The organism is Streptomyces sp. NRRL S-244 (genome assembly GCF_000717915.1).
Lineage (GTDB): Bacteria > Actinomycetota > Actinomycetes > Streptomycetales > Streptomycetaceae > Streptomyces.
Map to the genome: position 1 here is coordinate 112,621 of NZ_JOCX01000013.1, position 55,112 is coordinate 167,732.

56 protein-coding genes (2 of these 56 only partly in view) are annotated in these 55,112 nt (G+C 73.3%); 31 read left to right on the plus strand and 25 right to left on the minus strand.

Translation table 11 applies throughout. The features are described 5' to 3' along the window. Window positions 1–189, minus strand: partial view of an acyl-CoA dehydrogenase family protein gene (locus IF02_RS0118295; protein ID WP_030158232.1) — the beginning only. The gene continues 1,044 nt to the left of window position 1, outside the view; only the first 189 of its 1,233 coding nucleotides appear in the window; its start codon is at window positions 187–189; its stop codon lies off the left edge, out of view. Between the two features lie 193 nt (window positions 190–382). Here IF02_RS0118295 and IF02_RS0118300 point away from each other — a divergent pair, with 193 nt between their 5' ends. Further along, a complete protein-coding gene (locus IF02_RS0118300) occupies window positions 383–1,027 on the plus strand; it encodes a TetR family transcriptional regulator (RefSeq protein ID WP_030158234.1) in 645 nt (214 codons plus the stop codon). A gap of 21 nt (window positions 1,028–1,048) precedes the next feature. On the opposite strand, the gene def is transcribed toward IF02_RS0118300, so the two are convergent. Continuing rightward, window positions 1,049–1,612: a peptide deformylase gene (gene def, locus IF02_RS0118305; protein ID WP_030158237.1), complete on the minus strand. Its 564-nt coding sequence runs from the start codon at window positions 1,610–1,612 to the stop codon at window positions 1,049–1,051. 122 nt (window positions 1,613–1,734) lie between these two features. On the opposite strand from def, the gene IF02_RS0118310 reads away from it, so the two are divergent. From IF02_RS0118310 to IF02_RS0118335, 6 genes are all read left to right on the plus strand, one after another. Further along, complete coding sequence (locus tag IF02_RS0118310) at window positions 1,735–2,973, plus strand: MurT ligase domain-containing protein (protein WP_030158239.1); 1,239 nt, start codon at window positions 1,735–1,737, stop codon at window positions 2,971–2,973. Between the two features lie 31 nt (window positions 2,974–3,004). Beyond that, a complete protein-coding gene (locus tag IF02_RS0118315; RefSeq protein ID WP_030158241.1) occupies window positions 3,005–3,733 on the plus strand; it encodes a type 1 glutamine amidotransferase in 729 nt (242 codons plus the stop codon). Window positions 3,734–3,946: 213 nt separating this feature from the next. Further along, window positions 3,947–4,972, plus strand: coding sequence for a 6-phosphofructokinase (locus IF02_RS0118320; RefSeq protein ID WP_030158243.1), 1,026 nt, complete (start codon window positions 3,947–3,949; stop codon window positions 4,970–4,972). A 92-nt stretch (window positions 4,973–5,064) separates the two neighbouring features. After that, on the plus strand, window positions 5,065–6,027 hold the full coding sequence (locus IF02_RS0118325; protein WP_030158245.1) for a cytochrome c oxidase assembly protein: 963 nt from the start codon (window positions 5,065–5,067) through the stop codon (window positions 6,025–6,027). 32 nt (window positions 6,028–6,059) lie between these two features. Next, window positions 6,060–6,218, plus strand: a complete 159-nt coding sequence (locus tag IF02_RS35195) for a hypothetical protein (protein WP_030158247.1) — start codon at window positions 6,060–6,062, stop codon at window positions 6,216–6,218. Window positions 6,219–6,401: 183 nt separating this feature from the next. Next, window positions 6,402–7,112 carry a lysophospholipid acyltransferase family protein gene (locus tag IF02_RS0118335; RefSeq protein WP_030158250.1) on the plus strand — a complete coding sequence of 237 codons (711 nt, stop codon included), beginning with the start codon at window positions 6,402–6,404 and terminating at the stop codon, window positions 7,110–7,112. 49 nt (window positions 7,113–7,161) lie between these two features. Here IF02_RS0118335 and IF02_RS0118340 read toward each other — a convergent pair whose 3' ends face one another. The 8 genes from IF02_RS0118340 to IF02_RS0118375 all read right to left on the minus strand — a co-directional run bounded on the left by IF02_RS0118340 (window position 7,162) and on the right by IF02_RS0118375 (window position 14,500). Continuing rightward, a complete protein-coding gene (locus IF02_RS0118340; protein WP_078622161.1) occupies window positions 7,162–8,826 on the minus strand; it encodes an alpha/beta hydrolase in 1,665 nt (554 codons plus the stop codon). 190 nt (window positions 8,827–9,016) lie between these two features. Beyond that, window positions 9,017–9,745, minus strand: coding sequence for an urease accessory protein UreD (locus tag IF02_RS0118345; RefSeq protein WP_051696341.1), 729 nt, complete (start codon window positions 9,743–9,745; stop codon window positions 9,017–9,019). Window positions 9,746–9,960: 215 nt separating this feature from the next. Further along, window positions 9,961–10,647: an urease accessory protein UreG gene (gene ureG / locus IF02_RS0118350; protein WP_030158255.1), complete on the minus strand. Its 687-nt coding sequence runs from the start codon at window positions 10,645–10,647 to the stop codon at window positions 9,961–9,963. Window positions 10,648–10,685: 38 nt separating this feature from the next. Then, a complete protein-coding gene (locus IF02_RS0118355; RefSeq protein ID WP_030158257.1) occupies window positions 10,686–11,360 on the minus strand; it encodes an urease accessory protein UreF in 675 nt (224 codons plus the stop codon). A 30-nt stretch (window positions 11,361–11,390) separates the two neighbouring features. After that, complete coding sequence (locus IF02_RS0118360) at window positions 11,391–13,112, minus strand: urease subunit alpha (protein ID WP_030158259.1); 1,722 nt, start codon at window positions 13,110–13,112, stop codon at window positions 11,391–11,393. Further along, window positions 13,105–13,416: an urease subunit beta gene (locus tag IF02_RS0118365; protein WP_030158261.1), complete on the minus strand. Its 312-nt coding sequence runs from the start codon at window positions 13,414–13,416 to the stop codon at window positions 13,105–13,107. Before IF02_RS0118365 ends, IF02_RS0118360 begins: the two co-directional genes overlap by 8 nt. A gap of 14 nt (window positions 13,417–13,430) precedes the next feature. Further along, window positions 13,431–13,733: an urease subunit gamma gene (locus IF02_RS0118370; protein WP_030158263.1), complete on the minus strand. Its 303-nt coding sequence runs from the start codon at window positions 13,731–13,733 to the stop codon at window positions 13,431–13,433. A 317-nt stretch (window positions 13,734–14,050) separates the two neighbouring features. Then, the gene (locus tag IF02_RS0118375; RefSeq protein ID WP_030158265.1) at window positions 14,051–14,500 is read right to left on the minus strand and encodes an ATP-binding protein; all 450 of its coding nucleotides are present in this window, start codon (window positions 14,498–14,500) and stop codon (window positions 14,051–14,053) included. A 196-nt stretch (window positions 14,501–14,696) separates the two neighbouring features. Here IF02_RS0118375 and IF02_RS0118380 point away from each other — a divergent pair, with 196 nt between their 5' ends. Then, on the plus strand, window positions 14,697–15,584 hold the full coding sequence (locus IF02_RS0118380) for a helix-turn-helix domain-containing protein (RefSeq protein WP_030158267.1): 888 nt from the start codon (window positions 14,697–14,699) through the stop codon (window positions 15,582–15,584). A 12-nt stretch (window positions 15,585–15,596) separates the two neighbouring features. Next, entirely contained in the window at window positions 15,597–15,827 is a 231-nt protein-coding gene (locus IF02_RS0118385) for a DUF397 domain-containing protein (protein WP_030158269.1), read from the plus strand. Window positions 15,828–15,831: 4 nt separating this feature from the next. Here the strand turns inward: IF02_RS0118385 and IF02_RS0118390 are convergent, their stop codons facing one another. After that, window positions 15,832–17,004 (minus strand): 8-amino-7-oxononanoate synthase, encoded by a 1,173-nt coding sequence (locus IF02_RS0118390; RefSeq protein ID WP_030158271.1) that lies wholly within the window; start codon window positions 17,002–17,004, stop codon window positions 15,832–15,834. Window positions 17,005–17,160: 156 nt separating this feature from the next. Here IF02_RS0118390 and bioB point away from each other — a divergent pair, with 156 nt between their 5' ends. From bioB to bioD, 3 genes are read left to right on the plus strand one after another with little or no spacing between them, the layout of a single operon-like run. Then, the gene (bioB, locus tag IF02_RS0118395) at window positions 17,161–18,414 is read left to right on the plus strand and encodes a biotin synthase BioB (protein ID WP_030158273.1); all 1,254 of its coding nucleotides are present in this window, start codon (window positions 17,161–17,163) and stop codon (window positions 18,412–18,414) included. After that, window positions 18,407–19,720: an adenosylmethionine--8-amino-7-oxononanoate transaminase gene (locus IF02_RS0118400; protein ID WP_030158275.1), complete on the plus strand. Its 1,314-nt coding sequence runs from the start codon at window positions 18,407–18,409 to the stop codon at window positions 19,718–19,720. Before bioB ends, IF02_RS0118400 begins: the two co-directional genes overlap by 8 nt. A gap of 1 nt (window position 19,721) precedes the next feature. Next, window positions 19,722–20,441 (plus strand): dethiobiotin synthase, encoded by a 720-nt coding sequence (gene bioD / locus IF02_RS0118405; protein ID WP_030158277.1) that lies wholly within the window; start codon window positions 19,722–19,724, stop codon window positions 20,439–20,441. 143 nt (window positions 20,442–20,584) lie between these two features. Here bioD and IF02_RS0118410 read toward each other — a convergent pair whose 3' ends face one another. Then, the gene (locus tag IF02_RS0118410; protein WP_030158279.1) at window positions 20,585–21,214 is read right to left on the minus strand and encodes a hypothetical protein; all 630 of its coding nucleotides are present in this window, start codon (window positions 21,212–21,214) and stop codon (window positions 20,585–20,587) included. A 194-nt stretch (window positions 21,215–21,408) separates the two neighbouring features. Between IF02_RS0118410 and IF02_RS0118415 the strand changes: the two genes are divergently transcribed. After that, window positions 21,409–22,074, plus strand: coding sequence for a class I SAM-dependent methyltransferase (locus IF02_RS0118415; RefSeq protein WP_030158281.1), 666 nt, complete (start codon window positions 21,409–21,411; stop codon window positions 22,072–22,074). A gap of 4 nt (window positions 22,075–22,078) precedes the next feature. On the opposite strand, the gene IF02_RS0118420 is transcribed toward IF02_RS0118415, so the two are convergent. After that, the gene (locus IF02_RS0118420; protein ID WP_030158283.1) at window positions 22,079–22,501 is read right to left on the minus strand and encodes a GNAT family N-acetyltransferase; all 423 of its coding nucleotides are present in this window, start codon (window positions 22,499–22,501) and stop codon (window positions 22,079–22,081) included. Between the two features lie 205 nt (window positions 22,502–22,706). On the opposite strand from IF02_RS0118420, the gene IF02_RS0118425 reads away from it, so the two are divergent. The 5 genes from IF02_RS0118425 to mug all read left to right on the plus strand — a co-directional run bounded on the left by IF02_RS0118425 (window position 22,707) and on the right by mug (window position 28,013). Then, entirely contained in the window at window positions 22,707–24,056 is a 1,350-nt protein-coding gene (locus IF02_RS0118425) for a hemolysin family protein (RefSeq protein ID WP_030158286.1), read from the plus strand. Further along, complete coding sequence (locus tag IF02_RS0118430; protein WP_030158288.1) at window positions 24,053–25,078, plus strand: hemolysin family protein; 1,026 nt, start codon at window positions 24,053–24,055, stop codon at window positions 25,076–25,078. Before IF02_RS0118425 ends, IF02_RS0118430 begins: the two co-directional genes overlap by 4 nt. Before the next feature lie 93 nt (window positions 25,079–25,171). Then, window positions 25,172–25,963, plus strand: a complete 792-nt coding sequence (locus IF02_RS0118435; protein WP_030158290.1) for an SGNH/GDSL hydrolase family protein — start codon at window positions 25,172–25,174, stop codon at window positions 25,961–25,963. 71 nt (window positions 25,964–26,034) lie between these two features. After that, on the plus strand, window positions 26,035–27,468 hold the full coding sequence (gene purB / locus IF02_RS0118440) for an adenylosuccinate lyase (protein WP_030158292.1): 1,434 nt from the start codon (window positions 26,035–26,037) through the stop codon (window positions 27,466–27,468). Next, window positions 27,465–28,013, plus strand: a complete 549-nt coding sequence (gene mug / locus IF02_RS0118445; RefSeq protein ID WP_037836547.1) for a G/U mismatch-specific DNA glycosylase — start codon at window positions 27,465–27,467, stop codon at window positions 28,011–28,013. The genes purB and mug overlap by 4 nt, the downstream gene beginning before the upstream one ends. Here mug and IF02_RS0118450 read toward each other — a convergent pair. The 3 genes from IF02_RS0118450 to IF02_RS0118460 are packed head-to-tail and all read right to left on the minus strand — an operon-like array spanning window position 28,010 to window position 30,175. Beyond that, on the minus strand, window positions 28,010–28,444 hold the full coding sequence (locus tag IF02_RS0118450; RefSeq protein WP_030158296.1) for a hypothetical protein: 435 nt from the start codon (window positions 28,442–28,444) through the stop codon (window positions 28,010–28,012). The two genes, mug and IF02_RS0118450, sit on opposite strands and share 4 nt — an antisense overlap. A 40-nt stretch (window positions 28,445–28,484) precedes the next feature. Continuing rightward, on the minus strand, window positions 28,485–29,234 hold the full coding sequence (locus IF02_RS0118455; RefSeq protein ID WP_030158298.1) for an ABC transporter permease subunit: 750 nt from the start codon (window positions 29,232–29,234) through the stop codon (window positions 28,485–28,487). A gap of 29 nt (window positions 29,235–29,263) precedes the next feature. Beyond that, on the minus strand, window positions 29,264–30,175 hold the full coding sequence (locus IF02_RS0118460; protein WP_030158299.1) for an ABC transporter ATP-binding protein: 912 nt from the start codon (window positions 30,173–30,175) through the stop codon (window positions 29,264–29,266). Between the two features lie 108 nt (window positions 30,176–30,283). Between IF02_RS0118460 and IF02_RS0118465 the strand changes: the two genes are divergently transcribed. The 3 genes from IF02_RS0118465 to IF02_RS0118475 all read left to right on the plus strand — a co-directional run bounded on the left by IF02_RS0118465 (window position 30,284) and on the right by IF02_RS0118475 (window position 33,373). After that, window positions 30,284–31,459 (plus strand): sensor histidine kinase, encoded by a 1,176-nt coding sequence (locus IF02_RS0118465; protein WP_030158302.1) that lies wholly within the window; start codon window positions 30,284–30,286, stop codon window positions 31,457–31,459. Window positions 31,460–31,463: 4 nt separating this feature from the next. Then, window positions 31,464–32,114, plus strand: coding sequence for a response regulator transcription factor (locus IF02_RS0118470; protein WP_030158304.1), 651 nt, complete (start codon window positions 31,464–31,466; stop codon window positions 32,112–32,114). Between the two features lie 101 nt (window positions 32,115–32,215). Next, window positions 32,216–33,373 carry an ROK family transcriptional regulator gene (locus tag IF02_RS0118475; protein WP_030158306.1) on the plus strand — a complete coding sequence of 386 codons (1,158 nt, stop codon included), beginning with the start codon at window positions 32,216–32,218 and terminating at the stop codon, window positions 33,371–33,373. A 62-nt stretch (window positions 33,374–33,435) separates the two neighbouring features. On the opposite strand, the gene IF02_RS0118480 is transcribed toward IF02_RS0118475, so the two are convergent. Further along, window positions 33,436–34,209 (minus strand): GntR family transcriptional regulator, encoded by a 774-nt coding sequence (locus IF02_RS0118480; protein WP_030158308.1) that lies wholly within the window; start codon window positions 34,207–34,209, stop codon window positions 33,436–33,438. Window positions 34,210–34,532: 323 nt separating this feature from the next. Here IF02_RS0118480 and IF02_RS0118485 point away from each other — a divergent pair, with 323 nt between their 5' ends. From IF02_RS0118485 to IF02_RS0118500, 4 genes are all read left to right on the plus strand, one after another. Beyond that, entirely contained in the window at window positions 34,533–35,384 is an 852-nt protein-coding gene (locus IF02_RS0118485) for an alpha/beta fold hydrolase (RefSeq protein WP_030158311.1), read from the plus strand. A gap of 106 nt (window positions 35,385–35,490) precedes the next feature. After that, window positions 35,491–37,089, plus strand: a complete 1,599-nt coding sequence (locus IF02_RS0118490; RefSeq protein WP_030158313.1) for an alkaline phosphatase D family protein — start codon at window positions 35,491–35,493, stop codon at window positions 37,087–37,089. Between the two features lie 254 nt (window positions 37,090–37,343). Then, entirely contained in the window at window positions 37,344–38,810 is a 1,467-nt protein-coding gene (locus tag IF02_RS0118495; RefSeq protein ID WP_051696331.1) for a GNAT family N-acetyltransferase, read from the plus strand. A 161-nt stretch (window positions 38,811–38,971) separates the two neighbouring features. After that, the gene (locus tag IF02_RS0118500) at window positions 38,972–40,720 is read left to right on the plus strand and encodes a DUF885 domain-containing protein (protein WP_030158317.1); all 1,749 of its coding nucleotides are present in this window, start codon (window positions 38,972–38,974) and stop codon (window positions 40,718–40,720) included. An 85-nt stretch (window positions 40,721–40,805) separates the two neighbouring features. On the opposite strand, the gene IF02_RS0118505 is transcribed toward IF02_RS0118500, so the two are convergent. Beyond that, window positions 40,806–41,321, minus strand: coding sequence for a rhodanese-like domain-containing protein (locus tag IF02_RS0118505; protein WP_030158319.1), 516 nt, complete (start codon window positions 41,319–41,321; stop codon window positions 40,806–40,808). Window positions 41,322–41,553: 232 nt separating this feature from the next. Between IF02_RS0118505 and IF02_RS0118510 the strand changes: the two genes are divergently transcribed. Beyond that, complete coding sequence (locus IF02_RS0118510; protein WP_051696342.1) at window positions 41,554–42,000, plus strand: Lrp/AsnC family transcriptional regulator; 447 nt, start codon at window positions 41,554–41,556, stop codon at window positions 41,998–42,000. On the opposite strand, the gene IF02_RS0118515 is transcribed toward IF02_RS0118510, so the two are convergent. From IF02_RS0118515 to IF02_RS0118525, 3 genes are all read right to left on the minus strand, one after another. Next, the gene (locus IF02_RS0118515) at window positions 41,990–45,001 is read right to left on the minus strand and encodes an AAA family ATPase (RefSeq protein WP_030158322.1); all 3,012 of its coding nucleotides are present in this window, start codon (window positions 44,999–45,001) and stop codon (window positions 41,990–41,992) included. The genes IF02_RS0118510 and IF02_RS0118515 overlap by 11 nt on opposite strands. Beyond that, on the minus strand, window positions 44,998–46,164 hold the full coding sequence (locus IF02_RS0118520) for an exonuclease SbcCD subunit D (RefSeq protein WP_030158323.1): 1,167 nt from the start codon (window positions 46,162–46,164) through the stop codon (window positions 44,998–45,000). The genes IF02_RS0118515 and IF02_RS0118520 overlap by 4 nt, the downstream gene beginning before the upstream one ends. 122 nt (window positions 46,165–46,286) lie before the next feature. Continuing rightward, window positions 46,287–46,913, minus strand: coding sequence for a YigZ family protein (locus tag IF02_RS0118525; protein ID WP_030158324.1), 627 nt, complete (start codon window positions 46,911–46,913; stop codon window positions 46,287–46,289). Between the two features lie 100 nt (window positions 46,914–47,013). On the opposite strand from IF02_RS0118525, the gene IF02_RS0118530 reads away from it, so the two are divergent. Next, window positions 47,014–47,418, plus strand: a complete 405-nt coding sequence (locus IF02_RS0118530) for a CoA-binding protein (protein ID WP_030158325.1) — start codon at window positions 47,014–47,016, stop codon at window positions 47,416–47,418. Between the two features lie 106 nt (window positions 47,419–47,524). Continuing rightward, the gene (locus IF02_RS0118535) at window positions 47,525–48,391 is read left to right on the plus strand and encodes a DMT family transporter (RefSeq protein ID WP_030158326.1); all 867 of its coding nucleotides are present in this window, start codon (window positions 47,525–47,527) and stop codon (window positions 48,389–48,391) included. Window positions 48,392–48,409: 18 nt separating this feature from the next. Here IF02_RS0118535 and IF02_RS0118540 read toward each other — a convergent pair whose 3' ends face one another. After that, on the minus strand, window positions 48,410–49,171 hold the full coding sequence (locus IF02_RS0118540; RefSeq protein ID WP_030158327.1) for an acyltransferase: 762 nt from the start codon (window positions 49,169–49,171) through the stop codon (window positions 48,410–48,412). A 136-nt stretch (window positions 49,172–49,307) separates the two neighbouring features. Here IF02_RS0118540 and IF02_RS0118545 point away from each other — a divergent pair, with 136 nt between their 5' ends. After that, window positions 49,308–49,859: a gamma carbonic anhydrase family protein gene (locus tag IF02_RS0118545; protein ID WP_030158329.1), complete on the plus strand. Its 552-nt coding sequence runs from the start codon at window positions 49,308–49,310 to the stop codon at window positions 49,857–49,859. A 34-nt stretch (window positions 49,860–49,893) separates the two neighbouring features. Here IF02_RS0118545 and IF02_RS0118550 read toward each other — a convergent pair whose 3' ends face one another. The 3 genes from IF02_RS0118550 to IF02_RS0118560 all read right to left on the minus strand — a co-directional run bounded on the left by IF02_RS0118550 (window position 49,894) and on the right by IF02_RS0118560 (window position 53,748). Further along, entirely contained in the window at window positions 49,894–50,541 is a 648-nt protein-coding gene (locus IF02_RS0118550) for a DedA family protein (protein WP_030158332.1), read from the minus strand. A gap of 57 nt (window positions 50,542–50,598) precedes the next feature. After that, window positions 50,599–53,112, minus strand: a complete 2,514-nt coding sequence (locus tag IF02_RS0118555; RefSeq protein WP_037836550.1) for a glycoside hydrolase family 3 protein — start codon at window positions 53,110–53,112, stop codon at window positions 50,599–50,601. 183 nt (window positions 53,113–53,295) lie between these two features. Further along, a complete protein-coding gene (locus tag IF02_RS0118560; RefSeq protein WP_199809240.1) occupies window positions 53,296–53,748 on the minus strand; it encodes a DUF4442 domain-containing protein in 453 nt (150 codons plus the stop codon). A 95-nt stretch (window positions 53,749–53,843) separates the two neighbouring features. On the opposite strand from IF02_RS0118560, the gene IF02_RS0118565 reads away from it, so the two are divergent. Both IF02_RS0118565 and IF02_RS0118570 read left to right on the plus strand, forming a co-directional pair. Further along, window positions 53,844–54,872 (plus strand): hypothetical protein, encoded by a 1,029-nt coding sequence (locus IF02_RS0118565; RefSeq protein ID WP_030158338.1) that lies wholly within the window; start codon window positions 53,844–53,846, stop codon window positions 54,870–54,872. A 95-nt stretch (window positions 54,873–54,967) separates the two neighbouring features. Further along, window positions 54,968–55,112 carry the start of an MFS transporter gene (locus tag IF02_RS0118570; protein WP_051696332.1) on the plus strand. The gene runs 1,181 nt beyond the window's last position, so the window shows 145 of its 1,326 coding nt (coding positions 1–145); its start codon is at window positions 54,968–54,970; the stop codon falls past the right edge of the window.

Genomic DNA, 55,112 nt, shown 5'->3' on the forward strand with positions numbered 1-55,112 from the left:
GAACTGCTGGGCGTAGAAGTCGAGCGAGTAGATGCCGACCTTCGCGGCCTCCTGGATGACGGGCCACGGAGTCTCTTCGCGCTCGTCCCATTCCGCGGCGGCGGGCCGGATCACATCGGCCGCGAAGCCGTGGATCCAGTCGCGTACCTGCTTCTGGTCGTCATTGAGCTCCATGGTGAACTCCGCCATGTTCCCCTCCAGCTGTGCGTCCACCAGTGTGTTACTAGCGGTAACCCATACGGTGGCCACAGTCTGTTACCGACGAGTAAGCACTGTCAAGCAGAGCCGTCCGCAGCGCAGCCGATTCGATCGCGAGGGTGTGCGGGGTGTTACGTTGCGTGGGCGTCACGCACCATCGCAAGGGCGGGGAGAGAAACACGTCATGGAGACCACTCAGCAGGCCGGCGAACCGGGAGCGGCCGAGCGCCGCAGGCGGGAGCTGCTCGAAGCGGCCGACCGGGTCGTCCTCCGGGACGGCCCCAAGGCGTCCATGAACGCCATCGCGGCGGAGGCCGGCATCACCAAGCCGATCCTCTACCGGCACTTCGGCGACAAGGCGGGGCTCTACCAGGCCCTCGCCGTCCGGCACACCGACGCCCTGCTCGACTCGCTGCGGGCCGCGCTCGACGCCCCGGCCGAGCGCCGCAGCCGCGTGGAGTCCACCCTGGACACGTATCTCGCGGCCATCGAGGCCCGGCCACAGGTGTACCGGTTCCTGATGCACCCGGCCGAGGACTCGCACGCCGCCGAGCGGGGCTTCGACGTGGGCCTGCACTCGGCCCCGCTGCTGCGCCGGCTCGGCGAGGAGCTCGCCGACGTGATCGGCGAGCGCGTGGACCTCGGCCCCGGCGGCGAGCGCCTGGCCCGGATCTGGGGCCACGGCATCGTCGGCATGATGCACGCCGCCGGCGACTGGTGGCTCGGCGAACGCCCGTGCGACCGCGCGGAGTTGGTCGCCGGGCTCACGGACCTGCTGTGGGGCCGGCTGGCCACGGCCGGCAACCGTGTGGACGGCCCGGGGTTCTGAGAGCCGGCGCCGGGGCCGCGCTCAGTCCTGCGCGCCCCCGGCGGCCCGTGCGCCCCACTGCGTCTTGCGGATCGCCCGCCGCAGCCGCCTGGCGCGCAGCCCGGTGACCCGGTCCGCGTAGACCGTGCCGTCGAGGTGGTCGCACTCGTGCTGGAGGCAGCGCGCGAAGAACCCGGTGCCCTCGATCCGTACGGGCGCGCCGTCGGCGGTGACCCCCTCGACGACCGCGCGGTCGAAGCGGACCGTGCCCGCCTCCAGGCCGGGCAGCGACAGGCAGCCCTCGGGGCCGCGGAACTCGTCCCCGTCGGCCGCCACCAGACGCGGGTTGACGATGTGCCCGACGTGGCGCACGTCCTCGTCGTCGGGGCAGTCGTACACGAACACCCGTTGTCCGACGCCGATCTGGTTCGCGGCGAGGCCGACGCCCTCGGCGGCGTACATCGTCGCGAACATGTCCTCGATGAGCCGGTCGAGGGCCGGGCCGAATGCGGTGACCTCCGCGCACGCCGAGTGGAGCACCGGGTCGCCCAGCAGGCTCATGGTGCGGACGAGGCCGGTGGTACCGGGGATGGGGCGCTGTCGCATGGCCGTAAGCGTACGACGGGCGAATATATGAGGAGATCTGCGGCGCCCTGGGGCGCCGCGGTCAAGGCCCCGGCCGGTACTGGATAGGCTGGGGCCGACCGACGCAAGGAGGACAAGGGACGATGGCAGGCAACACAGAGCCGCTTTCGCCGCGGGCCAAGCTGGCCGTGACGGCGGGCAAGGCCGCGGCGGCGGTGTCGCGGGCCGCGGGACGCGGAAGCGGATCGGTGATCGGTGGCAAGGTCGCACTCAAACTCGACCCCGATCTTCTCGGAGCGCTCGCGCAGCATCTCGACGTCGTCCTCGTCTCCGCGACGAACGGCAAGACCACGACGACCCGGCTGATCGCCGAGGCCCTGCGGGCCAGCGGACCGGTCGTCTCCAACGCCCTCGGCGCGAACATGCCGGCCGGCATCACCTCCGCCCTCGCGGGCGGCTCGGACGCCAAGTACGGCGTCATCGAGGTGGACGAGAAGTACCTCGCAGGAGTGGCCCGGGACGTCACCCCCAAGGTGATCGCCCTGCTGAACCTCTCCCGCGACCAGCTGGACCGCGCCGCCGAGACCCGCATGCTCGCGGAGAAGTGGCGCGAGGGCCTCCAGGGCTCCAAGGCCGTCATCGTCGCGAACTGCGACGACCCGCTCATCGTGTGGTCGGCCTCGTCCTCGCAGAACGTGGTGTGGGTCGCCGCCGGCCAGGAGTGGAAGGACGACGCCTGGTCGTGCCCCTCCTGCGGTGGCGTCATGCAGCGCCCCGGCGACGACTGGTTCTGCGGCGAGTGCGGTTTCCGGCGCCCGGCCCCGAGCTGGGTGCTGTCCGGGGACCACGTACTGGACCCGCACGGCTCGGCCTGGCCGATCCACCTCCAGCTGCCCGGCCGCGCCAACAAGGCGAACGCCGCCACCTCGGCCGCCGTGGCCGCCGTCTTCGGCGTCCCGCCGCAGGTCGCGCTGGAGCGGATGTACCAGGTGCAGGCCGTCGCCGGCCGCTACGACGTGGTGAACTTCCAGGGCCGCGAGCTGCGGCTGCTGCTCGCGAAGAACCCGGCGGGCTGGCTCGAAACGTTTTCGCTGATCGACCCGCCGCCGACCCCGGTGATCCTCTCGGTCAACGCGCGCGGTGCCGACGGCACGGACACCTCCTGGCTGTGGGACGTGGACTACCCGCGCCTGGCCGGCCACCCGATCTTCGTGATCGGCGACCGCAAGCTGGACCTGGCGGTCCGCCTGGAGGTCGCGGGCCTGGACTTCCGCGTGTGCGAGACCCTCGACGAGGCCGTGCAGCTGGCACCGCCCGGACAGATCGAGCTGATCGCCAACTACACCGCCTTCCAGGACGTGCGCCGCCGCGTCGGCAACTAGAACTCTCACCTGAACCGCAGAGGACAAGAGCATGAGCGACAACAGCCTGCGTCTGGTGTGGGTCTACCCGGACCTGCTGAGCACGTACGGAGACCAGGGCAATGCCCTCGTGGTGGAGCGCCGGGCGCGCCAGCGCGGCCTGGACGTGCAGCGCGTGGACGTGCGCAGCGACCAGCCCATCCCCACCTCGGGCGACATCTACCTGATCGGCGGCGGTGAGGACCGCCCTCAGCGGCTCGCCGCGGAGCGCCTGCTGCGCGACGGCGGCCTGGAGCGGGCCGTCTCGAACGGGGCGATCGTCTTCTCCGTCTGCGCCGGGTACCAGATCCTCGGCAACGAGTTCGTCAACGACATGGGCGAGCGTCAGGAGGGCCTCGGCCTGCTGGACGTGGTCACCGTGCGCGGCGAGGGCGAGCGGTGCGTCGGCGACGTCCTCGCGGACATCGACCCGCGCCTGAACCTGCCCCAGCTCACGGGCTTCGAGAACCACCAGGGCGTCACCCACCTCGGCCCGACCGCGAGGCCCTTCGCCCGCACCCGCCTGGGCCGCGGCAACGGCACGGGCGACGGCACCGAGGGCGCGTACAACGACACGGTCTTCGGCACCTACATGCACGGCCCCGTGATGGCGCGCAACCCGCAGATCGCGGACCTGCTGCTGAAGCTGGCCCTCGACGTGAACGCGCTGCCGCCCATCGACGACCGGTGGTACGAGGCGCTGCGCGCCGAGCGCATCGCGGCGGCCACGCAGCCCGCGTAACACCGCGCGGACCGCTCATCGGGGCGGCCCCGCAATCATGTGTTCGGCCCGGTTTTCCCTTGGGGGAACCGGGCCGACGTGGTTTTGTACGACGAGTATGACCAGCATGTGGAGGATGGTTCAGTCCACCGCTCCACCGCTTGTAGGGTGGCCGTAGTTCCAACCGGACGACGTGGTCCGGTCGTCGGCCCACGTTGCAAAGGTTCTTCCGCCATGCGCATTGGTGTGCTCACTTCCGGCGGCGACTGCCCCGGCCTCAATGCCGTCATCCGCTCCGTCGTGCACCGCTCCGTCGTCGACCACGGCGACGAGGTCATCGGCTTCCACGACGGCTGGCGCGGCCTGCTGGAGTGCGACTACCGCAAGCTCGACCTCGACGCCGTGGCCGGCATCCTGGCCCGCGGCGGCACCATCCTCGGCTCCTCCCGGGTGCAGCCCGCGCACCTGCGCGACGGCGTGGAGCGGGCCCGCGGGCACGTGGCCGACCTCGGCCTGGACGCGATCATCCCGATCGGCGGCGAGGGCACCCTGAAGGCCGCGAACCTGCTCTCGCAGGCCGGCCTGCCGATCGTCGGCGTGCCCAAGACCATCGACAACGACATCGCCTCGACGGACGTCACCTTCGGCTTCGACACGGCCGTCGGGGTCGCCACCGAGGCCCTGGACCGGCTGAAGACCACCGCCGAGTCCCACCAGCGCGTGATGGTCGTGGAGGTCATGGGCCGCCACACCGGCTGGATCGCCCTGCACTCGGGCATGGCCGCCGGCGCGCACGCCATCGTCGTCCCGGAGCGCCCCTTCGACATCGACGAGCTGACGGCGATCGTCGGCGAGCGGTTCTCCGCGGGCAAGCGGTTCGCGATCGTCGTGGTCGCCGAGGGCGCCAAACCGCGCGCCGGCTCCATGGACTTCCAGGAGGGCGGCACCGACCAGTACGGGCACGAGCGCTTCGCCGGCATCGGCAACCTGCTCGCGGTCGAGCTGGAGCGGCGCCTGGGCAAGGAGGCCCGTCCGGTCATCCTGGGCCACGTCCAGCGCGGCGGTACGCCGACCGCGTACGACCGGGTCCTGGCCACCCGCTTCGGCTGGCACGCGGTCGAGGCGGCGCACCGCGGCGAGTTCGGGATGCTGACCGCGCTGCGCGGCACCGGGATCGAGATGGTCCCGCTCGCCGACGCCGTGCAGACCCTCAAGACGGTCCCTGCGGAACGGTACGCCGAGGCGCAGAACGTTCTGTGATGTTTCCCCCCTTCTGACGGCGCCCCCGGACGCGTTCGCCTCCGGGGGCGGCACTACTGTGGTGGGGCACCACAGGTCAAGGGAGTGAACAGATGGATCACAGCGGTCACGGCATGGACATGAACATGGACATGGACCTGCCGCCGTTCACTCTCGGGCGCGGGCTGGAGTTCTCCTTCGACGCGTTCTTCCTGATCGGCTCGCTGGTGGGCCTCGGCCTGTACGCGTGGGGCGTGGTGCGGCTGCGCCGGCGCGGGGACGCCTGGCCGCTGGGCCGGACCATCGCCTTCACCACAGGTGTGCTGACCGTCGCCCTGGTGATGTGCACCAAGCTGAACGACTACGGCATGGTCATGTTCAGCGTGCACATGGTCCAGCACATGGTCATCAGCATGCTCTCCCCGATCCTGCTGCTGCTGGGCGCGCCGGTGACACTGGCGCTGCGCGCGCTGCCGCCCGCCGCGCGGGGCGTCAAGGGGCCGCGTGAGCTGCTGCTGATGCTGCTGCACAGCCGCTACATGAAGGTGATCACCCACCCGGTGTTCACGATCCCCCTGTTCATCGCCAGCCTCTACGCCCTCTACTTCACCCCGCTCTTCGACTTCCTGATGGAGAGCAAGGCCGGGCACATCGGCATGATGGTGCACTTCCTGGCCGTCGGCCTGATCTTCTTCTGGCCGATCATGGGCGTGGACCCGGGCCCGCACCGCCCCGGCTACGTGATGCGGATGCTGGAGCTCTTCGCCGGCATGCCGTTCCACGCCTTCTTCGGCATCGCGCTGATGATGGCGAGCGAGCCGATGATCAAGACGTACGCGAACCCGCCGGCCTCCCTCGGCATCGACCCGCTGCTCGACCAGCAGTGGGGCGGCGGCATCGCCTGGGCCTTCAGCGAGATCCCCTCGGTGCTGGTGCTGATCGCGCTGGTCTACCAGTGGTACCACTCCGAGCAGCGGGCCGCGAAGCGCTCCGACCGGGCCGCGGACCGCAACGGCGACCAGGAGCTGGAGGCGTACAACTCCTATCTCGCCTCGCTCCAAGCGCGTGGCCAGTAGCGCGCCGGCACCTTCGGGGGCGACCATGGGGCATGACCGGATCCGTTAAGGCGATGGCCGTGATGACCTTCGCCGCTCTGGTGGCCGTCGCCACGTACTCCGTGGCCCTCGGCAGCAACGGCTGGCTGTGGTTCGGCTGGGTGGTCCTCGGCCTGCTGACCGCCGGCATGGCCGCGTCCGGCAAAACCTGAACCGGCGCCTGCACACCTCACCCGCACCTCCCGCCTCAGCGGCCCCTCCCCAGACCTGGCTCCTTTGGCCGGTTCCGATCGGCCCTCACATGAACCCCGGCAACGCCGTCCTGCTTCGCCATGCCCATCTGGCACCGTGTCCGGCACACTGACCTGACCCCCAGGCGAAGGGAAAATGCCCCGGTGTTCTACCAATTGCTCAAGCACGTGCTGCTCGGTCCGCTGCTCCGGCTGCTGTTCCGGCCGCGCATCGAGGGAATGGAGAACATCCCGGCGGAGGGAGCCGCGATCATCGCGGGCAACCACCTGTCGTTCTCCGACCACTTCCTGATGCCGGCCATCCTCAAACGCCGGATCACCTTCCTCGCGAAGGCCGAGTACTTCACCGGTCCCGGGGTGAAGGGACGGCTGACCGCCTTCTTCTTCCGCAGCGCCGGACAGATCCCGGTGGACCGCTCCGGCAAGGACGCCGGGCAGGCCGCGCTGCGCGAGGGGCTCGGGGTACTGGCCAAGGGCGAGCTGCTGGGCATCTACCCGGAGGGCACCCGCTCCCACGACGGCCGGCTCTACAAGGGCAAGGTGGGCGTGGCCGCGATGGCGCTCGGGGCCGGGGTGCCCGTCGTACCGTGCGCGATGGTCGGCACCTTCGAGATCCAGCCTCCCGGACAGAAGATCCCGAACATCCGGCGGGTGACCATCCGCTTCGGCAAGCCGCTGGAGTTCTCCCGGTACGCCGGGATGGAGGGCGAGCGGGCCGTTCTGCGCGCCGTCACCGACGAGATCATGTACGCGGTCCTCGGGCTGTCCGGCCAGGAGTACGTCGACCGGTACGCCGCCGAGGTCAAGGCGGAAGAGGAGGAAGCGCGGAAGAAGGCCCGGCGCAAGACGCGCTGAGCCTTCTCCCGTGCTGTTCGCTACCGAGCCCCGCCGGGCTCTGCCGGCCTTAGCGGACGGCGGGCAGCTCCTCCAGCGCCGGCAGCGCCGAGGCCGGAGCCTTCGCGAGCGACTTCGTGGCGGCCGGGGCCGGGGGAACCGGCGTGGCGTGCGGACCGCACTTCACGTCCTTGGCGTCCACCTTGCCGGTCAGCAGGTAGGCGTCCACCCGGGTGTTGATGCAGGGGTTCACCAGGCTGGTGACACCGTGCGAGCCGGCGTTCTGCTCGGTGATCAGACGCGAGCCGGCCAGACGGCGGTGCAGCTCGACGCCGCCCTCGTACGGGGTGGCCGCGTCACGCTCGGACTGGACGATCAGGACCGGCGGCAGACCGCGCTTGGCACCGACCTCGATCGGGGTGCTCTGCTTGGACTTCCAGGTCGCGCAGGGCAGGTTCATCCACGCGTTCGACCAGGTCAGGAACGGGTACTTCTCGTGCAGCTTGGAGTTGTCCCGGTCCCACTTGGCCCAGCTGGTGGGCCACTTGGCATCGGCGCACTCGACCGCGGTGTACACGGCGTTGCTGTTCTCCGACGCGGCGTTACCCTTGGTGTCGGACATGTCCGGGGCGATGGCCTCGATCAGCGGCTTCTCGTCACCGGCGGCCCAGGCACTGAAGGCCTGCGCGACCGGGACCCACGAGGAGTCGTAGTACGGGGCGCCCTGGAAGAAGCCGATGAGCTCGTTCGGGCCGACGACTCCGCCGAGCGGGTTGGCCTTGGCCTGGGCCCGCAGCTGCTGGTACTTGGCCTCGACCTTGGCGCGGCTGTCGCCGAGGTGGAAGACGGAGTCGTACTTGGCGACCCAGTCCTGCCAGTCGTTCCAGCGCGTCTGGAAGGCGACGTCCTGGTCCAGGTTGGCCTGGTACCAGATGTTGTCGGTGTCCGGGTTGACCACGCTGTCGACGATCATGCGGCGCACATGGTTCGGGAAGAGGGTCGCGTAGACCCCGCCCAGGTAGGTGCCGTAGGAGACGCCGAGGTAGTTCAGCTTCTTCTCGCCGAGTGCGGCCCGGATGACGTCCAGGTCGCGCGCGGTGTTCGGCGTGGTCATGTGCGGCAGCATCTCGCCGCTGCGCTCCTTGCAGCCGTCCGCGTACTCGGCGGCGAGCTTGCGCTGGGCGCGCTTGTCCGCCTCGTTGGACGGGACCGGGTCGGCCTTGGGAGCCTTGACGAACTCCTGCGGGTCGATGCAGGAGATCGGGGCGGAGTGGCCGACACCGCGCGGGTCGAAGCCCACGAAGTCGTAGGCCTTGGAGGTGTTGACCCACAGCGGGCTCTTGGTGGTGACCCGGCGCGGGAAGCGCATGCCGGAGCCGCCGGGGCCGCCGGGGTTGTAGACGAGCGCGCCCTGGCGCTCCTCCTTGGTGCCGGTGTTGCCGATCCGGTCGACCGCGAGGTCGATGGTCTTGCCGAACGGCTTGGCGTAGTCCAGCGGGACCTTGACCCAGCCGCACTGGATCGGGGCCTCGAAGCCCCAGTCGGCGGGGCAGTCCTTCCACTCGACGCCGGTGGCGGCGGCCCGGGCGGCGGCGAGCTGGACGCCCAGCGCCTCCGGAAGCCCGCTGTTCTGGCTGGACGAAGCCGCTGCGGCCGGCGGGGCCAGCAGCAGGCCCGCGGCCAGCGCTCCGGTGATCAGAGTGGCAGCGCTCCCCAGCGCTGCAGTGCGTATCACGTGGTTGTTCCCCCTGCGTCAGACCCGGCCGGAGGAGGCCGGGTTGGTCGGGTCGTTCGGTCGAACAGGGGGATCCTTTCGCCTGACCTACACCTGACAACAGAGCGAGGTCGCGTTCTTTGCCAACCCGATAACCGGAAAGGCGTGTACCGCTGAGCGGTGTCCCATTCGTCCCAGGTTCGCTCAGCGGTTACCAGCCGTACGTGAGACACGCCGCGTCGAGTACCTCGCGCAGCCGCAGCGCGTCGGGCGCCAGGACCGTGACGAGGACGGCAGGACCGGCCAGCGGAGTGACGGCCGCGAACTCCCCGAGCACCGCGGCCGTCGGCGCCGAGGTGGCGAACGCCGGGTCCACGACCAGGAGCTGACCGAGCGCCCGGTGGCCCGCGAGTCCCGCCGGGCCGTCCCAGCCGCCGGGCGCGCCCGGTCCGCAGGCCACCTCCTGGTCCAGCAGCGGGCTCCCGCCCCGGGTCACGGTGAGCCGGCTGCGCAGCAGGCCCGGCGCCTCCCCCGAACGGCCCAGCACCTGCTCCTCGCGCAGCAGCAGCCGGGCCGTGGGGGCGAGTTCGGCGCGGGTGCGCACCCGCAGGTCGCTGCCGCGTACGGAGACCAGCGGCTCCGGCAGCCACCGCAGCGCCGAGTCCTCGGCGAGGGTGAGCCGTACGTCGTACCGCGCGGGCGCGCCACCGCGCCCGGGCAGCGCCAGGGTGGCGGCCGCCGAGGCCAGGGCGAGGCGGGCCCCGGGGCCGACGGCGGCCTCCACCGTGAGGTGGTCCCCGCCGAGCGGGGCGCTCATCGCGCCGACCAGCATGACGCCGGCCTCGGCGGCCGTGCCACGGGTGCGGCGCAGCGCGAGCGGCCCGTCCCCGGCCAGCAGCGGCAGGGCGGTTCCGCCGCGGCCGTCGGCGACGGCGGAGATCCGGGCGGTGGCCCGTACGCCGGGCGGAGCCGGAGCGGGAGCAGGAGCTGCGACGGGCCGGGCCGGAGCGGGAGCTGCCGCGGGCCGGGCCGGAGCAGGAGCTGCGGCGGGCCGGGCCGGAGCGGCCTGAGTCGGGGCGGCCGGGGCCGGCGGGGCCAGGCCGGGCGGAGCCGGGGCCGGCGGGGCGGCGGGAGGCGCGCCGGCCACCGTAGGACTCACCGGGCGGCCCAGGCGGCGATCCGCTCGCGCACCCAGGCGGCCACCGGAGCCACGCCCTGCGTTTCGCGCAGCGACTGGAAGGCGACGGGGAGTTCGCCGCGCTGCTCGGCGGCGTCGCGGGCCATCCGGTCCAGGTCGGAGCCCACGTAGGGGGCGAGGTCGGTCTTGTTGACGACGAGCAGGTCGGCGGTGGTGACCCCGGGGCCACCCTTGCGCGGGATGTCGTCGCCGCCCGCCACGTCGATGACGAAGATCTGGGCGTCGACGAGGCCGCGGGAGAAGGTGGCGGTGAGGTTGTCGCCGCCGGACTCGACGAGGATCAGATCGAGCGGGCCGACCGTCTCCTCCAGCTCCTCCACCGCCTCCAGATTGGCGGAGATGTCGTCGCGGATGGCGGTGTGCGGGCAGGCGCCGGTCTCGACCGCGCTGATCCGCTCGGGCGGCAGGACGGCCTCGCGGAGCAGGAACTCGGCGTCCTCCCGGGTGTAGATGTCGTTGGTGACGACGGCCATGGACAGCTCGGCGCGCAGGGCGCGGCAGAGCGCGGCGACGGTGGCCGTCTTGCCGGAGCCGACGGGTCCGCCGAGTCCGATGCGCAGGGCGCGGCGCGAGCCGTCCGCCCGTACGGGCTCGGCGCTGTGGGTGTGGCGCTGGGGGTAGGTCACGCCGTGGTCGAGGTGCATGGGGATCTCCAAGGGGATGGGGGAGGCGGCCGGAGCCGTCAGGAGGCGAACAGCCGTACCGGCCAGTCGGCATGGACCTCCGCCGCGATCTCCAGCAGCGGCGAGGAGGCCGCGGGCAGGGCGTCGGGGCCTGCCCGCCGGGCCCGCTCCGCGGCCCGCGCGGCCCGGCCGGAGACGGCGTCGAGCTCGGGGGCGAGGCGGGCCAGGACCCCGCTCGCCTCGAAGGGGTCCAGGCCGAGGAGGCGTACCGTCGCGGTCGCCGGTCCGCTCACGCTCTCGTACGCCGCCACGTGCGCGGCCTCCAGCGGCCCGAGCCCGGCCGCCCGGGCGGTGAGCCCGAGCACCACCGGCTGGTGCGCCCCGCGCGGGAAGGCGGCGGCGAGCGCGTCGAGTTCGGCGGCGGGCCACGTGGCCCGGGCGGCGCGCAGCAGCTGCCGGCCCAGCCGCCGGGCCGCGGTGCGCAGCGCGAGCGAGGGCGTGCGGGCGTCGGCGGCGGCGTCGAGGACCGCCGGGTCGAGCCCGAGGGCCGCGGCGGCGGCGAGTCCGGCGGCGGTGAGTCCGGCCGTGTGGAGCCGGCCGCGGCAGAACTCCTCCAGGGTGGCGGCGTCGTGGATCCGGCCGGCCTTGCAGGCGGCCTCGGCCCCGCCGGAGTGGGCGTGCCCGCCCGCGGGGAAGCGTCCGTCGGCGAGGACGAGCAGCGCGGCGAGGCTCATGGGGCCGCCGCCATCAGCAGGGGCGCCATGTCAGAAGAGGAAGTATCTCTGCGCCATGGGCAGTTCCGCGGCGGGCGCGGGCTCCACCACCTCGCCGTCGATGGTGACGGTGAACGTGTCGGCGTCGACCTCGACCCTCGGCATGGCGTCGTTGTTGCGCATGTCCGCCTTGCCCACCTTGCGGGTGCTCTCGATGGCCACGAACTGCTTGCCCAGTCCGAGCCGTTCGGGCAGCGCGTCGTCGAGCGCGGCCTGCGCGGTGAAGTTGACCGAGTTCAGCCCCGGGGCCCGGCCGTGACCGCCGAACATCGGGCGGGGCAGTACCGGCTGCGGGGTCGGGATGGAGGCGTTCGCGTCGCCCATCTGCGCGTAGGCGATCTGGCCGCCCTTGATGACCGCTTCGGGCTTGACCCCGAAGAAGGCGGGGTTCCACAGCACGAGGTCGGCGAGCTTGCCGGTCTCCACCGAGCCGATCTCGCGGGCGAGGCCCTGGGCCACGGCGGGGTTGATCGTGTACTTGGCGACGTAGCGGCGGGCGCGGTGGTTGTCGGCCGGTCCGTCGCCGGGCAGGAAGCCGCGCCGCTTCTTCATCACGTGGGCGGTCTGCCAGGTGCGCAGCACGACCTCGCCGACGCGCCCCATGGCCTGGGCGTCGGAGGAGATGATCGAGATGGCGCCGAGGTCGTGCAGTACGTCCTCGGCGGCGATGGTCGAGGGCCGGATCCGGGACTCGGCGAAGGCCAGGTCCTCGGGGACGGCCGGGTTGAGGTGGTGGCAGACCATCAGCATGTCGAGGTGTTCCTCGATGGTGTTGACGGTGTGCGGCCGGGTCGGATTGGTGGAGCTGGGCAGGATGTTCGGCTCGGAGACCACGGTGATGATGTCGGGTGCGTGCCCGCCGCCCGCGCCCTCGGTGTGGTACGAGTGGATCGTCCGCCCGGCGATGGCGGCGAGGGTGTCGGCGACGAACCCGGCCTCGTTGAGGGTGTCGGTGTGGACGGCGACCTGGGCGCCGGTCTCTTCGCAGACGCTCAGGCAGGCGTCGATGACGGCGGGGGTGGCCCCCCAGTCCTCGTGGATCTTGAAGCCGAGGGCGCCGCCGCGCAGCTGGGAGTGCATGGCCTCGCGGGACATGGTGTTGCCCTTGCCCAGCAGGCCGATGTTGACGGGGTAGGACTCCAGGGCCGCGAACATCCGGGCGAGGTGCCAGGGTCCGGGCGTGACGGTGGTGGCCTTGGTGCCCTCGGCGGGGCCGGTGCCGCCGCCGACGAGGGTGGTGATGCCGGAGGCGAGGGCCTCGTCGATGACGGTCGGCGAGATGAAGTGCACGTGGGCGTCGATGGCGCCGGCCGTGACGATCTTCCCGTTGCCCGCGATGATCTCGGTCTCCGGGCCGATCACGAGAGCGGGGTCCACCCCGTCCATGGTGTCGGGGTTGCCGGCCTTCCCGATGCCGCAGATGCGGCCGTCGCGGATGCCGATGTCGGCCTTGACGATGCCCCAGTGGTCCAGGACGACGGCTCCCGTGATCACGGTGTCGGGGGCGCCCTCGGCGCGCGTGGTCCGGGCCTGGCCCATGGACTCGCGGATCACCTTGCCGCCGCCGAACACGGCCTCGTCGCCGGAGTGTCCGGGGCCGCCGCTGAGGTCCCGCTCGATCTCGACGAAGAGGTCGGTGTCGGCGAGCCGGATGCGGTCGCCCGCGGTCGGCCCGAAGAGGTCGGTGTACGCGCGGCGGTCGAGCTCAGCCATCGAGCGGCCCTCCGGTCTCCCCGCGCAGGCCAGGTACGGCGCGCAGCCCGCCCAGCGGTACGAGCTCGACGGCGACCGGGATGCCCGGCTCGAAGCGCACGGCGGTGCCGGCGGCGATGTTGAGCCGCAGCCCGCGGGCCGCCGGGCGGTCGAAGTCGAGGCCGGGGTTGGCCTCGGCGAAGTGGTAGTGGGAGCCGACCTGGACGGGCCGGTCGGCGGCGTTGAGCACGGTGAGGCGGGTCACGGGCCGGCCCTCGTTGAGGCGCACCGGGCCGTCCCCGTGGACGATTTCGCCGGGGATCATGCGGGTTCTCCCCTTCAGACGATCGGTTCGTGGACGGTGACGAGCTTGGTGCCGTCCGGGAAGGTCGCCTCGACCTGGACGTCGTGGATCATCTCGGGGATCCCCTCCATCACCTCGGCGCGGCCGAGCACGGTGCGGCCGGAGGCCATGAGCTCGGCCACGGTCCGCCCGTCGCGGGCCCCTTCGAGGATGTGCGAGGTGATCAGGGCGATCGCCTCGGGGTGGTTGAGGAGGACGCCGCGCGCCTTGCGCTTCTCGGCCACGTCCGCGGCCACGTGGATGAGCAGCCGTTCCTGCTCATGCGGTGTCAGTTGCACTCGTATCACCAAGCTTCCAGGACCATGTCAGCGTCGCGCCGGGCCGACCCTAAGCGGCCTTCAACACTTTGTTGACCTGCACGTATCCGGGCCAAGCGTCTCTTGCCCAACGCAGGGGAAGGCTTTCCGTCCCGAGCACCGGCGCTTTGCCGAAGGATGGGTGATCATTGACGGTCGGCCATGGCCGCCACGCTAGGCGCCGCGTTTTTCCGCCGCGTTAACCCACGTTTCGGGGAAGCACTCGGTTCAACTCCCGGGCCGCCCGCACCCGGTTCCGTATACGGACACCCGGGAGGAGTGACGGCCCTGGGCCTGGATCAGCAGCCCGAGACGCTCTTCGCGGGGGCTGCGACGGGCCAGGGGAGGGCGATCCAGACGGTCTTGCCGCCGTCCTCGGTGGGGTTGACCGAGAGCCGGCCGCCCGCTTCGGCGGTGAGCCAGCGGATGATGACCATCCCGCGGCCGTTGTCCTGCTGCACGGCGGCCGGGAGGCGCCTGGGCCAGCGCGGGTGGCTGTCGGTCACCCCGACGCGGAGCCACTCCCCGCGCTCCAGGCGGACGTCGACGGTGAAGGTCGGCGACTGGCCGAACGTGTGCTGGACGGCGTTGGTGGCGAGCTCCGAGACGATCAGCCGGACGCTGTCCGCGGTGTCGGCCTCGTCGGGCAGTCCCCATTCACCGAGCACCTCCGCGACGTAGCGGCGGGCGGTGGCGACCGAGGCGGGATCGCTCGGCAGAGTGACGGATGCTTCCTGGTGGTCTGCCATGGCGACGGTCCCTTTCCCACCGGGGCGAACCGCCCCGGATCTGTGCTGGACGCCAGAGTGCCACCCATCGTCCCGTCGAAGCGCCCGTTCCCCCAAGATATGCATATATCTGTCGCTCAATGCAGTGAACTCTGCTACGGAAGAGCGTATTTGGACGGCAGACTGGTGCGAGCTGTGCCGGTGGAAGGAGGCGGGTATGCAGCACGGTCCCGCGGTGCGTCGGCGCAAGCTCGGCGAGGAACTGCGCGCCCTGCGCGACCGGACCGGACTCACCAGTGGTGAGGCCGCCCGGATCGCGGGATGGCACCAGTCGAAAATCAGCCGCATCGAGACGGGGCGCAGTGGCGTGAAACCGGAGGACATCCGCCTCCTCCTCGATGTGTACGGAAAGGTCGTCAGCCCCGAGCAGAGGGCGCTGCTGGAGGCCCTGTCGGCCTCGGCGGCGGGACCCGGGGCGGGCGGGGGCGAGGCCGGGCGCGGCCGCCAGTGGTGGCACGACTACCGGGGCCTGCTGCCCCAGGAGTACCGGGACTTCATCAGCCTGGAGGCGAGCGCCCGCTCGGCCCGTACGGTCGAGCTCTCCGTGGTGCCGGGCCTGTTGCAGACCCCGGAGTACGCACGCGCGGTGACCCGGGCCGCGCTGGGCGGGCTGCCGGAACCCAAGGTGGACGCGCTGGTCGACGTACGGCTGGCCCGGCAGTCGGTGCTGCGGGCGGATCCGCCGCTGGAGCTGAGCGCCGTACTGGACGAGGCGGTGCTGCGGCGGCAGATCGGCGGGCCCGGGGTGATGGCGGCGCAGCTGCGGCATCTGGTGCAGGTGGCCCGGATGCCCCAAGTGCGGCTGCAGGTACTGCCGTTCAGCGTGGGGGGCCATCTCGGCCTGACAGGACCGTTCGTAATTTTCTCATTTCCGAACATCGCCGATCTGGATGTGGTGGTACTCGACCATTTGACGAGTAGCCTCTACCTGGAGCGGAAGGAAGACCTCGAGGCGTACAGCGCCGCATTCCGCACCATCCAGGCGCACGCCCTACCGCCCCAGGACTCGTCGGATCTCATCAGCTCACTCGCTGACGACGCGTAAGGAGGCACCCCCGTGTCCGCAACCCCCCTCTCCACCAGCGGACTTCTGATCAGCGCGCGGTGGCGGCGGAGCAGCCGCAGCACCGGAATGAACAACTGCGTGGAAACCGCCGTCCTCGGTGGCGGCGGCCTGCTGGCCGTCCGCGACTCGAAGCGGACGGACGGCCCGGCCGTGCTCTTCACCGAGCCTGCCTGGCAGGGCTTCCTCGCAGCCGTACGGGCAGACGTGGACGTACTCGCGTGAGGCCCTAGTGGTCCGTGGCTCCGGCCGGGGCGGTCCGCAGGATCGTCTCGACGGCCCGGTCGATCTCGTCCCCCGTGAGATCGGCCCGTGCGGTCAGCCGCAGCCGGGAGATGCCGTCCGGCACGGACGGCGGACGGAAGCACCCCACGGACAGACCTGCCTCGCGGCAGTCGGCGGCCCAGCGCAGTGCCGCCGCAGCCGACGGGGCCCGTACCGACACCACGGCCGCGTCCGGCCGGGCCGCGGTCAGGCCGGACGCGGTGAGCCGCCCGTACAGCCGGTCGGCCACCTCGCGGGCCCGGCCGGCGCGCTCCGGCTCCCGCCGGAGCAGGCGCAGGCTCGCCAGCGCCGCGCCCGCGGCGGCCGGTGCCAGCCCGGTGTCGAAGATGAACGTCCGGGCCGTGTTGACCAGGTGCCGGATCACCTTGGCCGGACCGAGCACGGCCCCGCCCTGGCTGCCCAGGGACTTCGAGAGCGTGAGGGTGGCGACCACCCCGGGCGCGCCCGCGAGGCCGGCGGCGTACAGGGCCCCCCGGCCACCCTCCCCCAGGACGCCCAGCCCGTGCGCGTCGTCCACGACCAGGGCCGCGCCCCGCTCCCGGCAGGCGGCCGCGTACGCGTCGAGCGGGGCGGCGTCCCCGTCCACGGAGAACACCGAGTCGCTGACCAGCAGCGCCCGGCCCTCGTGCGCGCCGAGCGTCTTGCGCGCGGCTTCCGGATCGGAGTGCGGGATCACTTCGATCCCGGCGCGCGAGAGCCGGCAGCCGTCGACGATCGAGGCGTGGTTGCCCGCGTCGGAGACGACGAGGGTGCCGCGGTCGCTGAGCGCCGTGACGGCCGCCAGGTTCGCGGCGTACCCGGAGGACAGGACGAGCGCGGCCTCGAATCCGCAGAACGCCGCGAGCTCCCGCTCGAGCTCGGCATGAAGCTCGGTCGTACCGGTCACCAGGCGTGATCCAGTGGCCCCCGCCCCCCACCGCTCGGCCGCCTCGCGCGCGCCGCGTACGGTCTCGGGGTGGCGGGACAGGCCGAGGTAGTCGTTGCTCGCGAGGTCCAGCAGCGGCGAGGAGGCCGGGCGGGGGCGCAGCGTCCGGACGAGTCCGGCCTGCTCACGGGCCCGCTCCGCGTCGTCGATCCAGGCGAACACGTCATCGGGCTCGGGGCTGTGCTGGCTCATCGGCGGGTCCTCGTGTTTTGTCGGCAGTCCACAGACCTGCCTGACCCTAACGGCCGTCACTTGAGTGCCAGGTGTGGCGATCCACACACTCCGTTCCGGCCATGTTGTGCGATCTCTCCTTGGCCGGGAGTGCTCGTGTAGTCCAGGATCGGCGTCATGGACCTGCTGAACACCCTGGTGGACAAGGGGCTGCGGCGCGAGCTGCCGACCCGCGAAGAGGCGCTTGCCGTACTGGCGACCTCTGACGACGAACTGCTCGACGTGGTGGCCGCGGCCGGCAAGGTGCGCCGCCAGTGGTTCGGGCGTCGGGTCAAGCTGAACTACCTGGTCAACCTGAAGTCCGGGCTCTGCCCCGAGGACTGCTCCTACTGCTCCCAGCGGCTGGGATCGAAGGCGGAGATCCTCAAGTACACGTGGCTCAAGCCGGAGGAGGCCTCGCAGGCCGCCGCGGCCGGTGTCGCGGGTGGCGCGAAGCGCGTGTGCCTGGTGGCGAGCGGGCGCGGACCGACGGACCGCGACGTCGAGCGGGTCGGCAAGACGATCGAGGCGATCAAGGAGCAGAACGAGGGCGTCGAGGTGTGCGCGTGCCTCGGCCTCCTCGCGGAGGGCCAGGCCGAGCGGCTGAAGGACGCGGGCGCCGATGCCTACAACCACAACCTGAACACCTCCGAGGCCACGTACGGCCAGATCACCAAGACCCACACCTACGCGGACCGGGTCGACACGGTGCAGAAGGCGCACGCCGCGGGCCTCTCCGCCTGCTCCGGTCTCATCGCGGGCATGGGCGAGAGCGACGAGGACCTGGTCGACGTCGTCTACTCGCTGCGCGAGCTGGACTCGGACTCGGTGCCGGTCAACTTCCTGATCCCCTTCGAGGGCACCCCGCTGGCCAAGGAGTGGAACCTCACCCCCCAGCGCTGCCTGCGGATCCTCGCGATGGTCCGGTTCGTCTGCCCCGACGTCGAGGTCCGGATCGCCGGCGGCCGCGAGGTGCACCTGCGCTCGATGCAGCCGCTCGCGCTGAACATCGCCAACTCGATCTTCCTCGGCGACTACCTCACCAGTGAGGGCCAGGCGGGCCAGGCCGACCTCGACATGATCGCGGACGCCGGCTTCGAGGTGGAGGGCGCCGGTACGACGACCCTGCCGGCGCACCGCGCGGACGCGTTGGCGGCGGCCAGGGCCGCGGCCGGCCAGGGGCCGTGCGGTTCCTCGGCGGCCGAGGCGGGCTGCGGTTCGGCGTGCGGAGGCTGCTCGGGCCACGAGGCCGTCCCGGCACAGGCTGCGGTCGCGGCGTCTGCTCCCGTGCCCGCCGGGACGCCGGCCCAGGCTCCGGCCGGCGAGCTCCGCTCGGACCTGGTGGCGGTCCGCCGCCGGGGCGCGGGAACGGACCTCGCCCCCAATGCCTGACCAGCGCCACTCGCTGCCGGCCGCGGAACTGCTCGCGCTGGACCGGCAGCACGTCTGGCACCCGTACGGTCCGATGCCCGGGCGGCAGGAGCCCCTGGTGGTCGCCTCCGCCTCGGGGGTCCGGCTGCGGCTGGCCGAGGCTTCGCAGGGGCAGGACGAGCTGGTCGACGGCATGTCCTCCTGGTGGTCGGCGATCCACGGCTACAACCACCCGGTGCTGAACGAGGCCGTGACCGACCAACTCGGCCGGATGTCACACGTGATGTTCGGCGGGCTCACCCACGAGCCCGCCGTCCGCCTCGCCGCCCGGCTGGTCGAGATCACCCCGCCCGGCCTGGAGCACGTCTTCCTCGCCGACTCGGGGTCGGTCTCGGTCGAGGTCGCGGTGAAGATGTGCCTCCAGTACTGGCGTTCCATCGGCCGGTCCGGCAAGACCAGGCTGCTGACCTGGCGCGGCGGCTACCACGGGGACACCTGGACGCCGATGGGCGTCTGCGACCCCCAGGGCGGCATGCACGAGCTCTGGTCGGGGATCCTCCCGCAGCAGCTCTTCGCGGACGTCCCGCCGAGCGGGTTCGACGCGCCCGTGGATCCCGCGTACGTCGACCACTTGCGCTCCCTGCTCTCCGCCCACGCGGACGAGCTGGCCGCGGTGATCGTGGAACCGGTGGTCCAGGGCGCGGGCGGCATGCGCTTCCACAACCCGGGGTACCTGCGGGTGCTGCGCGAACTGTGCGACGAGTACGACGTCCTGCTCGTCCTGGACGAGATCGCGACCGGCTTCGGCCGCACCGGCGCCCTGTTCGCGGCCGACCACGCCGGGATCACCCCGGACGTGATGTGCCTCGGCAAGTCCCTGACCGGCGGCTACCTCACGCTGGCCGCCACCTTGTGCACGGAGCGGGTGGCGAACGGGATCTCCCGGGGCGCCGTCCCGATCCTCGCCCACGGGCCGACGTTCATGGGCAACCCGCTCGCCACGGCCGTGGCGCTGGCCTCGATCGACCTGCTGCTCGGGCAGGACTGGCAGCGCGAGGTCAAGCGCATCGAGGCGGGCCTGCTGGAGGGCCTGGTTCCGGCGCGCGAGCTGCCCGGGGTGCGGGACGTACGGGTCCTGGGCGCGATCGGCGTGGTCCAGCTGACGCACGAGGTCGACGTGGCCGCGGCCACCCGGGCCGCGGTCCGCGAGGGCGTGTGGGTACGCCCATTCCGGGACCTGATCTACGTGATGCCGCCGTTCGTCACGGGCGACGCCGACGTGGCCCGCATCTGCCGTGCGGTGTGCGCGGCCGCGCAGGAGGGCTGACATGACCGTACTGATGGTCTCGGGCACGGGCACGGAGATCGGCAAGACGGTGGTCACGGCGGCGGTCGCGGCCGCCGCCGTGGCGGCGGGCCGCTCGGTGGCCGTCCTGAAGCCGGCTCAGACGGGCATGGAACCCGGCGCTCCGGGCGATGCGGCGGAGGTGGTCCGGCTGGCCGGGCCGTCGGTCACGGCGGTGGAACTGGCCCGCTATCCGGAGCCGTTGGCCCCGGACACGGCGGCCCGCCGCGCGGGCCTGCCGACGCTCTCCCCGACGCAGATCGCGGAGGCGGCGCGGGACCTGTCCGGCTCCCACGACCTGGTCCTGGTGGAGGGGGCGGGCGGGCTGCTGGTCCGCTTCGACGAGGCCGGCCACACCCTGGCCGACGCGGCCCGCCTGCTCGACGCCCCGGTCCTGGTGGTCACCCCGCCGGCCCTCGGCACCCTCAACTCGACGACCCTGACGGCGGAAGCCCTGCGGGCCCGGGGGCTGCGGGCGCCGGGCGTGGTCATCGGCAGCTGGCCGGCGGAACCGGACCTGGCCTGCCGGTGCAACCTGGCGGACCTGCCGTCGTCCTCGGGGCTCCCGCTGCTCGGCGTCGTACCCGAGTCCTCGGGGTCACTGTCCCCGGAATCCTTCCGCGCGGCGGCCCCCACGTGGCTCGCCGCCGCCCTGTCGGGCACCTGGTCCCCGGAGTCCTTCCTGAGGACCTGGCAGCCCTGACCCGGCACCCGGACCGATCGGGCCCGGCGGCGCCGTCCGGCCCGCCGGGCCGTTCCGTGCGCGGGGCGTTCCGTGCGCAGGGCGTTCCGTGCGCGGGGCGTTCCGTGCGCGGGGCGCTCCCGTCCGCATGGGCTCCGGGGCGTTCAGTGGCCGCCGCGCGGCTCGTGGCAGCCGCCCTCCATGTAGGCGCCGTGCGCCTTCACGCTCAGCGGCGGACTCACCTGACCCGTCACGCACGGCCCGCTCTCCGGAACCGACAGGACGAACGAGAGGTTGCCCGTGCTCGACGCGTACACGTCTCCCGTCTCCACCTTGTAGCCCATCCCGGTCAGGAGCCCGCTGAGCTCCCGCGTCGTCCGCGGTGCACCCTTCCCCCCGGAGCCGCCCAGCGCCGCCTTGATCCGTGCGGCGTGCGCGTCGCCACGGCACTGGGCGGCGGGCGTGAGCGCGGCCTCGTTCTTGTACGCGTGATTCTCCGCGTACTTGCGCGCCTCGGGGTCCGTGGGCAGGTCGTCCGGCGCGGCCGACCGGGGCGGCGCCACGCTCGCGTTGCCCTGGCACAGCGCGGCCACCTCCGGGAAGAGCTTGTCGTGGCGGGCCACCGCGGCCGCCGCCTGGGCGGCGTAGTCCGGGGTCTGGCTCGGCGTCGCCGGGACCGGGGACGGGTCCGCGGCCGCGCCGCTCCCGGCCACCGTGGTGCCGCAGGCGGTCATGACGAGCATTCCGGCGGCAAGCAGCGCGGCGCGGGCGGGGGTGGTGGTACGGGATGTCACCGGGTCTCCACTTCCTGGGGCGGGCCCCAGCGGCCGGGGCGCATGATCGGATCACCCGATTGTCGTCACGACACGGCCCCGGACTCCTGAGTACGCGTACTCAGCCGACCACGGCACCGGTTTACCGACCGCGCGGACGGGAAACAGCCCGGGCAGGCCAACCGCACCCGTCGCCACGCGCCCGGAGGTCCGCCATGCCCTCACCGCACCGTGACCCGGACTCCGTCGACCACCCGCTCTTCGCCCGGTTCTACGCGCGGCTCAGCACCACCGCCGACACCCGCGGCGGTGTCCGCGACCTGCGGCGCGAGCTCCTGCACGGGGTGTCCGGCCGGGTCATCGAGATCGGCGCCGGCAACGGCCTGAACTTCGCCCACTACCCGCGGGCCGTCTCCGAAGTCGTCGCCGTCGAACCGGAGCGCAGCCTTCGCCGGCTCGCTGCCGACGCGGCCCTGCGCGCCGAGGTCCCCGTCGACCTCGTACCGGGCGTCGCCGAGGCCCTCCCCGTCAAGAGCGAGGCCTTCGACGCCGCCGTCGCCTCCCTCGTGCTGTGCACCGTACGGGACCTGCCGCGCGCGCTCGCGGAGCTCGACCGGGTGCTCCGCCCCGACGCCGAGCTCCGCTTCTTCGAGCACGGCCGGGCGCCCACCGCCGGCATGGCCGCCGTCCAGCGGACACTGGACCGGACCGTCTGGCCCCGCCTCTTCGGCGGGTGCCACACCTCCCGCGACCCGGCCGCCGCGATCGAGGCCGCCGGTTTCCGCATCACTTCGTCCCGCGCCTTCCTGCTGCCGGAGCGCGGACCGGCGCTGCCGACCTCGTACTGCGTGATCGGTACGGCCCGGCGCGGTCCTGCCTGAAGGCTCAGACCAGCGGCTTGACCCAGCGGGTCCACTGGTCCCCGGGGTGGTACCCGCCGACGGCCCATGCCCCGTGCGCCCGCTCGTTGCGGTCCAGCACCATCGCGTCGGCGCGCAGTCCGCCGAGCTCGCGGAACCGCTCCTCCGCGGCGGCCAGCAGCGCCGAGCCGATGCCCTGGCGGCGGCGGTCCGGGTGCACCGCGAGCCGGTAGAGGTGGCAGCGCCAGCCGTCGAAGCCCGCGATCACGGTGCCGAGCAGTTCGCCCTCGCGCCGGGCGAGCAGCAGGGCGTGCGGATCGCGGGCGTGGAGGCGCTCGACCCCGGCGAGGTCGTCACTGATACTCGTTCCCTCGGCGGCGGTCTTCCAGAAGTCGAGCACGGCGGTGAGATCAGCGGCGGACGCGGGACCGATATGAAGATCGCTCATGGCCGGATCCCATCATCCGGTTGCGCTGCGCCAAAAGGATGATCCGCCCTCTTTGCCTTTCCTTTACTATGATGCCAGCGGTCGACCGACCCGAGACCGACCCGAACGAAAGGTGTGAGCGTCCGCCCATGGGCGAGCCCCCCAGTACCCGACATCGCGCGATACCCCTCCTCCTGGCTGATCATGGGACGGAGGTGACCGACCGATGACCGAAGTGCTCCTGCTCCTCGTGGCGCTGCTGCTCTGCCTTGTCTGCGGGGTCTTCGTCGCGGCCGAGTTCTCGCTGACCACCGTCGAGCGCAGTGAGCTCGAACAGGCCGCCGAGCGCGGCGAGCGCGGGGCCGAGAGCGCCCTCGCGGCCGTCCGGAGCCTTACGTTCCAGCTCTCCGGCGCCCAGCTCGGCATCACCGTGACCGGCCTGGTCATCGGCATGATCTCCAAGCCCTCGATCGCCGCCCTGCTCCAGGGCCCGTTCGAGGCCATGGGGCTGTCGGCCGGCGCCGCCTCCTCCACCGCCCTGATCCTGGGCACCGTACTGTCGACGATCGTCCTGATGGTCGTCGGCGAGCTGGTCCCCAAGAACTGGGCGATCTCCTCACCGCTGGCCATCGCCAAGCGCGTGGCCACCACGCAGCGGGTCTTCAGCCGCGCCTTCCGGCCGTTCATCAGCCATCTGAACACGACGGCGAACCACATGGTCCGCCGGCTCGGGATGGAGCCGGCCGAGGAGTTGGCCTCCGCGCGCACCCCGCAGGAGCTGGTGGCGCTGGCCCGGCACTCCGCGAAGGCGGGCGCGCTGGAGAAGGACACCGCCGAGCTCTTCGTACGGACCCTGAACCTGGCCGACCTGACCGCGGAGAACGTCATGACCCCGCGGGTCCAGGTCACCGCCCTCGACGTGCAGACCACCGCCGAGGACGTGGCGAACGCGACGCTCGCGACCGGCCTGTCGCGCTTCCCCGTCTACCGCGGGAGCCTCGACACCGTCGTCGGCACCGTCCACATCAAGGACGTGCTCGCGCTGCCCGCCGAGGAACGGCACCGCCGCCCCGTCTCCCGGCTGCTGCGCGATCCGCTGCTGGTACCGGAGTCGCTGACGGTGGACCGGCTGCTGGACCTGCTGTCCGGCCGCCAGACGATGGCCGTGGTGATCGACGAGTACGGCGGCACGGCCGGCGTGGTCACCCTGGAGGACATCGTCGAGGAGGTCGTCGGCGAGGTGCGCGACGAGCACGACCCGCACGAGACCTCGGACCTGGCCCCGGCCGGTACGGACGCCTCCGGGCGGCTCCTCTACTCCGCCGACGGCGCCGTGCGCACCGACCAGCTGGAGCGGATCGGACTGCGCGTGCCGGACGGCCCGTACGAGACCCTCGCCGGGCTGATAGCGACCGAGCTGGGCCGGATCCCGGCCGTCGGGGACGGCATGGAGCTGGCCGGCTGGCGGCTCGACGTGGTGGACGCCAGCGGCCGCCGGGCCGCGCGGGTGCTGCTGCACGCGCCGGCCGGGCCGGCGCAGGAGTCGTCGGACCAGGGTGGGGAGGGAGCGCGATGACGCTGCTCCAACTGCTGATCGGCCTGGCGACCCTGGTCGTCAACGCCTTCTTCGTCGGCGCCGAGTTCGCGCTGATCTCGGTGCGGCGCAGCCAGATCGAGCCGTACGCCGAACAGGGCGACCGGCGGGCGCGCGCCGTGCTGTGGGCGCTGGAGCACGTGTCGGCGCTGATGGCGGCGGCCCAGCTGGGCATCACGCTGTGCACCCTGGTGCTGGGCGTGGTGGCCGAGCCGGCCATCGCACACCTGCTGACCCCACTGTTCGACCTCGTCGGGGTGCCCTCGGGGCTGACCCACGTGATCTCGTTCGTGGTGGCGCTGGCACTGGCGACGTACCTGCACATGCTCTTCGGCGAGATGCTGCCGAAGAACGTGGCGCTGTCCGAGCCGGTACGCACCGCGCTGCTGCTCGGTCCGCCGCTGGTGACCCTGGCCCGGGCGCTGAGGCCGGTGATCTTCGCGATCAACGCCTTCGCCAACCTCCTGCTGCGGATGCTGCGGGTGGAGGTGAAGGACGAGGTCGCGGCGACGTTCTCGGACGACGAGCTGGCCCGGATCGTGAAGGACTCCAGCGCCGCGGGGCTGATCGACGGCCGCGCGAGCGAGCGGCTGCACGACGCCCTGGAGCTGGGCCGGCGGCCGGTCACCGATGTGGTGCTGCCGCTGGACCGGGTCGTCGTGGCCCGGGAGGGCGTCACACCGGCGGCCCTGCAGCGCCTGTCCGCCGAGTCGGGGTACTCCCGCTTCCCGGTGCTCGACGCCCAGGCCGGGATCCTCGGGTACCTGCACGTCAAGGACGCCCTCGACGCGGACGGGCCGGAGCGGGACCAGCCGTTCCCGGTCTCCGCACTGCGTCCGATCGCCCAGGTACGGGCGGAGACCCCGCTGGACGACGTGCTGACCGCGATGCGGCGCAGCCGGACGCATCTGGCGGCGGTCATGGGCTCGGGCGGGGCGATGACGGGCCTGGTCACGATGGAGGACGTGCTGCGCGAGCTGTTCGGCAGGCCCGCCTCCGCCTGACGCGGCTGCCGCCGCGGCTGCGACCGCGGTGGCAGCCGCGGTGGTGCCCCGGCCCTACGCGGCCGGGGTACCGCGCGGTAGCATCGCTGCGCCATGGAGATGAATGCGTCTTACACCAGTTTCGTCGCGGTCGGCGACTCCTTCACCGAGGGCATGTCCGACCTGCTGCCCGACGGCTCCTACCGCGGCTGGGCCGATCTGCTGGCCGCCCGCCTCGCGGCGCGCGAGCCCGGCTTCCGCTACGCGAACCTCGCGGTCCGCGGGAAGCTGATCGGGCAGATCGCCGAGGACCAGGCCCCGGTCGCGGCATCGATGGGCGCGGACGTGGTGACGCTGGTCGGCGGTCTGAACGACGCGCTGCGGCCGAAGGTCGACATGGGCCGGGTGCGCGGGCACCTGGAGGAGGCCGTGGGGCTGCTGGCCCCCACGTGCAAGACGCTGGTGCTGATGCGCTCGCCGGGGCGCAACGGGCCGGTGATGGACCGCTTCCGGCCGCGCATGGAGGAGCTCTTCGGCGTCATCGAGGAGCTGGCCGCCCGGCACGGGGCCCTGGTCGTGGACCTGTACGGGGCCGGGGTGCTGGCCGACCCCCGCATGTGGGACGTGGACCGGCTGCACCTGACGGCCGAAGGCCACCGCCGGGTCGCCGAGGCGGTCTGGCAGACGCTGGGCCTGCCGCCCGAGCAGGACTGGCGGGCCGAGCTGCCGGCGGCCGTGCCGCCGGGCTGGGCCGTGCGCCGGTCCCAGGACCTGAGCTTCGCCCGGCAGCACCTGCTGCCGTGGGTCGGCCGCCGCCTGACGGGCCGCTCCTCCGGGGACGGCCGCCCGGCCAAGCGCCCGGAGCTGCTCCCGTACGCGGCCGCCATGGGCGAGCGGCTCTCGTAGCAAGGCACAATCCGGGGTGGGGTCCCTACCTGCGTAAACGCACAGCTGCGGCCCAAGTAGAATCCCTACACGTGACAGCCAAGCCCCGCATCCCCAATGTCCTGGCCGGCCGCTACGCCTCCGCGGAGCTCGCCGTCCTGTGGTCCCCCGAGTACAAGGTGACGCTGGAGCGGCGGCTGTGGCTCGCCGTGCTCCGCGCCCAGAAGGACCTCGGCATCGAGGTCCCGGACGCCGCCCTCGCCGACTACGAGCGCGTCCTGGAGACGGTCGACCTCGCCTCCATCGCCGAGCGCGAGAAGGTCACCCGGCACGACGTGAAGGCCCGCATCGAGGAGTTCAACGCCCTCGCCGGCCACGAGCACGTCCACAAGGGCATGACCTCCCGCGACCTCACCGAGAACGTCGAGCAGCTCCAGATCCGGCTCTCGCTGGAGCTGGCCCGCGACCGTACGGTCGCCGTCCTCGCCCGCCTCGGCAAGCTGGCCGGCGAGCACGCCGAGCTGGTCATGGCCGGCCGCTCCCACAACGTCGCCGCGCAGGCGACGACCCTGGGCAAGCGCTTCGCCACGGCGGCCGACGAGCTGCTGGTCGCCTACGCCCGGCTGGAGGACCTGCTCGGCCGCTACCCGCTGCGCGGGATCAAGGGCCCGGTCGGCACCGCCCAGGACATGCTCGACCTGCTGGGCGGCGACGCCGCCAAGCTGGCCGACCTGGAGCAGCGGATCGCCACCCACCTCGGCTTCGCCCAGGCCTTCACCTCCGTCGGCCAGGTCTACCCGCGCTCGCTCGACTACGACGTGGTCACCGCCCTGGTGCAGCTGGCCGCCGCCCCCTCGTCGATCGCGAAGACGATCCGCCTGATGGCCGGCCACGAGCTGGTCACCGAGGGCTTCAAGCCCGGCCAGGTCGGCTCCTCCGCGATGCCGCACAAGATGAACACCCGCTCCTGCGAGCGCGTCAACGGCCTGATGGTCATCCTGCGCGGCTACGCCTCGATGACCGGCGAGCTGGCCGGCGACCAGTGGAACGAGGGCGACGTGTCCTGCTCCGTGGTCCGCCGGGTGGCCCTGCCCGACGCGTTCTTCGCGTTCGACGGCCTGCTGGAGACCTTCCTGACGGTCCTCGACGAGTTCGGCGCCTTCCCGGCCGTCGTCGCCCGCGAGCTGGACCGCTACCTGCCGTTCCTCGCGACCACCAAGGTCCTGATGGGCGCGGTGCGGGCGGGTGTCGGCCGCGAGGCCGCCCACGAGGTCATCAAGGAGCACGCGGTGGCCTCCGCGCTCGCCATGCGCGAGCAGGGCGCCGAGCGCAACGAGCTGCTGGACAGGCTGGCCGCCGACGAGCGGATGCCGCTGGACCGGGCCCAGCTCGACGCCCTGATGGCCGACAAGCTGTCCTTCACGGGCGCGGCCGGTGACCAGGTGGCCGCGGTGATCTCCCGTATCGAGGCGATCGCCAAGCAGCACCCGGAGGCCGCCGGATACACGCCGGGGTCGATCCTCTGACCCCCGAGGAGCTGAGCGCCGCCCGTGACCGCGTCCTCCCGGACGTGGTCGCGGGCGGTGTGCGTGTGCTGTTCTGCGGGATCAATCCAGGTCTCCTCTCCGCCGCGACGGGCCATCACTTCGCCCGCCCCGGCAATCGCTTCTGGCCGGTCCTGCACCTGTCCGGTTTCACCCCGCGCCGCCTGGCCCCCGCGGAGCAGGAGGAGCTGCTGACCTACCGGCTCGGCATCACCAACGTCGTCGCCCGCGCCACGGCCAGGGCCGACGAGCTGAGCGCCGAGGAGTTCCGCGAGGGCGGCCGCATCCTGACCGCCAAGGTGGAACTGCTGCGCCCGCAGTGGCTGGCGGTCGTCGGAGTCACCGCCTACCGCACTGCCTTCGGCGAGCGCAAGGCACAGATCGGGCCCCAGGACCGGACCATCGGGTCCACCCGCGTCTGGGCGCTTCCCAACCCCAGCGGCCTCAACGCCCACTGGACCGCGGAGTCCATGGCCCAGGAGTACGCCCGCCTCCGCACGGCCGCCGAGCACGCTCCCGAGCCCTAGGGCGGGTCGATCACGGTCACCGCGGACATCAGCTGCGGTGAGTGGTCGGCCCCCCAGCGGGCCTCGTAGATCGCGACCCAGCGGTCCCCGACCCGCCAGAGGTGGAGGTGGTCGCTGGTGTCGGCGATCTCCTGCCACGGCTGCGCCGCCTCCCCGGCCTCCGCCCGCAGCCGCAGGCTGTCGAGCGTGAACCGGTCGGGCTTGCCCCAGCGCTCCTCCAGCCTCTGGGCCAGGGCGTCGAACTCGGCGGACACCTGGTCCTCGTGCGCCAGGCGGTCGGCCGCGTCCTCGTCCCCGTACCACCGGCTCCCGCCCAGCTCGGCGAGGTGGTAGCCGGGTCCGCTGGTGCCCACTTCGGTCCTGCCCCGGACGTCGGGGAAAGCACGCGTCCGGAGCCGGTCGATCGTGTCGAGATGCTCTGCCGTGGTCATGCCGTCAGTATCGCGTCGAGGTCTGACAACTGGCCCGGCGTCACGCGTCCCGTCGGCGCACCGCCAGCCAGCCGCCGGCCAGCGCGGCCGCCGCCCACAGCGCCAGCACCCCGAGGCCGCTCCAGGGACCGAGCCGGCCGCTGGACTCCAGGTGCATGACGAGCTGCCCGGCATGGTCCGGCAGGAACTCGGCGACGCCGCCCGCGGCCTGGCCGATGATGAACGGCACCATGACGACGAAGGGTATGAGCACGCTCAGCACGACCGCCGCACTGCGCAGCACCGCTGTCAGTCCGGCCGCGAACAGGGCCATGAGCGTGAGGTACACACCGCTGCCGAACACGGCGCGGAGGGTGCCCGGGTCCCCCAGGGACATCGCGTACTGACCCATGAACGCCTGGCCCAGGACGAAGGTGAGCAGGCCGGTGACCTGGCCCGTCAGGAAGGCGAGTGCGCCCACCATGGCGATCTTCGACAGGTAGAAGCGCGTACGGCTCGGCACCGCGGTCAGCGACGTGCGCAGGGCGCCGTCGTGGAACTCGGCGGCCAGCGCGCTCGCCCCGAAGGTGAAGGCCGCTATCTGGCCGAAGTTGATGCCGTAGAAGGCGCCGAAAAGCGGGTCCTCCCCCATGCTGCCGGCCTCGGCCTGGCCTACGGCGGCAGCCGCCAGAGCCTGTATCCCGGCGGTGGCCAGGAGTATGGCGATCAGCGCCCCGAACGTACCGCGAAGGGACCGTATCTTGATCCATTCCGAGTGCAGGACGGGGACGGTGGGCAGAGCGGCGCTCATGGCGGAGCCTCCTTGTGTCTTGGGGAAAGTCAGTGGGTGGCGGCGAACTGGGCGTGGTCGGCGGTGAGGTCGAGGTAGGCCTGCTCCAGCGAGGCGCGTTCGTCGGAGAGTTCCAGCACGGGGATGCCCTCGCGGGCGGCCACGGCTCCGAGCTGCTCGGCCCGTATGCCCTCCACCGTCCAGCGCCCGTCGTCGGCGCTCGCCATCTCGAAGCCGTCCCGGGCCAGGGCCGCCCGGAGCCGGACCGGGTCCGAGGTGCGCAAGCGCACCTTCGGGGTGCTGCGGGCCTCGATGAACTCCTCCATGGAGGAGTCGGCCAGCAGCCTGCCCTGCCCGAGCACGATCAGGTGGTCGGCGAGCGCCGCGGTCTCGGACATCAGATGGCTGGAGACGAGCACCGTGCGGCCCTCGGCGGCGAGGCCCCGCATCAGCTCGCGGATCCAGATGATGCCTTCGGGGTCGAGCCCGTTGGTGGGCTCGTCCAGCAGCAGCACCTCGGGGTCTCCCAGCAGCGCGGCCGCTATGCCGAGGCGCTGGCGCATCCCGAGCGAGAAGGTCTTGACCCGACGCTTGGCCGCCGAGGCGATCCCCGCCTGCTCCAGTACCTCTTCGACCCGGCGCACCGGGATGCGGTTGGCGGCGGCGAGGAAGCGGAGGTGGTCCCGGGCGGTGCGCCCGCCGTGGGCCGCCTGGGCGTCCAGGAGCGCGCCCACGCGGTGCAACGGGTCGGGGAAGTCGGTGAACCGGGCCCCGCCGATCGTGGCCGTCCCGGAGGTGACCCGGTCCAGGCCCAGCAGCAGGCGCATCGTGGTGGACTTGCCGGCGCCGTTGGGGCCGAGGAATCCGGTGACCCGGCCGGGCAGGACATCGAAGGTGAGGTGGTCCACGGCCCGGGTGCGGCCGTATTCCTTGGTCAGTTCTCGGATCTCGATGCTGTTCATGGCTCAAGATTCGCCGCCCGCCCCACCCCCCTTCCTCCCCCATGCGAGGGTGCCGTCTCCCCCACGTGGGGGAGACGCGTCCGGGCCGGTCACTGCCACGATGGGGGCATGTACCGACTGCTCCGTGCCCCGCTCCAACCGGTGACCTACTCACGCTGGTTGCACCTGTGCGTGCCCGTGCTGCTGCTGGCCCTGTGGATGTTCATAGAGCCGGCGTGGCCGTGGATGCCGTTGGTCATCGTCATACCGTTCGGCCTGGTGCCCTGGGTGCGGCTGGCCGAGGGGCTGCAGGCGCAGTTCCTGCTCACGCCGCACGACCGCGACAGCCTCGACGGCGGCATCAGTGCCGCGCCGTCGGCGCGGTGGGGCGACCGGTGGCGGACGCTGCTGTGGCTCGAGGCGCGGCTCGTCATCGCACTCGCCGCCATGGCTGCGACCGTATGGCTCCCGGTGGTGACGGTCGAACTGGTCGGGGCGGCGCTCGGGCACCCGCTCAACTCGGACCTCATGATCCCCTTCGCTCCGCCGCGTTGGGCCGCCGCACTGCTCGTTCCGGTGCCGCTGATCCTTCTCATCGTCATAGTGGTGCTGCTGGGCGAGCTGGTCACCGCGGTCGCGCGCCGGCTGCTGGGGCCTTCGGCCGCCGAGCGGCTCACCGCTCTGGAGGCCCGCACCGAGCAGCTGTTGGAGCGCACCCGCATCGCGCGGGAGCTGCACGACTCGATCGGGCACGCCCTGACGGTGGCCGTGGTGCAGGCGGGGGCGGCCCGGGCCGCGGGCAACCCAGAGTTCACCGACCGGGCGCTGGGCGCGATCGAGGAGACGGGCCGGGCCGCCCTGGAGGACCTGGAACGGGTCCTGCTGGTCCTGCGGGAGTCGGCGCAGCCCGTCTCCCAGCGGCCGACGCTGGCCGAGGCCGACCGGCTGCTGGAGTCGGCCCGGGCCTCGGGGTCGGAAGTCGACGCGCAACTGACGGGTCCGCTGGAGCAGTTGCCGGGACCGGTCACCCGGGAGGGCTACCGGATCCTGCAGGAGGCGCTCACGAACGTGCTGCGGCACTGTGGGCCGGTGCCGGTCCGGGTCCGAGTGGAGATGGCCGTCGGCAGGCTGGACATGGAGGTCACGAACCCGCTGCCGGAGGGGCCCGCCTTCATCCCCGGCAGCGGGAGCGGGCTGCGCGGGATGCGGGAGCGGGCCGCGCTGCTCGGCGGTGAGGCCGAGACCGGGCCGTTCGAGGGCAGTTGGAGGGTGCGCGCACGGCTTCCGCTGGAGCGAATACGCTGACCGGATGCCGGTTACCGTTCTGCTCGTCGATGACGAGCCCCTGGTGCGCGCGGGTCTGCGCGCCGTCCTGGATGCCCAGCCCGACATCGAGGTGGTGGGTGAGGCGGCCGACGGGGCCTCCGTCGTCCCGCTCGTGCGGCAGCTGAGGCCGGACGTGGTGGCCATGGACGTGCGGATGCCGCTGCTCGACGGGATCGAGGCGACGCGGGCCGTGCTGCGGACCGTGGACTCCCCGCCGAAGATCCTCGTGGTGACCACGTTCGAGAACGACGAGTACGTGTACCAGGCGCTGCGGGCCGGGGCGGACGGGTTCCTGCTGAAGCGGGCCCGCCCCTCCGAGATCGTGCACGCGGTGCGGCTGGTGGCCGAGGGCGAGACGCTGCTGTTCCCGGCGGCCGTGCGGGCGCTGGCCGCGGAGTACGGGAACCGGCAGGCGCGGGCGGTGCTGAAGCGGGCCGCCCTGACCGAGCGGGAGGAAGCGGTACTGCGGGCGATGGCGCGCGGGCTGACGAACGTCGAGATCGCCAAGGAGCTGATCGTCGGCACGGAGACGGTGAAGTCCCATGTGAGCGCGATTCTGGGCAAGCTGGGGGCACGGGACCGGACCCAGGCGGTGATCACGGCGTACGAGTCGGGATTCGTCGCCCCGGCCTGAGGGGAGGAGCCAGTTCCGGCCGGTGGGGGGCTGCGTCTCGCAGTGGCCCCGGGGGCACAGTACGATCCGGCAGACAAGCTCGCTAGCTGGGAGGACACACGTTGGGGCAGCTGACCGGCGGGGATCCCTCTCTGCTCCGGCGGATCAATTCGGCCGTGGTGCTGCGTGCGCTGCGGGCGGCCGAATCGCCGACCCTCACCGACCTGACCCGGGTGACCGGGCTGTCCCGGCCGACCGTCGAAGGTGTGGTCGAGGGGCTGATCGGGACCGGGCTCGTCGTCGAGGCCGACGCGGAGGAGGGCGCGCGCCGCCAGGGGCGGCCGGCCAGGCGCTACCGGTTCCGCGCCGAGGCGGGGCATCTGCTCGGCATCGAGATCGGCTCGCACCGGATCGCGGTGCTGCTGTCCGGGCTGGACGGGCGGGTGATCGGCGCCGGCACGAAGGAGGTCGCCGAGACCGCGTCCGCCGACGAGCGGCTGGAGCGGGTGCGGGCGGCGGTGGCCGATCTGCTGCGGCGGGCCGGCGTACCGCGGGACTCCCTGCGGGCGGTCGGCGTCGGCAGCCCCGGGATCGTGGAGGCGGACGGCACCGTACGCCTGGGCACGGCCCTGCCGGGCTGGACCGGGCTGCCCCTAGGCGAGCGGCTGAGGCGCTCGTTCCGCTGCCCGGTACAAGTGGAGAACGACGCCAATGCGGCCGCGGTCGCCGAGCACTGGAAGGGCGCCGCGCAGGACACCGACGACATGGTGTTCGTGATGGCGGGGCTCAGCCCCGGCGCGGGATCACTGATCGGAGGGCGGCTGCACCGCGGCTTCGGCGGGGCGGCCGGCGAGATCGGCGCCCTGCACCTGCTGGGCCGCGACGTCACACCCGAGAAGCTGCTGTCCACGACCGGCGAACCGCTGCACCCGCTGGACGAGCAGGCGGTCGCCGAGGTCTTCGCGATGGCCCGCCGGGGCGACGAGCGGGCCGTGGCAGCGGTGGAGCGCTTCATCCAGCGGCTGGTGCACGACGTGGCGGCGCTGGTCCTGGCCATGGATCCGGAGCTCGTCGTGGTCGGCGGCTGGGCGGCCGGCCTGGCCGGAGTCCTGGACCCCCTGCGCCGCGAACTGGAGCGCTACTGCCTGCGCCCCCCGCGGGTGGCGCAGTCCCTGCTCGGCGAGGCCGCGGTGGCCACCGGAGCCCTGCGCCTGGCGCTGGACCACGTGGAAGAAGAGCTCTTCGCGGTGGAGAAGACGGTCACGACCCGCCGCCGCTGACCTCGCCGGCGACAGGGTCAGCGGCGGGGTCGGCGGCGGGGTCAGCGAAGGGGCCCCGGCAGTCAGGAGGCGACGCGGGCCTCGTGCGTTATCTCCACGTCGCCCGAGTCGCCGAAGGTCAGGCGGCAGGTGTCCGCGCGGTACGTGGCGACCGAGACCGCGGCCGTACCCGCGGCGGTGAAGTACCGGGTGGTGACGACGAGCACCGGCGCACCCGGCAGCCGGTCCAGTTCCTTGGCGTCGTCGGCACGCGCCGAGCCGAGCTCCACCGAGCGGTCCTGCCCGTCCAGGGCGAGGCGCTGCAGCTCGCGCAGCACGGCCCGGGCGCGCGCCGGTCCGGCCGGGGCGTCGATGGCGGAGAGGCCGGGCACGGAAGCGGCCGGCACGTACAGCAGTTCGGCGGCGACGGCCTGCCCGTGGGAGACCCGGGTCCGGCGCACGGTGTGCACGGGCTGGTCGCCGGCTCCGGCGCCACCGAGGAGCTTCAGGACGGCGGCGGACGGCAGGGCGGCATCGGCCGGGTCCGCGTCCACGGCCTCCCAGCCGTCGACGCTCTCGCCGGGCCAGCTCTGCCCCGTGCTGCCGACGGCCACGCCGACCCGCGGCGGGGCCACGGTGGTGCCGACCCCGCGGCGGCGCTGCAGCCGCCCTTCGAGTTCGAGCTGTTCCAGGGCCTGACGCAGGGTCGCGCGGGCGACTCCGAAGCGGGCGGCGAGCTCACGCTCGTTCGGCAGGACCTCGCCCACCGCGAAGTCCTGGTCGAGCGCCTCGCTGAGGACGGTCTTGAGGTGCCAGTACTTAGGCTCCGGCACCGTTTCGAGCTGCGTGGTCCCCACCCTGACTCCTCCTGCCATCGCTGCAATCGCCGTGTTCCAGCGGCAGTTCCGCGCCTTTGTTTATTAAAGGTTCCTGCACTATCCCTGCGACGATAGGACGGCGCACCCCCTTGGTCAAGACCAATCCTCACCCCTTTACCGGGCACATCGGGCATACGTATCAAGCCGTTCATGCGATGTTCTCGCTCCCCCGACACGCACCCGGGGCTTGTCCCGCCGGGCTACCGGGCGGTAATCATGGCGGTAGTCATTACTGACAGCCTGTCTCACACGCGTCCACCCGATCGCGTCCCCACGGTCGCGTCCACCCGACGAGGAGCTGCATGACCGCCACGGTCTCCTTCCCGATCGAATCGCCGCTGGGCCCCCGCACCGCCACCGTCGCCTACGAGCGCAAGGGCGCCGGCGCACCGCTTCTCCTGCTGCACGGCATCGGCCACCACCTCCAGGCCTGGCACCCGGTGACCGACATCCTGGCCGCCGAGCACGACGTCATCGCCGTCGACCTGCCCGGCTTCGGCGCCTCGGCGCCGCTGCCCGAGGGCGTCCCGTACGACCTGGGCTCCTTCGTCCCCGCGCTCGGCGCGCTCTGCACGGCCCTCGGCGTCGAACGCCCGCACGTCGTGGGCAACTCCCTCGGCGGGCTCCTCGCCCTCGAGATGGGCCGCAGCAACCTGGTCCGCTCGGTCACCGCGCTCTCCCCCGCCGGCTTCTGGACCGAGGCCGAGCGCAAGTACGCCTTCGCCACCCTGCGCGCGATGCGCGTCGGCGCGCTCACGCTGCCCCACTCGACCCTGGAGCGGCTCTCGCGCAGCGCCGCCGGCCGGACCGCGCTCACCGGCACGATCTACGCGCACCCGGCCCGCCGTTCACCCGAGGCCGTGGTCGCCGAGACCCTCGCCCTGCGCGAGGCCACCGGCTTCGAGGAGACCCTCGCCGCCGGCCGCTCCGTACGGTTCACCTCGGACGTGCCCGGCCTGCCGGTCACCATCGCCTGGGGCTCCCGCGACCGGCTGCTCCTGCCCCGCCAGGGCGTACGCGCCAAGCACACGGTCCCCGGCGCCCGGCTGATCCGGCTCCGCGGATGCGGCCACGTACCGATGAACGACGACCCGGCGCTGGTCTCCCGCGTGGTTCTGGACACGGTGCGCGCCACAACCGGCCAATCCGCCTGACCTGCTGACGGCTGTTCATCCACGGTTCGGTTGGGCGACGCGGGCGGGCCGGTGTGCGACGGCACACTGGTCCGACCCGTCCCCGCCGGCCCCTGGAGACGCTCCGATGGCACCGATGCCGCACACCCGACGGTCCCTGCTCGGCGGTTCACTCGCCGTTCCCGTGGGCCTTGCCCTGTCCGGCGCGCTCGCCGCGCCCGCGTTCGCCGCGCCCACCACCGCCGCGGCGGCGTTCACCCGCTCCGGGCGCCCGAGCGCCTCGTGGGGCACCCAGTCCGGTGAGATCACCGCGCATTCGGCCACCGTCTGGACACGCTCCGACCGGCCGGCGCGGATGTACGTCGAGACCTCCCCGAGCGAGTCGTTCCGCTACGGCGTCCGACGCCACGGCGGCCCGTTCCTCGGCCCCGCCACCGACTTCACCGGCACCACGACCCTGCGCGACCTCCCGCCCGGGCAGCAGATCCACTACCGGGTGGTGCTGGCCGACCCGGACGACCCGCGCCGCACGGGCGAGCCGGTCCGCGGCACCTTCCGGACCACGCCCGTCTCCCGCCGCCACAACGTGCGCTTCCTGTGGTCGGGAGACCTCGCGGGCCAGGGCTGGGGCATCAACCCGGACCTCGGCGGCTACCGCGTCTTCGACGAGATGCGCCAGCGCGACCCCGACTTCTTCCTCTTCAGCGGGGACACCATCTACGCCGACGGGCCGATCCAGGCCTCCGTCCCCCTGCACGACGGCAGCATCTGGCGCAACATCACCACCGAGGAGAAGGCGAAGGTCGCCGAGACCCTCGCCGAGTTCCGCGGGAACTTCCGCTACAACCTGCTCGATCGCAACCTGCGCGACTTCCACGCCCAAGTGCCGGTCCTCGCCCAGTGGGACGACCACGAGGTGCGCAACAACTGGTACCCCGGGCAGGTGATCGACGACCCCCGCTACACCGTGCGCGACGTCGACACCCTCGCCGGCCGGGCCCGCCAGGCCTTCGGCGAGTACTTCCCGGTCACCGACCTCCGCGGCGGCCGCGCCGAGGGCCGGATGTACCGGGTGATGCGGTACGGCCCGCTGCTCGACGTCTTCGTGCTCGACATGCGCACCTACCGCGACGCCAACTCCCCCGGCCGCCAGACCGTGGACCCCATCGGCATCCTCGGGCAGGAGCAGCTGGCCTGGCTCAAGCGCGAGCTGTCGCGCTCCCGCGCCACCTGGAAGGTCATCGCCTCCGACATGCCGCTGGGCATCGTCGTCGCCGACGGCACCGAGAACTTCGAGGCCGTCGCCCAGGGGGACCCGGGCGCCCCGCTCGGCCGCGAGCTCCAGATCGCCGAACTCCTGCGCCACATCAAGCACCAGCGCATCACCGGCACCCTCTGGCTCACCGCCGACGTGCACTACACGGCCGCGAACCACTACGCCCCCGAGCGGGCCGCCTTCACCGACTTCGCGCCGTTCTGGGAGTTCGTCTCCGGCCCCATCGGCGCGGGCGGGTTCCCCGCCGGGAAGCTCGACGCCACCTTCGGCCCCGAGACCGCCTACGTCCAGTCGGCCCCGCTCGCCAACATGTCACCGTCCGAGAACCCCCCGTACTACGGGGAGGTCGAGATCGACGGCGCGTGCGGGGAACTCACCGTCCGGTTGCGGCGCCAGGGAGGCGGCGTACTCTTCACCACCTCGCTCCAGCCCGGACGCGTGGGCCAGTAACCACCGCAGGTCCCGCGGCCAACCGCCACAGGTCCCGCGGCCACCACCGCAGTCCCGCGGCCTCCCGGCCCGCGGCGCCGGCCGTCCGGGCCCCGGAACTCCCGGGGCCCGGACCCGGCCCCCGGCCCGCCGCTGCGGATTCCGGATGCCCACGCCCCTCTCGAAAACCGGGCGAAATCGGCCAGACGGACACTTAACCAGTCGGACACAGTTCGTTCGTGATCACGCAACACCCCTGCGTCACAGTGGCATGCATGACTGAACGCAACCACGCCCCCGCTCACCGCCACCACCGCCACCACTGGCGCCGCGACCTCGTCGAACTGGCCGCGCTGTTCTGCGCCGTCGCGGTCGCCGACGGCATCGCCAATCTCGTCGCGCACGGCCCCCACGGCCCGATCCTGCTCATCGCCTCGGCCGTCGCACTCCTGGTCACGACGGCGTTCCACACCTGGTGGGCACGGCGCCACAGCCATGCACCGCCGCCGCCCGGCACAGCTCCCTCCGATCCGGCCCCCGGCACGACGGCGGCAAGGTCCGCGTCCGCGGCCACGTCCGCGTCGGGGTCCGCGTCGGAGAGCGCCACCGCCCCCACGACCGCACTGTGGCGGATGCGGACGACCGTACGGGACGAGCCCGGCAGCCTGGCCGCGATCTGCAGCGCGCTCGCCCACCACGGCGTGGACATCCTGACCCTCCAGACCCACCCGCTCCCCGAGGGCGGCACCGTCGACGAGTTCCTGCTGCGCTCCCCGCAGCAGCTGGCCTCCGCCGGCCTCTCCCGCGCCATCGCCGGGGCCGGCGGCCACAGCACCTGGATCGAACGCGCCGACGCGCACGACCTCGTCGACACCCCGACCCGGGTCCTCGGCCTGGCCACCCGCACCGCCCTGGACGCCGCCGAGCTGCCCCTCGCCCTGCGCCAGCTGCTCGGCCGCTGCACCATCCACTCGATCCCGGCCACCACCCTCTCCGGCCGCCCCAACGCGGGCGCCGACGCCCCGGTCGAGGGCGTCCTGGAGGCGACGGTGATGCGGCTGCGCGACCCCTCGGGCGGTGCCATCACCGTGGAGCGCCCCCATCTGCCCTTCACCCCGACCGAGTTCGCCCGGGCCCGCGCCCTCGTCGAGCTCGACGCCCGGCTCGGCCCGCGCGTGCCGCGCAGCCAGGACGTGCTGACCCTGCCCGAGGGCAACGAGATCACCGTCCGCCGCGCCGACGGCTCCGACCTCGCCGCCGCCCGCGCGATGCACGACCGCTGCTCCGAGCGCACCCTGGGCCTGCGCTACCACGGGCCCGTCGCCGACGCCGACCGCTACCTCGGCCACCTGCTGAGCCCCCGGTTCGGCCGTACGCTGGCCGCCACCACCGCGTCCGGCAAGCTCGTCGCCCTCGGCCACCTGCTGTGGGACGGGGACGAGACCGAGGTCGCGCTCCTGATCGAGGACGACTGGCAGCGCCGCGGGATCGGCTCCGAACTGCTGGGCCGCCTCATCTCGATGGCCGTCGAGGCCGGCTGCGACAGCGTGTACGCCGTCACCCAGTCCTCCAACACCGGCATGGTCGCGGCCATGCGCGGCCTCGGCCTCCCCCTCGACTACCAGATCGAGGAGGGCACCCTGGTGATCACGGCCCGGCTGGACGCGAAGCCGGCCACCTCCCGGGTCGCGTACGAGCTCCCGCGCGCGCAGCAGCCGTACGGCCAGCAGCACCCGCGCTGAACCCGGCCCACCGGGATCACGCCAACCGGCCCGAACTCACCCCCGGACGCACGCCGTCGAACGCACGGGAGCGGAACCACGCTCCGCCGCTCCCGTGCACGTCAGGAGGCTGAAAGCGAACGGTGATGACGCGGGGCCGTCCCGCGTACGAAGATGGCCGCATGTCAGAGACCCTTCGCAGCGACAGCGCTTCCCGGCTGCCCCGCCAGGTCGCCGACGCATACGTCGACGACCTCATTGCCATCGATCCGATCGCGGGCACCTATCTCGGTGTCGCCGCGTGCTCCAGCCGGCTCCCGGACTTCTCGCCCGCCGGCCGTGCGGCCGCCGCCGAACTGTCCCGTTCCACCCTCGCCCGCCTCGACGCCGCCGAGCGGCTGCCCGGCGCGGACAGCGACGCCGAGCGCCGCTGCGGCCGCCTGCTGCGCGAGCGCCTCAATGCCGAACTCGCGGTGTACGAGGCGGACGAGGACCTGCGGACCGTCAGCAACATCCACTCGCCCGCGCACGCCGTCCGCGACGTCTTCACCCTGACCCCGTCCGACACGGACGAGGACTGGGCCGCGATCGCCGAGCGGCTGCGCGCGGTCCCCGCCGCCCTCGCCGGCTACCGCGAGAGCCTCGGACTCGGCCTGGACCGCGGCCTGTACGGGGGCCCGCGCGCCACCGCCACCTTCATCGACCAGCTCACCACCTGGGCGGGCGAGGACGGCGACGGCGCGGACGGCGACAGCGACGGCGGCGCCAACGGCGACGGCGACGGCACGGGCTTCTTCGGCGAACTCGCGTCCCGCGGCCCGGAGGCGCTGCGCGCCGGGCTGGAGGAGGCGGCCGCCGGAGCCACCGCGGCCCTCGCCGGACTCCGCGACTGGATGCGCGACGTGTACGCCCCCGCCGTCGCGGACGCGCCGGACCCGGTGGGCCGCGAGCGCTACGCCCGCTGGTCGCGCTACTTCAACGGCACGGACCTGGACCTGGACGAGGCGTACGCCTACGGCTGGTCGGAGTACCACCGGCTGCTCGCCGAGATGAACGCCGAGGCCGCCAAGATCCTGCCGGGCGCGGGCCCTTGGGAGGCGCTGGCCCACCTCGACGAGCACGGCACGCACATCGAGGGCGTCGACGAGGTCCAGGCCTGGCTCCAGGGCATCATGGACGAGGCCATCGAGAACCTCGACGGCACCCACTTCGAGCTCGCCGAGCGCGTGAAGCGGGTGGAATCCATGATCGCCCCGCCGGGCGGCGCGGCGGCCCCGTACTACACGAACCCCTCGGAGGACTTCTCCCGCCCGGGGCGCACCTGGCTGCCGACGATGGGCCAGACCCGCTTCCCGGTGTACGACCTGGTCTCCACCTGGTACCACGAGGGCGTTCCGGGCCACCACCTCCAGCTCGCGCAATGGGCGCACGTCGCGGACCAGCTCTCCCGCTACCAGGCCAGCGTCGGCCTCGTCAGCGCCAACGTCGAGGGCTGGGCGCTGTACGCGGAGCGCCTGATGGACGAGCTGGGCTACCTCAAGGACGCCGAGCAGCGCCTGGGCTACCTGGACTGCCAGATGATGCGCGCCGCGCGCGTCATCGTGGACATCGGCATGCACCTGGGCCTGGAGATCCCGGCGGACTCGCCGTTCCACCCGGGCGAGCGCTGGACGGTGGAGCTGGCGCAGGAGTTCTTCGGCCTGCACAGCGGCCGGCCCGCGGACTTCATCGAGAGCGAGGTGACCCGCTACCTCTCGATGCCGGGACAGGCGATCGGCTACAAGCTGGGCGAGCGGGCCTGGCTGCTCGGGCGGGACAACGCCCGCGCCGCGCACGGCGACTCCTTCGACCTGAAGGCGTGGCACATGGCGGCGCTGTCGCAGGGCTCGCTGGGTCTGGACGACCTGGTGGACGAGCTGTCGAAGCTCTGATCGACGGCGATGGCGCGTACGGGCCGCCCGCTCCCTCGCAGGGGAGCGGGCGGCCCGTACGGCGTTCCGTCGCGAAACCGGACCGTCAGCAGCCGCAGTCGTCGGAGTCGGTCGGCGCGGTCAGCGGGTCCGCCTCGGCACGCTGCCGGCCGCCCTGCCAGGTCTCGACCTCGAAACCCTCGCGGATCCAGTACTCGATGCCGCCGAGCATCTCCTTGACCTGGAAGCCGAGCTGGGCCAGGGCGAGCGCGGAGCGGGCGCCCCCGTTGCAGCCGGGGCCCCAGCAGTACGTGACCACGGGAAGGCCCTTGTCGAGGAGCTGCTCGGCCTGCTCGGGGACGAGGGCGGTCGGCAGGTGGACCGCACCCGGCACGTGGGCCTGGTCCCAGGCCGGGGTGGAGCGGGAGTCGACCAGCTGGAAGCCGAGCTCGGCTCCCTGCTCGCGGTGGGCCTTGAAGGCGGCGGCGACGTCGGACACGTCCGCGTGGAAGGCGAGGCTCGCGGCGAAGTAGGCGGCGGCCGCGGCCGGGGCGGCCGGGGGCACCCGGAGCACGGGGTTCGCGGCGAGCGCGGCGGCGGGCGCCGGAGCGGGCGAGAGCACGGCGGCGGGCGCCGGAGCAGGCGCGGGCACGGGCGTGGGCACGGGCACGGCAGCAGGCGCGGGCACGGGCGCGGGCACGGCAGCAGGCGCGGGAGCGGGGGCGGCGGCCGGGGCGGCGCTGTTCTGTGTCGTCGTCATGGCTCTGAATCTACGAGCCGCTGATCATCCCGGGAAGTGGCTTTCCCCGGCCTTCCCCTTGTTCGGCCGGGGATTCCCCTGCTACACCTGCCTCATGACCGACTATTCCCCTGACGCCACCGACTGGCGCATTCTGACGGCCCTCCAAGAGGACGGCCGGGCCAGCTTCGCCGATCTGGCGCGCGCCGTTTCGATGTCCGCCAGCGCGGTCACCGAGCGGGTGCGCCGCCTGGAGGAGGCGGGCGTGATCACCGGGTACACCGCCGTGGTGGACGCGGAGAAGCTGGGCAAGTCCATCCTGGCGCTGGTCCGGCTGCGCTATCCGCACGGCAACTACAAGCCGTTCCACGACCTGCTGGAGGCGACCCCGGAGATCCTGGAGGCCCACCACGTCACGGGCGACGACTGCTTCGTGCTCAAGGTCGCCACCCGCTCGATGGGGCATCTGGAGGAGGTCGCGGGCCGGATCTCGGGCCTGGGCTCCGTCACCACCAGCATCGTGTACTCCTCGCCGCTGTCCCGGCGCCCGCTCAGTCCCTGAGGGACGCCGTGCGGTGGCGGACCTCCGAGCCGCCGCGCTGCTTGACGATCTCCAACTGGGCCTGGACGCGGGTGCGCAGGTCGGCGACGTGGCTCACGATGCCGACGCTGCGGTCCCGTTCGCGCAGCGAGTCCAGTACGTCGAGCACCTCGTCGAGCGCCTGGTCGTCGAGGCTGCCGAAGCCCTCGTCGATGAACAGGGTGTCCAGGCGCATGCCGCCCGCCTCGTCGGTGACCACGTCGGCCAGACCGAGGGCCAGGGCGAGCGAGGCGAAGAAGGTCTCGCCGCCCGACAGCGTGGCCGTGTCCCGCTCGCTGCCGGTCCAGGCGTCCACCACGTGCAGCCCGAGGCCCGAACGCCCGCGTCCGCTCGCCTTGGCGTCGGAGTGGACGAGCGTGTAGCGGCCGCCGGACATCCGCAGCAGCCGTACGGTCGCGGCGGCCGCGACCTGCTCCAGGCGGGCCGCCAGGACGTACGCCTCCAGCCGCATCTTGCGCTCGTTGTCGGCGGAGGTGCCCGCGGTGAGCCCGGCCAGCCGGGCCACCCGGTCGTAGGCCTCGCGCAGCGGGCCCAGCGCGCGCAGCTCCTGCTCCGCCTGCCGGGAGAGCCGGTCCAGCTCCGCGCAGCGCACCCGGGCCGCGTCCACGGCGGACCCCGCCGTACGGAGCTTCGCGGCGGCCCGCGCTTCGTACGCCTCGGCGGCATCCGGCGCGGCCGGGGGCAGCGTCGCGGCCAGCGCGGTGTCGGTCTCGCCGAGGCGGTCCGCCAGCATGGCCTCCTCCGCCTGCCAGGCGTCCAGCCTCCGCTGGAGGGCGGTGCGTTCGTAGTCCGGGAGGACCGCGTCGGCGGCGGCCTCGACGGTGTCGAATCCGGCCTTGAAGGCGGCGTCGGCGAGTTGGGCGTCGGCCTCCTTGAGCCGGGCGGCGGTGTCCTCGGCCCGGCGCAGCGCGGCGGCGGCCCCGGTGACCATCCGGACCCGGTCCTCCAGGGTCCGGGCGCGGGCCGCGACGGTGGGCGCGCCGTCCCGTACGAGGGCGAGCTCCGCCTCCAGCGAGGCCTGCTCCTGGTCCAGTGCCTCGCGCCGGGAGGCCCGGCCGGCGGCCCGGCGCTCGGCGTCGAGCCGGTCGGAGCTGCGTACGGTGTGCTCCCGCTCGGCGCCGGCCAGCCGCTCCCGGGCGGCGTGCAGCCCGGCCGCCGCGGCGTGGGCGGCGGCGTGCCGGGAGCTCAGGTCCGAGGTCAGCGCGAGGAGTTCCGCGGTGGTGGCCTCCCCGGCGGCCGCCGCGGCCTCGGCCCGCGCCTCCTGGACGGCGGCGAGTTTCCGCTCGACTGCGGCCCGGCGCCCCTCGGCCTGCTCGTAGCGGGCGTGGGCGGCGTCCTCGGCGGCCCGGTCCACGTGCCCGGGGGCCGGTCGCGCCGGAGCGGGGTGCTCCGCCGATCCGCACACCGTGCACGCCTCCCCCGCCACCAGCGCCTCGGCTAGCTCGGCGGCGATCCCGCGCAGCCGGGCCTCCTTGAGCTCCAGCCAGCGCTCCCGGGCGGCGGTCGACTCCTCGCGTACGGAGAGCAGTTCGCCCTCGGCGCGCTGCGCATCGGCGTCCAGCGCATCCCGGCGCTGGGATGCGGTCAGGTGCATCCGGGCCGGCTCCAGCCGCCCCGCGAGCTGCTCGGCCAGCGTCGCGGCCTGCTGGGCGGCGTCCACCCGCTCGGCCAGCGCGGTCCGGGTGGCCTCCCAGCGGGCGAGCCAGTCGGCGGAGTCCCGCAGCAGCTCCTCGGCGTCGCGGGCCTCCCGCTCCAGGGTGGCCCGCTCCCGGCCGATCTCGGCGCTGCGCTGCTCGGACCGCTGGGCGGCGCCGAGTGCGCCGAGGTCCTCGCGCAGCCGCTGCTCCACGGCCGACAGCTGCTCGGTGCCCGCCTCGGCGAGGGACGGCGGGAGCTGCGCGCGGGCGGCGGCCTCCGCGTGGGCGGCGGACAGGTGGGCCGCCGACGCGGCTCCGCGCAGTTCCAGGGCGGGGGCCGCCAGGGCGCCGCGCCGGGCCCGGTCCAGCAGGGCGCGGACCCGCTCCCGCTCGGGCTCCGCCTCGGCGAGCAGGGCGGTGCGGCGGGCCGTCTCGGCGTGCCGGCGCTGGAGGCGGTCGAGCTCCCGCGCCTCCCCGGCGGCCCGCCGGGCGGCGGCGTGCCGGCCCTCGACGGCGGCCAGCGCGTACTCGGCGACCGTCAGCCGCTCCCGGGCGGCGCAGCGGGCGACGGCGGCCCAGGCCCGGACGGCCCCGGCCAGCCCGGGATCGCCCGGCTGGTGCCCGGGCAGCGGCCAGGCCCGCAGGTCGGCACTGTCCCCGGCGGCCTGGGCGAGCCGCTGGGCGGTGCCGAGCACCTTCTCGTCGCCGGCGCGGACCTTGGCCTCGGCGGCCCGGCGGCGCTCGGCGAGCAGCGTCTCGACGGCGGCGAAGCGGCGGGTGTCGAAGAGCCGGCCCAGCAGCCGGCCCCGCGCCGCCTCGTCGGCCCGCAGGAACTTGGCGAACTCGCCCTGCGGCAACAACACGACCTGGCAGAACTGCTCGCGGCTCATGCCGAGCAGCTGCTCGATCTCCTCGCCGATCTCCTGATGGGAACGGCTGAGGGCCTGCCAGCGTTCCCCGTCGTACTCGCGCAGCCAGCTCTGCGCCTTGTCCTTGGTGGTGCCGGTGCCGCGCTTCTTCGGCCGGTCCTGCTCGGGGCGCCGGGTGATCTCCAGGCGCCGCCCGCCCGCGGTGAGTTCGAGGGCGACCTCGGTGGGGGTCCCGGCGTCGGCGTGGTCGCTGCGCAGGCTGGTGCCGGGGGCCTGGCGGGGGCCGGGCACCGATCCGTACAGGGCGTAGCAGACGGCGTCGAGGACGGAGGTCTTGCCCGCGCCGGTGGGGCCGTGGAGCAGGAAGATCCCGGCGCCCGACAGCGCGTCGAAGTCGATCTCCTGGGGTTCGGCGAAGGGGCCGAAGGCGGTGATCCTGAGCCGGTGCAGCCTCATCGACGGGTCTCCTGCCGGCTGTCGTCCGCCCGTACGTCCTCGAAGGCGCCCTGGAGCACGGCCCGTTCGGCCTCGTCCGCGACCCCGCCGCCGCGTACGTGGGCGACGAAGTCCTCGGCGATCTCCTGGTCGCTGCGCCCCTTCAGGCGCTGGGCGTACGAGGCCCCGCCGGACTCCTCGCGGCCCTCGGGATCGAAGGCGAGGCTCAGGGTGTGCGGGAAGCGGGCGGTGAGCCGGGCCATCGGGTCCTCGGGACGGACCGGGTCCGTGAGGGTGGCCTCGATCCAGGAGTCCTCGTACGCGTCGTACGCGGCCTCCTCCAGCAGGGTGTCGAGCCGTCCCCGGAGCCGGGCGAGCGGGCGCGGCACGGGGGTGTCGACGCGCTGGGCGGTGATCTCCCCGGCCGGGCCGAGGTCGATCAGCCACATGGTCTTGCGGTGGTCGGCCTCGGAGAAGGAGTAGGCGAGCGGGGAACCGGAGTAGCGGACCCGTTCGTTGATGGTCTGGCAGCCGTGGAGGTGGCCGAGGGCGGCGTAGTCCACTCCGTCGAAGACGGAGGCGGGCACGGCCTCGACCCCGCCGACGGCGATGTCGCGCTCGCTGTCGCTGGCCTGCCCGCCGGTGACGAAGGCGTGGGCGAGGACGACGGAGCGGGTGCCGGGGGCGCGCGTGGCGAGGTCGGCCCGGACCAGGTCCATGGCCGCGCCCAGCACGGCCTCGTGGCTCACCTTCTGCGCGGCGAACCGGTCCTTCACCAGGGCGGGCTCCAGGTACGGCAGTCCGTACAGGGCGACCTCCCCGTGTACGTCGGCCAGCACCACGGGGTCGGCGCAGCCCTCGGGGTCGGTCCGCAGGTGGATCCCGGCCCGGCCGATCAGCCCGGCACCGACGCCGAGCCGGCGGGCGGAATCGTGGTTCCCGGAGATCATCACGGTGGGCACGCCGAGGTCGGCGAGCCGGTGCAGTGCCCGGTCGTACAGCTCGACGGCGGGCAGCGGGGGCACGGCCCGGTCGTAGACGTCGCCGGCGACGAGGACGGCGTCGATCTCGTGCTCGCGGACGGTCTCGACCAGGTGGTCGATGAAGGCGGCCTGGGCCCCGAGCAGGTTCACGCGGTGGAAGGACCGGCCGAGGTGCCAGTCGGAGGTGTGCAGGAGCCTCACTCGCCGGCCCCGCCGGACGTCTCGCCGCACATGTTTCTTCCGTCCCCCTGGTCGTCCCGGTCGTCTCCCGCTCGCTGAGCCCCTCTACGCTAACGCGTCACCGGGGCCCCCGGGCCACGTCCTCAGGACGCGTACGTCTCCCCGCCGAGGGTGAGGGTGGCGCTGCCCGCCGTACTGTCGGCGAGCCAGGCCTCGAAGGCGGGCAGGTCCGCCTCCGGCAGGGCGACCTCGATCTCGACGGCGGCCCCGTAGCGCAGGTCCACCACGGTGCGGCCGGTGGAGCGCAGGTCGTTCTGGGTCTTGCCGGCCCGCTGGTGGTCCACGGTGACGGTGGCCAGCCGGTAACGGTGGCGGGTGAGGGTGCCCAGCTCGTCGAGGGCCTCGCCGACGACTCCGCCGTAGGCCCGGATCAGGCCGCCGGCGCCGAGCTTCACGCCGCCGTAGTAGCGGGTCACCACGGCCACCGCGTACCGGATGTCGCGGCGCAGCAGCATCTGGAGCATGGGCACCCCGGCGGTGCCCCCGGGCTCCCCGTCGTCGCTGGCCTTCTGGACGGAGGCGTCGGCGCCGATGACGTAGGCGAAGCAGTTGTGCGTGGCGGTGGGGTGCTCCTTGCGGACGCGCGCGATGAACTCCTGCGCCTCCTGCTCCGTCGCGGCGGGCGCGAGCGAGCACAGGAAGCGCGAGCGGTTGATCTCCGACTCGTGCACGCCCTCGCGGGCCACCGTCACGTACTGGTCTGACTTCACCGCTCCACCCTACGGGGAATCGGACATGCGTCCTTTCGGTTGGTCACGGATGCGGGCCGGAGTGCCGGGCCGCACCGGAAGGCAACAGGAGGCGGCAACCGTGTACGGCGACCCGGCAACCATCCGCAAGATCCTCACCGAGCTCGGCGACACCTGGGCCGTGGTGGGACTGTCCAACAACCGGGACCGCGCGGCCTACGGGGTGGCCCGCACGCTCCAGCGGTTCGGCAAGAGGGTCGTCCCCGTGCATCCGAAGGCGGAGACGGTGCACGGCGAGCAGGGGTACGCCTCGCTCGCGGAGATCCCGTTCAAGGTGGACGTGGTGGACGTCTTCGTGAACAGCCACCTGGCCGGGGCCGTCGCCGACGAGGCCGTGGCCGCGGGGGCGGACGCCGTCTGGTTCCAGCTCGGCGTGATCGACGAGGCCGCCTGTGCCCGTACCCGCGAGGCCGGCCTGGAGATGGTGATGGACCGCTGCCCCGCCATCGAGATCCCGGCCCTCTGACCGGCGGAACCCACCCGTCCGCGGTGGCGCGGTGCGGCTGAACTAGCGTGCGGGGTGTGCGCGCCGCACTCCCCCGTTCACTGCACCGTACTGCGAGGCCCCTGTCATGACCGCCCTCTTCGCCCTGGCCACAGCCCTGCTGTGGGGTCTCGCCGACTTCGGCGGCGGGCTGCTGACCCGCCGGCTGCCGGCGCTCACGGTGGTCGTGGTCTCTCAGGTCCTCGCCGTCGTCGCGCTCGGCGCGGTCGTCCTGGGTACGGGCGCCTGGCGGGAGGCCGGGCCGCAGCTGTGGTTCGCGGTCGCGGCGGGCCTGGTCGGGCCGGTCGCCATGCTGAGCTTCTACAAGGCGCTGGCCCTCGGGCCGATGGGCGTGGTCTCGCCGCTCGGCTCGCTCGGGGTGGTCGTGCCCGTCGCGGCCGGGCTGGCCCTGGGCGAGCGGCCCGGGCTCGGCCAGTTCGCCGGGATCGCGGTGGCCGTCGTGGGCATCGTCCTCGCGGGCGGCCCGGAGCTGCGCGGTGCGCCCGTACAGCGCCAGGCGGTCGTGCTCACGCTGACCGCGGCCTTCGGGTTCGGTGCGGTGATGGCCCTGATCGCGCACGCGTCGAGCGGCGTCACCGGGCTGTTCCTCGCCCTGTTCGTCCAGCGGGTCACCAACGTGGCCGCGGGCGGCGCGGCCCTGTGGGTCCGGACCCGGCGCGGCACCCCGGCCCTGCCGGCGGGGACGGGCCCGCGGGTCCTGTGGGGGCTGCTGCCCGCGCTCGCCTTCGTCGGCCTGGCCGACGTCGCGGCGAACGGCACGTACTCCGTGGCCGCCCAGCACGGTCCGGTGACCGTGGCCGCCGTCCTGTCCTCGCTCTACCCGGTGATCACCGCGCTCGCCGCCTTCGTCGTCCTCAAGGAGCGGCTGCGGACGGTCCAGGCGGCCGGCGCCGGGCTGGCCCTCGCCGGAACGGTTCTGCTCGCCGCGGGCTAGGGCCGGCGGGCCGGCCGGCTAGTGCGTGTCCGCCGGGCGCTGCTCGGCCTCCGCCAGCAGCGCCACCGCGCGCAGCTGCTCCGGCGTCACCCCTTCCGGGATCGGCACCGGGGCCGGAGTCCGCAGCGGCGGCTGCCAGCCCGTCTCCGGCTGCCACCGGCGGACGATCCGGGCGGGCGCCCCGGCCACCACCGCGTGGTCCGGCACCTCGCCCCGTACGACGGCCCCCGCGGCCACCACCACGTTGCGGCCCAGCCGCGCCCCCGGCAGGATCACCGCGCCCGTGCCGAGCCAGCAGCCCGGGCCGATCTCCACCGGCGCGCTGCGCGGCCACTGCTTGCCGACGGGCTCGTGCGGATCGTCGTAACTGTGGTTCGTGGAGGTGATGTACACCCCGGGGCCGCAGAAGGTGTCGTCCCCGATGGTGATCCGGGTGTCGGCTATGACGTGGGTGTCCCGGCCGAGCACCACGCCGTTGCCGAGGACCAGCACCGGCTCGGTCCCGAGGTCGAGCCCCGGCATCATCCCCGCGGTCAGCGTGACCTGCTCGCCGATGATGCAGTGGTCGCCGAGGCGGATCCACGGCTCTCCGAAGACCGTGCCCTGGGGGAAGGCGAGGCGCGTGGCGTGCCCGATCGCGCCGAAGCGCAGCCGTCCGGGCGTCTGCGCGGTGACCGCACCGGCCTGCTGCATCCAGCGCCAGCCGGCGTGGACCGCGCGGTTGGCGAGCCTGCGGCGCAGGGCCGTCAGCGATGAGAACGTGTTCTGGTTCTTCGGCACCGGGTCACCGTAACGCGCCAGGTGCCGGCTGCGCGCCGTGATCTTCACCCCATCGCCGGTCGGGCCGGGCCCGTGCCCTACCGTGCCGGTAGCGCGACAGCAGGGCACTCCAGCACACAGGACTGAGGAAGAGAACATGACGTATCACGCGGACCGGGGCCAGGCACTCGTCGCGGGCGTGGGCGGCAAGAGCCCGCAGATCGACCCCACGGCCTTCGCCGCGCCGACCTCGGTCGTGGTCGGCGACGTCACGATGGCCCCGAACTCGAGCATCTGGTACTCGGCGGTCCTGCGTGCCGATTGCGGCCCGATCTCGCTCGGCGCGGACAGCAATGTGCAGGACAACTGCACGCTGCACGTCGACCCCGGGTTCCCGGTCTCGATCGGCGAGCGCGTCTCCATCGGCCACAACGCGGTGGTGCACGGCTGCACCGTCGAGGACGACTGCCTCATCGGCATGGGCGCCACCGTCCTCAACGGCGCGGTGATCGGCGCGGGCTCGCTGGTCGCCGCGCAGGCGCTGGTCCCGCAGGGCATGGTGGTCCCGCCCGGTTCGCTGGTCGCGGGCGTGCCGGCCAAGGTGCGGCGCGAGCTGACCGACGAGGAGCGCGAGGGCATCAAGGTCAACGCCCTGATGTACGCGGACCTGGCCAAGCAGCACCGCGCCGCCGTCCAGCCCCCGCAGTAGCCGTACGCCCGTACCGGCGCCCCCGCGGCCGCGGCTACTCGGCCGCGGCGGCCGCCGTCTCCTTCGCGGCGTCGGCCGCGGCCGCCTTCTTCATCCGGCTGCGCAGCACCAGCGTCACCGTGAGGCCGATCACCAGGGCCAGCACCAGCGCGACCCACGAGAAGCCCTTGAGCCACGGCTCCGCCACGATGCCGATGGTGTAGATGACGGCCGTCGTGCCGCCCGCCCAGAGGATTCCGCCGAGGATGTTCGCGACGAGGAACCGCCAGTACGGCATGTGCAGGACGCCCGCCAGCGGGCCGGCGAAGATCCGCAGCAGGGCCACGAACCGTCCGAAGAAGACGGCCCACATGCCCCACTTCTCGAAGGCGCGCTCCGCCTGGGCCACGTGCTCCGGCCCGAAGTGCTTGGGGAAGCGCCGGCCGAGGCGCTCCAGCAGCGGCTTGCCGCCCCTGCGCCCGATCGCGTAGCCGATCGAATCGCCCACGATCGCCCCGGTGGAGGCGCAGATCCCCAGGACCACGGGGTCGATCTCGCCGTGCTGCGAGGCCAGCAGCGCCGAGCTGACCAGGATGATCTCTCCCGGCAGCGGGATGCCGAGGCTCTCCAGCCCGATGACCAGACCCACCAGGAGATAGATGCTGACCGCCGGAATCGTCTCCAGCCATTCCTGGATGTGCACCGGTACGTCCTCCCGAGTCGCGGCGGCGCGCCCCCTGTGACACGCCGAACGGGCAGCCTATCTGCTCGTGACCACAGCCTTTGCCTTCAGGTGGAGTTCGCGGGAGGAACGGCCCGCGAACACTTCACGACGGCCTGAACCGAGCACCCAGGCATGCGCCTCGGGGTCCCAGGACGACAGCGCGCGGGCATCGATGTCGAGGACCACCTGCTGCGCCTGGCCGGGCGCCAGGGCGAGCCTCCGATAGCCGGCCAGCGCGCGCACCGGCTGGTCGAGTTTCAGCTCCGCGGAGGGGCCGACGTACACCTGGGCCACCTCGGTGCCCTTGCGGTGCCCGGTGTTGCGGACCGTGAACTCCACCCGCAGACCGCCGCGCCCCGGCCGGACGGTCAGGTTCTCGTACTCCCAGGTCGTGTACGAGAGCCCGTGCCCGAACGGGAACAGCGGGGCCACCCGCTGCGCGTCGTACCAGCGGTGGCCGACGTGGACGCCCTCGCCGTACTCCTGCCGCCCGCCCACCCCCGGGTAGCGCAGCGGGTCCGCGCCGACCGGGGTCGCCTGCTCGTCGGCCGGGAAGGTCTGGGTGAGCCGGCCGCCCGGGTCCACGTCCCCGAAGAGGAGGTCGGCGGTTGCTCCGGCGCCCTCCTGGCCCGGGTAGTACATCTGGAGGACCGCTCCGGTGCGGGAGAGCCACGGCATGGTCGTACTGGAGGGGGTGTTGAGCACGACCGTGGTGCGGGGGTTCACGGCGGCGACCGCCTCGATCAGCCGCGACTGCCCGCCGGGCAGCCCCAGCGAGGTCCGGTCGGTGCCCTCGGTGGCGTCCTCGTAGGCGAACAGCACGACGCTGTGCGCCTGCTCGGCGGCCTTCACGGCCTCGGCGAGGTCGGCGGCGCGGGTCGCGTTCGTGGTGTGCCGCAGCCGGAACCGCTGGCCCTCGGCCCCGCCCTCGGCGAAGACGGAGAGCCGGTGGGTGCCCGCCGTGAGGGCGAGGGTGCGGCGGCGGACGGCGAGCCCGTCGGGCGCCGCGCCGAGGAGTCCGCCGGCGAACTGCTCGGCCACGCCCTGCCGGACGGGGAAGAGCTCCTCGCCGTCGAGGCGCACGCCGGGCCGCTTCCCGGTGTAGTGGACGAGCATCGTCCACTCCTCGTCCGCCGCGAGCGTGAACTCGCCCTCGTGGCTCCAGCTCCGCCCGGCCTCCACGCGCCGGTCGGCCAGGTCCGCGGCCGGATTCAGCAGTTTCGCCGGGAGCGGGCGGCCGTACAGGTCCTCGCCGAGCGCATAGCGCACCGTACTGCCGTGGCCGGCGCGCCGCCTGATGGCGTCGATCGGGGCGGGCGCCTGGTCGGGAACCACGTGTGCGCTGCCCCCGCCGCTGATGAAGGGCAGCTGCCCGGTGGGGCCGATCACGGCGATCGAGCGGGCCGCGGCGCCGGTCAGCGGCAGGGTGGCGTGCTCGTTGCGCAGCAGCACCGCACCCGCGGCCGCGACGCGGCGGGCGACGCGGGCCCCGGCGGCGGCGTCGCGGGCGGGCCGGGCCGGCGGTCGCGCCGCGAGCAGCCCGAACCGGTCCATGGTGGCCAGGATCCGGCGTACCGCGAGGTCCACGGTGTCCTCGTGGACGGAGCCTGCGCGCACCGCCTGCTGGAGCGGGGCGCCGAAGTGGGTGCCGCCGGGCATCTCCATGTCGAGGCCGGCGCCGATGGCGGCGACGGTGCTGTGGGCCGCGTTCCAGTCGGACATCACCCAGCCGCCGAACCCCCAGCGCCCGCGCAGCAGCTCGTCGAGCAGGGGCTTGCTCTCGCAGGCGTACGTGCCGTTGACCTTGTTGTACGCGCCCATCACGGCACCGGCCCCGGCGCCGACGGCGGCCTCGAAGCCGCGCAGCTCGGTCTCGTGCAGGGTCTGTTCGGCGGCGACGGCGTCGACGGTGTCGCGGCCCTGCTCCTGGTTGTTCAGGGCGAAGTGCTTGACGGTGGCGATGAGCCCCTCGTCCTGGATGCCGCGGACCACTTCCGCGACGAGGTCCGCGGTCAGCCGGGGGTCCTCGGCGAAGGTCTCGAAGTTCCGCCCGGCGTAGGGGGTGCGGATCAGGTTGGCCATCGGGGAGAGGAGCACGTCCTGGCCGAGCGCCCGGCCCTCGCGGCCGATGACCCTGCCGTACTCGCGGGCCAGCGCCGGGTCGAAGGCGGAGGCCAGCATGACGGGGGCGGGCAGTGCGGTGGCGGGCCTGGCGACCCGTACCCCGGCGGGCCCGTCGGCGAGGCGCAGCGCCGGGATGCCGAGGCGCGGTACGCCGGGTACGTACCCGGCCTGGCCGAGCGGGGCGGGGTCCGGGCCGCCGTGCAGCAGGGCGGTCTTCTCCTCGAGGGTGAGCCGCTCCAGCAGGGCGTCGATGCGGGCGGCGCTGCCGGGCCGGGCGGCGGCTCCGGTCGCCGCGGTGGATGCCGGGGCCTTGCGGGGGACCGCGCCGCCGGGCGGCACCGAGGCCACGCAGCCGCCGGCTCCCAGGGCGGCGCCGACCGCGCCGAGCAGCCCGATCGCGCGGCGTCTGGACACGGCCTCGCTCATGGGCGCTCCCTGCGGCTGCGGCTCGGGTCGGCGGGAGCGGCCCGCGCCGGACCGCTCCCCCGCCCACTGTGCGCTGCCGCCCCGCCCGCGCCCGCCGGACGCGCCACCGCCGCCCCGAGTTTCAGCCCTGCGGCGGCTGCGGCGCGGGCGACCGGCGTACGGCGGCCGGCGGCCGGCGGCCGGTTACGCGTTCGGGCGCAGCGTCCAGACGACGGTCATCTCGCCCGTCACGGCCTCGTCCTCGCGCTGGATGGCGATGGTGACGGGGAACTCGGGGCGGCCGCCCGCGTCGAGTTCGGCGATGACCTCGGCGGCCGGGCGGCCGAGGGTGGCGGTGGCCGTCACGACGCCCTTGGCGAGCTTCTTGTAGCCGATCTCGGCCTTGACGGCGAGGGGCACGGCGCGCGAGAGCTGCTCGCTGAAGGCGGCCAGGACGATCGCGCCGCTCGCGGACTCGGCGAGGGTGAACATGGCGCCGGCGTGCGGGCCGCCCACGTGGTTGTGGTAGTCGGGCTGGTCCGGCAGCCGGACGACCGCACGCTCGGGGGTGGTCTCCAGGAACTGGAGGTTCAGGGTCCGGGCCATCGGCACCGTCGCGGCGAGCAGTTCGCCCACGTTCATCTGATCTGCGCTCATGGAATGCGATGTTACCCGCGAGTAGACACCCTGGCCAGACCTTCACACGGGGCGGACGTGCCTCCCGACACCCGCTCCCACTATCGTTACCGGCCATGTGGCCAGGACAGCAGCAGCCGCCCGGGGGACAGCAGAACCCTCAGGACGCGCATCAGAACCCGTACCAGCAGCAGGGGCAGCCGGGACAGCAGCCGAACCCCTACCAGCAGCAGCAGCCCGGCTACGGATACCCGCAGGCCGGCTACCAGACCCCGCCGCCGGTCCAGCCGTGGGGCCAGCCGACGCAGGCAGTGCAGCCGCCGCAGAGCGGCGGGAGCCCCTTCTCGACGAAGACGGTGGCCATCGTCGCGGCGGCCGCGGTCGTCGTGGTGGCGGCCGGCACCGGCGCGTTCGTCCTGACCCGGGACGACAAGAAGAACGACGTGGCCGACAACAAGCCCGCCGCGTCCTCCTCGGCCCCGAGCACCTCCCAGGCGCCGGCCTCGCCCGGCGCCAACCCGCGCACCGGCGGCGACGTCAAGCCGGTGATCCCCGGCTGGAAGGTCGTCCTCAACCCCAAGTACGGCACCGCGTTCGACGTCCCGCCGGAGTGGAACGTCGCGAGCGCCGGCGTCATCTCGGGCTTCGAGGACGAGAGCAAGAACGACGGCATGCCGATCATCAGCTTCTCCGCCCCGGCCTTCCTCAAGGAGGACTGGTGCAAGGTCGACTCCGACAAGGACGGCCGTGAGGAGTCGACCGGGCTCGCCGGGACCGGCACCAAGGGCGGCCAGGGCGCCAAGGACACCGCCGAGGCGGTGAAGAACGAGGCCGGGAACTGGGCGTACGCCGCGTACGCCCAGAAGGCGCCCAAGGGCACCGTGAAGGTCTCGGAGCCGAAGGAGTACACCACCTCCTCCGGCCTCAAGGGCCACATGGCGACCGCGACGGCGATCGGCGTGCCCAAGGAGAGCAAGTGCTCCTCCGACGGCAAGTCCATCGCCTTCAGCTTCAAGACCGCCAACGGCGACTTCTCCAGCTGGATCCTCTACAGCGCCGCCGGCGTCCCGGGCGAGGTCCCCCAGGAGACGATGGACAAGATCCTCAGCTCGGTTCGCCTCAACGGGACCGCCAGCAACGGCTGACCCAACCGCCGACCCCTTCGGCACCATTCGTCCCACCCCGCGCCCCGGGCCCTAATCCGTTTGGATTCTCGGCCCGGGGCGTGGATAGTCCGGGGGTGAGCTCTCCCCCCACCGCCCCGTACCGTACGTCCGCACCCCGCCGCCGGCCCGCCTGGGCGGGCCGCAACTACACCCTGCTCACGGGCGCCGCGGTCGTGACGAACCTGGGCAGCCACGGAGCGCTCATCGCCTCGGCCTTCG

What these genes read in the sequence shown, in the direction of transcription:
- IF02_RS0118300 (WP_030158234.1), top strand. Translation starts at nt 383, where the DNA reads ATGGAGACCACTCAGCAGGCCGGCGAACCGGGAGCGGCCGAGCGCCGC.
- def (WP_030158237.1), bottom strand. Translation starts at nt 1,612, where the DNA reads ATGCGACAGCGCCCCATCCCCGGTACCACCGGCCTCGTCCGCACCATG.
- IF02_RS0118310 (WP_030158239.1), top strand. Translation starts at nt 1,735, where the DNA reads ATGGCAGGCAACACAGAGCCGCTTTCGCCGCGGGCCAAGCTGGCCGTG.
- IF02_RS0118315 (WP_030158241.1), top strand. Translation starts at nt 3,005, where the DNA reads ATGAGCGACAACAGCCTGCGTCTGGTGTGGGTCTACCCGGACCTGCTG.
- IF02_RS0118320 (WP_030158243.1), top strand. Translation starts at nt 3,947, where the DNA reads ATGCGCATTGGTGTGCTCACTTCCGGCGGCGACTGCCCCGGCCTCAAT.
- IF02_RS0118325 (WP_030158245.1), top strand. Translation starts at nt 5,065, where the DNA reads ATGGATCACAGCGGTCACGGCATGGACATGAACATGGACATGGACCTG.
- IF02_RS35195 (WP_030158247.1), top strand. Translation starts at nt 6,060, where the DNA reads ATGACCGGATCCGTTAAGGCGATGGCCGTGATGACCTTCGCCGCTCTG.
- ureG (WP_030158255.1), bottom strand. Translation starts at nt 10,647, where the DNA reads ATGCACCTCGACCACGGCGTGACCTACCCCCAGCGCCACACCCACAGC.
- IF02_RS0118355 (WP_030158257.1), bottom strand. Translation starts at nt 11,360, where the DNA reads ATGAGCCTCGCCGCGCTGCTCGTCCTCGCCGACGGACGCTTCCCCGCG.
- IF02_RS0118360 (WP_030158259.1), bottom strand. Translation starts at nt 13,112, where the DNA reads ATGGCTGAGCTCGACCGCCGCGCGTACACCGACCTCTTCGGGCCGACC.
- IF02_RS0118365 (WP_030158261.1), bottom strand. Translation starts at nt 13,416, where the DNA reads ATGATCCCCGGCGAAATCGTCCACGGGGACGGCCCGGTGCGCCTCAAC.
- IF02_RS0118375 (WP_030158265.1), bottom strand. Translation starts at nt 14,500, where the DNA reads ATGGCAGACCACCAGGAAGCATCCGTCACTCTGCCGAGCGATCCCGCC.
- IF02_RS0118380 (WP_030158267.1), top strand. Translation starts at nt 14,697, where the DNA reads ATGCAGCACGGTCCCGCGGTGCGTCGGCGCAAGCTCGGCGAGGAACTG.
- IF02_RS0118390 (WP_030158271.1), bottom strand. Translation starts at nt 17,004, where the DNA reads ATGAGCCAGCACAGCCCCGAGCCCGATGACGTGTTCGCCTGGATCGAC.
- bioB (WP_030158273.1), top strand. Translation starts at nt 17,161, where the DNA reads ATGGACCTGCTGAACACCCTGGTGGACAAGGGGCTGCGGCGCGAGCTG.
- IF02_RS0118400 (WP_030158275.1), top strand. Translation starts at nt 18,407, where the DNA reads ATGCCTGACCAGCGCCACTCGCTGCCGGCCGCGGAACTGCTCGCGCTG.
- bioD (WP_030158277.1), top strand. Translation starts at nt 19,722, where the DNA reads ATGACCGTACTGATGGTCTCGGGCACGGGCACGGAGATCGGCAAGACG.
- IF02_RS0118415 (WP_030158281.1), top strand. Translation starts at nt 21,409, where the DNA reads ATGCCCTCACCGCACCGTGACCCGGACTCCGTCGACCACCCGCTCTTC.
- IF02_RS0118420 (WP_030158283.1), bottom strand. Translation starts at nt 22,501, where the DNA reads ATGAGCGATCTTCATATCGGTCCCGCGTCCGCCGCTGATCTCACCGCC.
- IF02_RS0118425 (WP_030158286.1), top strand. Translation starts at nt 22,707, where the DNA reads ATGACCGAAGTGCTCCTGCTCCTCGTGGCGCTGCTGCTCTGCCTTGTC.
- IF02_RS0118430 (WP_030158288.1), top strand. Translation starts at nt 24,053, where the DNA reads ATGACGCTGCTCCAACTGCTGATCGGCCTGGCGACCCTGGTCGTCAAC.
- IF02_RS0118435 (WP_030158290.1), top strand. Translation starts at nt 25,172, where the DNA reads ATGGAGATGAATGCGTCTTACACCAGTTTCGTCGCGGTCGGCGACTCC.
- IF02_RS0118450 (WP_030158296.1), bottom strand. Translation starts at nt 28,444, where the DNA reads ATGACCACGGCAGAGCATCTCGACACGATCGACCGGCTCCGGACGCGT.
- IF02_RS0118455 (WP_030158298.1), bottom strand. Translation starts at nt 29,234, where the DNA reads ATGAGCGCCGCTCTGCCCACCGTCCCCGTCCTGCACTCGGAATGGATC.
- IF02_RS0118460 (WP_030158299.1), bottom strand. Translation starts at nt 30,175, where the DNA reads ATGAACAGCATCGAGATCCGAGAACTGACCAAGGAATACGGCCGCACC.
- IF02_RS0118465 (WP_030158302.1), top strand. Translation starts at nt 30,284, where the DNA reads ATGTACCGACTGCTCCGTGCCCCGCTCCAACCGGTGACCTACTCACGC.
- IF02_RS0118470 (WP_030158304.1), top strand. Translation starts at nt 31,464, where the DNA reads ATGCCGGTTACCGTTCTGCTCGTCGATGACGAGCCCCTGGTGCGCGCG.
- IF02_RS0118485 (WP_030158311.1), top strand. Translation starts at nt 34,533, where the DNA reads ATGACCGCCACGGTCTCCTTCCCGATCGAATCGCCGCTGGGCCCCCGC.
- IF02_RS0118490 (WP_030158313.1), top strand. Translation starts at nt 35,491, where the DNA reads ATGGCACCGATGCCGCACACCCGACGGTCCCTGCTCGGCGGTTCACTC.
- IF02_RS0118495 (WP_051696331.1), top strand. Translation starts at nt 37,344, where the DNA reads ATGACTGAACGCAACCACGCCCCCGCTCACCGCCACCACCGCCACCAC.
- IF02_RS0118500 (WP_030158317.1), top strand. Translation starts at nt 38,972, where the DNA reads ATGTCAGAGACCCTTCGCAGCGACAGCGCTTCCCGGCTGCCCCGCCAG.
- IF02_RS0118510 (WP_051696342.1), top strand. Translation starts at nt 41,554, where the DNA reads ATGACCGACTATTCCCCTGACGCCACCGACTGGCGCATTCTGACGGCC.
- IF02_RS0118515 (WP_030158322.1), bottom strand. Translation starts at nt 45,001, where the DNA reads ATGAGGCTGCACCGGCTCAGGATCACCGCCTTCGGCCCCTTCGCCGAA.
- IF02_RS0118535 (WP_030158326.1), top strand. Translation starts at nt 47,525, where the DNA reads ATGACCGCCCTCTTCGCCCTGGCCACAGCCCTGCTGTGGGGTCTCGCC.
- IF02_RS0118545 (WP_030158329.1), top strand. Translation starts at nt 49,308, where the DNA reads ATGACGTATCACGCGGACCGGGGCCAGGCACTCGTCGCGGGCGTGGGC.
- IF02_RS0118555 (WP_037836550.1), bottom strand. Translation starts at nt 53,112, where the DNA reads ATGAGCGAGGCCGTGTCCAGACGCCGCGCGATCGGGCTGCTCGGCGCG.
- IF02_RS0118560 (WP_199809240.1), bottom strand. Translation starts at nt 53,748, where the DNA reads ATGAGCGCAGATCAGATGAACGTGGGCGAACTGCTCGCCGCGACGGTG.
- IF02_RS0118565 (WP_030158338.1), top strand. Translation starts at nt 53,844, where the DNA reads ATGTGGCCAGGACAGCAGCAGCCGCCCGGGGGACAGCAGAACCCTCAG.